At 40.0% G+C, this 57,671-nt stretch carries 47 protein-coding genes, 2 tRNA genes, 1 pseudogene and 1 riboswitch (1 of these 51 running past the window's edge); of the genes and pseudogenes, 9 read left to right on the top strand and 41 right to left on the bottom strand.

Going from position 1 to position 57,671, the window contains the following annotated elements:
* The 12 genes and pseudogenes from queD to EFT72_RS16425 all read right to left on the bottom strand — a co-directional run.
* Positions 1-233 carry the 5' portion of a 6-carboxytetrahydropterin synthase QueD gene (gene queD, locus EFT72_RS16480; protein ID WP_124068009.1) on the bottom strand. The gene continues 106 nt to the left of window position 1, outside the view, so only the first 233 of its 339 coding nucleotides appear in the window; its start codon is at positions 231-233; the stop codon falls past the left edge of the window.
* Positions 234-268: 35 nt separating this feature from the next.
* Complete coding sequence (locus tag EFT72_RS16475) at positions 269-1,594, bottom strand: alpha-glucosidase/alpha-galactosidase (protein WP_164473194.1); 1,326 nt, start codon at positions 1,592-1,594, stop codon at positions 269-271.
* 1 nt (position 1,595) lies between these two features.
* On the bottom strand, positions 1,596-2,429 hold the full coding sequence (locus tag EFT72_RS16470; protein ID WP_124068007.1) for an SPASM domain-containing protein: 834 nt from the start codon (positions 2,427-2,429) through the stop codon (positions 1,596-1,598).
* Between the two features lie 527 nt (positions 2,430-2,956).
* Positions 2,957-3,121 (bottom strand): hypothetical protein, encoded by a 165-nt coding sequence (locus EFT72_RS19355; RefSeq protein WP_164473193.1) that lies wholly within the window; start codon positions 3,119-3,121, stop codon positions 2,957-2,959.
* A gap of 841 nt (positions 3,122-3,962) precedes the next feature.
* Entirely contained in the window at positions 3,963-4,412 is a 450-nt protein-coding gene (locus tag EFT72_RS16465) for a sigma-70 family RNA polymerase sigma factor (RefSeq protein ID WP_124068006.1), read from the bottom strand.
* 1,061 nt (positions 4,413-5,473) lie between these two features.
* Positions 5,474-5,743, bottom strand: a complete 270-nt coding sequence (locus EFT72_RS16460) for a helix-turn-helix domain-containing protein (protein WP_124068005.1) — start codon at positions 5,741-5,743, stop codon at positions 5,474-5,476.
* Between the two features lie 4 nt (positions 5,744-5,747).
* A pseudogene (locus EFT72_RS16455) lies at positions 5,748-6,221 on the bottom strand (type IV secretory system conjugative DNA transfer family protein); the annotation flags it as partial.
* Between the two features lie 141 nt (positions 6,222-6,362).
* Positions 6,363-6,731 carry an integrase core domain-containing protein gene (locus EFT72_RS16450; RefSeq protein WP_347561897.1) on the bottom strand — a complete coding sequence of 123 codons (369 nt, stop codon included), beginning with the start codon at positions 6,729-6,731 and terminating at the stop codon, positions 6,363-6,365.
* A 25-nt stretch (positions 6,732-6,756) separates the two neighbouring features.
* Positions 6,757-7,392 (bottom strand): group II intron maturase-specific domain-containing protein, encoded by a 636-nt coding sequence (locus tag EFT72_RS16445; RefSeq protein WP_243110046.1) that lies wholly within the window; start codon positions 7,390-7,392, stop codon positions 6,757-6,759.
* On the bottom strand, positions 7,389-8,297 hold the full coding sequence (locus EFT72_RS16440) for a hypothetical protein (RefSeq protein ID WP_124068003.1): 909 nt from the start codon (positions 8,295-8,297) through the stop codon (positions 7,389-7,391). Before EFT72_RS16440 ends, EFT72_RS16445 begins: the two co-directional genes overlap by 4 nt.
* A 604-nt stretch (positions 8,298-8,901) precedes the next feature.
* Complete coding sequence (locus EFT72_RS19825; RefSeq protein ID WP_279222006.1) at positions 8,902-9,027, bottom strand: hypothetical protein; 126 nt, start codon at positions 9,025-9,027, stop codon at positions 8,902-8,904.
* Between the two features lie 338 nt (positions 9,028-9,365).
* Positions 9,366-9,438 (bottom strand) — tRNA-Ala (locus tag EFT72_RS16425).
* A gap of 211 nt (positions 9,439-9,649) precedes the next feature.
* Positions 9,650-9,766: riboswitch (FMN riboswitch) on the top strand.
* Positions 9,767-9,854: 88 nt separating this feature from the next.
* Here EFT72_RS16425 and EFT72_RS16420 point away from each other — a divergent pair.
* On the top strand, positions 9,855-10,523 hold the full coding sequence (locus EFT72_RS16420) for an ECF transporter S component (protein WP_206426673.1): 669 nt from the start codon (positions 9,855-9,857) through the stop codon (positions 10,521-10,523).
* Between the two features lie 71 nt (positions 10,524-10,594).
* Here the strand turns inward: EFT72_RS16420 and EFT72_RS16415 are convergent, their stop codons facing one another.
* From EFT72_RS16415 to EFT72_RS16375, 9 genes are read right to left on the bottom strand one after another with little or no spacing between them, the layout of a single operon-like run.
* The gene (locus EFT72_RS16415) at positions 10,595-11,647 is read right to left on the bottom strand and encodes an electron transfer flavoprotein subunit alpha/FixB family protein (protein ID WP_124068000.1); all 1,053 of its coding nucleotides are present in this window, start codon (positions 11,645-11,647) and stop codon (positions 10,595-10,597) included.
* An 18-nt stretch (positions 11,648-11,665) separates the two neighbouring features.
* Positions 11,666-12,454, bottom strand: coding sequence for an electron transfer flavoprotein subunit beta/FixA family protein (locus tag EFT72_RS16410; RefSeq protein ID WP_124067999.1), 789 nt, complete (start codon positions 12,452-12,454; stop codon positions 11,666-11,668).
* A gap of 12 nt (positions 12,455-12,466) precedes the next feature.
* Positions 12,467-13,618, bottom strand: coding sequence for an acyl-CoA dehydrogenase (locus EFT72_RS16405; protein ID WP_124067998.1), 1,152 nt, complete (start codon positions 13,616-13,618; stop codon positions 12,467-12,469).
* A 36-nt stretch (positions 13,619-13,654) separates the two neighbouring features.
* Positions 13,655-15,088, bottom strand: a complete 1,434-nt coding sequence (locus tag EFT72_RS16400; protein WP_124067997.1) for an AMP-binding protein — start codon at positions 15,086-15,088, stop codon at positions 13,655-13,657.
* A 1-nt stretch (position 15,089) separates the two neighbouring features.
* On the bottom strand, positions 15,090-16,292 hold the full coding sequence (locus EFT72_RS16395) for an acyl-CoA reductase (RefSeq protein WP_243110047.1): 1,203 nt from the start codon (positions 16,290-16,292) through the stop codon (positions 15,090-15,092).
* A complete protein-coding gene (locus tag EFT72_RS16390; protein WP_124067995.1) occupies positions 16,282-17,355 on the bottom strand; it encodes an acyl-protein synthetase in 1,074 nt (357 codons plus the stop codon). Before EFT72_RS16390 ends, EFT72_RS16395 begins: the two co-directional genes overlap by 11 nt.
* A 35-nt stretch (positions 17,356-17,390) precedes the next feature.
* Positions 17,391-17,627 carry an acyl carrier protein gene (locus EFT72_RS16385; RefSeq protein ID WP_124067994.1) on the bottom strand — a complete coding sequence of 79 codons (237 nt, stop codon included), beginning with the start codon at positions 17,625-17,627 and terminating at the stop codon, positions 17,391-17,393.
* Positions 17,605-18,336 (bottom strand): MaoC family dehydratase, encoded by a 732-nt coding sequence (locus tag EFT72_RS16380; RefSeq protein ID WP_124067993.1) that lies wholly within the window; start codon positions 18,334-18,336, stop codon positions 17,605-17,607. Before EFT72_RS16380 ends, EFT72_RS16385 begins: the two co-directional genes overlap by 23 nt.
* A 12-nt stretch (positions 18,337-18,348) precedes the next feature.
* Complete coding sequence (locus EFT72_RS16375) at positions 18,349-19,239, bottom strand: LysR family transcriptional regulator (RefSeq protein WP_124067992.1); 891 nt, start codon at positions 19,237-19,239, stop codon at positions 18,349-18,351.
* Between the two features lie 112 nt (positions 19,240-19,351).
* Between EFT72_RS16375 and EFT72_RS16370 the strand changes: the two genes are divergently transcribed.
* Positions 19,352-19,639 (top strand): NifU family protein, encoded by a 288-nt coding sequence (locus tag EFT72_RS16370; protein ID WP_124067991.1) that lies wholly within the window; start codon positions 19,352-19,354, stop codon positions 19,637-19,639.
* Positions 19,640-19,699: 60 nt separating this feature from the next.
* On the opposite strand, the gene EFT72_RS16365 is transcribed toward EFT72_RS16370, so the two are convergent.
* From EFT72_RS16365 to EFT72_RS16340, 6 genes are all read right to left on the bottom strand, one after another.
* Complete coding sequence (locus EFT72_RS16365) at positions 19,700-20,023, bottom strand: hypothetical protein (RefSeq protein ID WP_243110045.1); 324 nt, start codon at positions 20,021-20,023, stop codon at positions 19,700-19,702.
* A 17-nt stretch (positions 20,024-20,040) separates the two neighbouring features.
* Positions 20,041-21,354 carry an acetyl-CoA hydrolase/transferase C-terminal domain-containing protein gene (locus EFT72_RS16360; protein ID WP_124067990.1) on the bottom strand — a complete coding sequence of 438 codons (1,314 nt, stop codon included), beginning with the start codon at positions 21,352-21,354 and terminating at the stop codon, positions 20,041-20,043.
* 4 nt (positions 21,355-21,358) lie between these two features.
* Entirely contained in the window at positions 21,359-22,675 is a 1,317-nt protein-coding gene (locus EFT72_RS16355) for an acetyl-CoA hydrolase/transferase C-terminal domain-containing protein (RefSeq protein WP_124067989.1), read from the bottom strand.
* A 45-nt stretch (positions 22,676-22,720) separates the two neighbouring features.
* Positions 22,721-24,169: a 4-hydroxyphenylacetate 3-hydroxylase family protein gene (locus EFT72_RS16350; protein WP_124067988.1), complete on the bottom strand. Its 1,449-nt coding sequence runs from the start codon at positions 24,167-24,169 to the stop codon at positions 22,721-22,723.
* Positions 24,170-24,235: 66 nt separating this feature from the next.
* Positions 24,236-25,351, bottom strand: coding sequence for a 4-hydroxybutyrate dehydrogenase (locus EFT72_RS16345; protein WP_124067987.1), 1,116 nt, complete (start codon positions 25,349-25,351; stop codon positions 24,236-24,238).
* Positions 25,352-25,362: 11 nt separating this feature from the next.
* The gene (locus EFT72_RS16340; RefSeq protein ID WP_124067986.1) at positions 25,363-26,721 is read right to left on the bottom strand and encodes an aldehyde dehydrogenase family protein; all 1,359 of its coding nucleotides are present in this window, start codon (positions 26,719-26,721) and stop codon (positions 25,363-25,365) included.
* Between the two features lie 451 nt (positions 26,722-27,172).
* On the opposite strand from EFT72_RS16340, the gene EFT72_RS16335 reads away from it, so the two are divergent.
* Positions 27,173-28,120, top strand: a complete 948-nt coding sequence (locus EFT72_RS16335; protein ID WP_124067985.1) for a LysR family transcriptional regulator — start codon at positions 27,173-27,175, stop codon at positions 28,118-28,120.
* On the opposite strand, the gene EFT72_RS16330 is transcribed toward EFT72_RS16335, so the two are convergent.
* The 5 genes from EFT72_RS16330 to xylB form a co-directional block, all read right to left on the bottom strand.
* Entirely contained in the window at positions 28,121-29,566 is a 1,446-nt protein-coding gene (locus EFT72_RS16330; RefSeq protein ID WP_243110044.1) for a collagen-like protein, read from the bottom strand. It abuts the gene before it with no gap.
* 184 nt (positions 29,567-29,750) lie between these two features.
* Positions 29,751-31,238 (bottom strand): L-fucose/L-arabinose isomerase family protein, encoded by a 1,488-nt coding sequence (locus EFT72_RS16325; protein ID WP_124067984.1) that lies wholly within the window; start codon positions 31,236-31,238, stop codon positions 29,751-29,753.
* Positions 31,239-31,288: 50 nt separating this feature from the next.
* Positions 31,289-31,909 (bottom strand): DUF4867 family protein, encoded by a 621-nt coding sequence (locus EFT72_RS16320; protein ID WP_124068017.1) that lies wholly within the window; start codon positions 31,907-31,909, stop codon positions 31,289-31,291.
* A 24-nt stretch (positions 31,910-31,933) separates the two neighbouring features.
* Entirely contained in the window at positions 31,934-32,587 is a 654-nt protein-coding gene (gene fsa, locus EFT72_RS16315) for a fructose-6-phosphate aldolase (RefSeq protein WP_124067983.1), read from the bottom strand.
* Positions 32,588-32,619: 32 nt separating this feature from the next.
* On the bottom strand, positions 32,620-34,143 hold the full coding sequence (xylB, locus tag EFT72_RS16310; RefSeq protein WP_124067982.1) for a xylulokinase: 1,524 nt from the start codon (positions 34,141-34,143) through the stop codon (positions 32,620-32,622).
* Between the two features lie 340 nt (positions 34,144-34,483).
* Here xylB and asnB point away from each other — a divergent pair, with 340 nt between their 5' ends.
* Complete coding sequence (gene asnB / locus EFT72_RS16305; RefSeq protein WP_124067981.1) at positions 34,484-36,334, top strand: asparagine synthase (glutamine-hydrolyzing); 1,851 nt, start codon at positions 34,484-34,486, stop codon at positions 36,332-36,334.
* A gap of 160 nt (positions 36,335-36,494) precedes the next feature.
* A complete protein-coding gene (locus EFT72_RS16300; protein WP_124067980.1) occupies positions 36,495-37,310 on the top strand; it encodes a MerR family transcriptional regulator in 816 nt (271 codons plus the stop codon).
* 53 nt (positions 37,311-37,363) lie between these two features.
* Here the strand turns inward: EFT72_RS16300 and EFT72_RS16295 are convergent, their stop codons facing one another.
* Positions 37,364-41,113, bottom strand: a complete 3,750-nt coding sequence (locus EFT72_RS16295) for a phosphoribosylformylglycinamidine synthase (RefSeq protein WP_124067979.1) — start codon at positions 41,111-41,113, stop codon at positions 37,364-37,366.
* A gap of 285 nt (positions 41,114-41,398) precedes the next feature.
* Here EFT72_RS16295 and EFT72_RS16290 point away from each other — a divergent pair, with 285 nt between their 5' ends.
* Positions 41,399-41,716: a hypothetical protein gene (locus EFT72_RS16290; RefSeq protein ID WP_124067978.1), complete on the top strand. Its 318-nt coding sequence runs from the start codon at positions 41,399-41,401 to the stop codon at positions 41,714-41,716.
* A 105-nt stretch (positions 41,717-41,821) separates the two neighbouring features.
* On the opposite strand, the gene EFT72_RS16285 is transcribed toward EFT72_RS16290, so the two are convergent.
* Positions 41,822-42,442 (bottom strand): histidine phosphatase family protein, encoded by a 621-nt coding sequence (locus tag EFT72_RS16285; protein WP_124067977.1) that lies wholly within the window; start codon positions 42,440-42,442, stop codon positions 41,822-41,824.
* Positions 42,443-42,450: 8 nt separating this feature from the next.
* Positions 42,451-43,044: a sigma-70 domain-containing protein gene (locus EFT72_RS16280; protein WP_124067976.1), complete on the bottom strand. Its 594-nt coding sequence runs from the start codon at positions 43,042-43,044 to the stop codon at positions 42,451-42,453.
* A 140-nt stretch (positions 43,045-43,184) separates the two neighbouring features.
* Between EFT72_RS16280 and EFT72_RS16275 the strand changes: the two genes are divergently transcribed.
* Complete coding sequence (locus EFT72_RS16275; RefSeq protein ID WP_124067975.1) at positions 43,185-44,060, top strand: LysR family transcriptional regulator; 876 nt, start codon at positions 43,185-43,187, stop codon at positions 44,058-44,060.
* Between the two features lie 53 nt (positions 44,061-44,113).
* On the opposite strand, the gene EFT72_RS16270 is transcribed toward EFT72_RS16275, so the two are convergent.
* Together EFT72_RS16270 and EFT72_RS16265 are read right to left on the bottom strand one after the other, a co-directional pair.
* Entirely contained in the window at positions 44,114-44,644 is a 531-nt protein-coding gene (locus EFT72_RS16270) for a GNAT family protein (protein WP_243110043.1), read from the bottom strand.
* Positions 44,637-47,024: an ATP-dependent DNA helicase gene (locus tag EFT72_RS16265; protein ID WP_124067974.1), complete on the bottom strand. Its 2,388-nt coding sequence runs from the start codon at positions 47,022-47,024 to the stop codon at positions 44,637-44,639. The genes EFT72_RS16270 and EFT72_RS16265 overlap by 8 nt, the downstream gene beginning before the upstream one ends.
* A gap of 513 nt (positions 47,025-47,537) precedes the next feature.
* Here EFT72_RS16265 and EFT72_RS16260 point away from each other — a divergent pair.
* Together EFT72_RS16260 and EFT72_RS16255 are read left to right on the top strand one after the other, a co-directional pair.
* Positions 47,538-49,208 (top strand): right-handed parallel beta-helix repeat-containing protein, encoded by a 1,671-nt coding sequence (locus tag EFT72_RS16260; protein WP_124067973.1) that lies wholly within the window; start codon positions 47,538-47,540, stop codon positions 49,206-49,208.
* Between the two features lie 184 nt (positions 49,209-49,392).
* Positions 49,393-49,463 (top strand) — tRNA-Trp (locus EFT72_RS16255).
* A 93-nt stretch (positions 49,464-49,556) separates the two neighbouring features.
* Here the strand turns inward: EFT72_RS16255 and EFT72_RS16250 are convergent.
* The 4 genes from EFT72_RS16250 to ilvD form a co-directional block, all read right to left on the bottom strand.
* Positions 49,557-52,994, bottom strand: a complete 3,438-nt coding sequence (locus EFT72_RS16250) for a S8 family serine peptidase (RefSeq protein ID WP_124067972.1) — start codon at positions 52,992-52,994, stop codon at positions 49,557-49,559.
* 526 nt (positions 52,995-53,520) lie between these two features.
* Positions 53,521-54,417: a dihydrodipicolinate synthase family protein gene (locus EFT72_RS16245; RefSeq protein WP_124067971.1), complete on the bottom strand. Its 897-nt coding sequence runs from the start codon at positions 54,415-54,417 to the stop codon at positions 53,521-53,523.
* A 22-nt stretch (positions 54,418-54,439) separates the two neighbouring features.
* Complete coding sequence (locus EFT72_RS16240) at positions 54,440-55,699, bottom strand: SLC13 family permease (protein ID WP_124067970.1); 1,260 nt, start codon at positions 55,697-55,699, stop codon at positions 54,440-54,442.
* An 11-nt stretch (positions 55,700-55,710) separates the two neighbouring features.
* Positions 55,711-57,393: a dihydroxy-acid dehydratase gene (gene ilvD / locus EFT72_RS16235; RefSeq protein WP_124067969.1), complete on the bottom strand. Its 1,683-nt coding sequence runs from the start codon at positions 57,391-57,393 to the stop codon at positions 55,711-55,713.
* Positions 57,394-57,671 lie beyond the last annotated feature (278 nt).

Raw genomic sequence — 57,671 nt, 5'->3', positions numbered from 1 at the left:
GTTGGATTAAAATCAGGCAATAGCTCATTCAAATTCCCATGATCAAGATATCCTGAAATATCATTTTTAATTTTTGCAAAATCAAATACCATACCATTGTGATCCAGTTGTTTACTTTTTAAATACACCTCAATTACCCAATTATGTCCATGTAAACTAGTACACTTACTCTCATAATCTAAATTCAAATGATGTGCAGCTGAAATTTGAAATTTTTTTCTTATATAATACATTATTTTACTCCTTATAAAAATTATGTTTTAATTAATCAACCTCTTTCTTTATAAAATTGAGGATAGTACTCTTTATTAATTTTCATCATTTCCGAATAAATGCCCATAGCTGCATTAGCACTTCCAATCGTTGAGTCAATTAGCAACGCCTGCTGGACTAACTCATTATTTCCAGTTACACCTGCATCAACTACTAAATGTTGTATATTTATTTCATTTATACACATTGCTGAAATTCCTCTCGGCAGATCTCCCATTTTGATCCCTTTTACTCCACAACCGTTTACTATAATCGGAACTTCAACAATGGAGTTTCGAGGCAAATTTTCTATATAGTCTTCATTAGGTACATTAGCTGAATCAATAACTTCATTGGTATCACACTCAATGCCCCTAATAATATCAAATGCCCTCTCACCAGACGGTTTTAGAAGTGAAATATTACCATGACCTGGAAATTTAAATTCATCTGTTAATGACAGTTTATTATTACCAAATTCTTTAATAAATGACCATAATTCATTGCGGCGCTGTTCATTAAGTTTAAATTTATAACCTTCTGTACTAACCATCTCATGCGCATATGATATATATTCACCTAAATGTATATCCCCTGAAGTAGGAAAAAGTCCAAATTTATGAAATAAAAATCTTGTTAATGGTTCATATGATGAATTATAATTTTTTTCTTTTTCTTGTAAGACTGGATATAAATCATCACATGTTTTTTTATCTCTAATTTCTTTTACCCAAGTAAAATGATTTATGCCAAAAGCTTTAATCTCAAAACTATCATCAGATCTTTCCATGATTTTTGATATTATTTTGATTCCCTCGTAGATTTGATGGCATAATCCAATTGCCTTTACAGATGTATATTTATTTATAGCTAAACAAATTCTACTTTCCGGATTTGTAAAATTAATAACAACTGCATCAGGACATATATCTTCTATGTCCTTGCATATTTCTAAAATAACAGGAATATTTCTCATAGTATGAAACACACTACCAGGTCCGCCGTTTTCACCAAGTACATGTTTTACACCATATTTTTGAGGAATCGTAAAATCTTTAATCCACATTTCATTTCTGTTTACTGCTATTGAAATTATTATATACTTAGCATTTCGAAAAGCTTCAATTCTATTTGTTGTCATAGAAATTTTAAAATTAGCATTTAATTCTATATTCATTCGTGTCGCAACTTTAAAAATAAGTTTTAAGGCTGTAATATTATTATCTACTAGTACTAATTCACTTCCCCATAATTCTTTTGTCGCAAAAGCATCTCTAATCATAGACAAACCAAATGATGTACTACCAGCTCCAACTATTACTATTTTGATGTTTTTTTTCATTTCACCCCCCCAATTGGCTAATAGCACTTTCATCCTTATCAACCGCATATCTGCAAAACTTACATAATTCAAATAGTTTAATATTAGACTTTATTTCACCCCATGACTGTGTAAATAAGTTGCCTAATCTTTCTTGTATATTAAATGATTGGCAACATGTTACACAATCACCATTTGGTAATAAAACGCAACCACCATCATTATTAGTAAATAAAAATTGTTGACCGCACTTAATAACATTTGGATGATAATCTACTCGCCCACCTTTAATCAAGCCACTTCTATTATGAATGATCAGTTTATGACTACTATTAATTATATTCTTTATTTCGTCATGAACTTCAGCTGCATGGTGATTATAATTTACATTTAAAGGAGGATTTTCTACAATATATTTTAACAGTGTTTTATATTGAATTGTAATTGGTATAACCGTCTTTCCTTCTGAATCTGGTAGATGAATTCCGAAGAGAGAAAAAGGTAAATCTTTTATTAAATTATATTTTTCAATATTCAAACCCACCAATGTAGTATTTAATTGAATTTTATGTCCTTTTTCATATGCATAAAATATCATATCTATTGTTTCAGGATTTTGAAAAGGTTCATTAAAAGCACTCCATGTGATAACACTATTCTCTGGCAATTTGTTTATTGCTATCTTAAAATTATTTAGTGATAAATTTTTTATTTTTGACTTATATTTTTTTTTCAAAACCTCTTGCGGACAATATTCACAATGCAATATACAAGGAATTGAAGTACTTATTTCTAAAAATGCTCCCATGATTTTTTTGTATGAATTGAAATAATTATCATACTTTTCTCCTTTCATAATATAGTGCTAAACTTGAGATTTTTAATGTTTTATTGTCGATTTTTGTCGAATTTTGTACGTCATGTATACTTTGTCATGTTTTCCCCCACGTTTATTTAGTGATTTAGTATAAATTATAACAATACTTACTATATAATACTATGTATAAATTGCTCTTACAGAAAATAATTCATCGCATTTGTTGCTATTGCATTTAAAAGATAGTTTAATTCTTAATATTTAAGAAAGATCTGATTTATACTGCCATTATAATTCTTAATTAACATATAAAGGATTATGAACCTTGTTGAAATTAAGATGTATGGAAATATCATCTTTGTGTATTTACAAAGTATAAGAATGACAACTTATATAAGACAGACAAGCTAAACTCAAAGACAGAAGAACGTTTAGAATACTCCCGCAAATTATGTATTATTTTATCAATAATAAGAAGAAGTTTCATCTAACTTATATATCAGCATATGTGTGTTATAGAAAACTTTGAGAAAATTTTTCTTTTTTAGTTATCTTAATTATCAACATTATTCTTTAACATAGCCTTTTATTAAAAAGGAATTTATTAAAGTTTTTTTTATAAATTCTGCCACTTCTATATTAGGTTCTGATGCAAATGTTAAAGTTATAATTTTATCGTTTATCGTGAGCTTTATCGATTTCTTCCTTAATTCATTATTTATTTCATTCATATAAACGCCTCCTACCTGCTAAGCAGTGAATTCCGCTGGAATCAAATTTCTTTAATACAGCGGAGTAAATACAGTAATTTATTTTAACAGATAACGCTTAATGGTCCAGTTAAAATTGTTTCTATAATTCCCATAAATTTTCTCCGCCTACTTAAAATCAAGAAGGATCCATGAATAACCAACCATTAATAAGAACAGCAAAGTTTTCTGGTAGCCTGTAGATAATAAAAGGACATACTTTGCTTTCTATTTGTTCTTTTATCTAAACGAATTTTTATTAATTCTAAGATTTCCAATACAATGTCTATTTAAATTCATCTCACAGGAATGCGGCAGGGCCATCTTGTCCTGCCACATGATCTCTAAAATGAAAATTTCTACTTGTTCTTCATATCTGCGCTTTTATTCGATACAACACCCCAAAACGCAAAGAACAAATGAGTCTTCTATAGGGCGGCAACAGCAACGGCCTGTCGGTTAAACGGGCCTCATAGGAATTTCACCTCTCTCAGGATCTCTGCGAGCCGCCCCCATTGCGATGTCTGTGGCTGGACGGAAGTAGCGTTAGCACTGTCCATTTCATTGCGAAACAGTCCACCATAAACTGTTCTATGACCAGGCGTTCTCGCTCATCACCTTCGATGCCATCGGTTCGACGAATGTCTCTCACCCATCCGCAGGCAGTTTTGGCGCGCCCGTCAATGTCGCTGCCGCTTTTACACGGCTGGACAGATCATGTATTAATGCTGCCGGATATGAAGTTTTCAAGGAGCAAAAGAAGGAATAGAAAAACCCCCTCACTTACTTCCACGTTCAGAGAGGGGGGTGAGCGGTACAATTTTTAATTTTCCATCAGTTTCTTTAATTTGCAGATGATTCTTACTTTCCGGTCATGTATGGTTCTCTGTGCAATATCTGTTTCTCTAGATATCTGATGCTCGCTTTTTCCTTTGAAAAACAGCTCGTTTATTAGTTCTTGCTCCTGCGGTGTAAGCAGTTTTAGGCAGGATAAAAGTTTTTCAATTAACACCGCCTGGACTGCGGCATCTTCAACGCTTATTTCATCCGTTGCAAACTGCTGATTTGAATCCTTTAGCCGTTCAAAGGAATCCTCACGGCTTGGAATGAGGTTAATTGCACAGCTAACACGGTCAATATGATAATGCTCCACCTTTAAGTCATACTGCTGGTACTCCATTTTGCGATCGCTTTTTTCCAATACCTCAATAACAGCATCACTTGCTTCTGGATACTTCTCTCGATAATTAATTCTTCTGATTCTTTTTGCCATATGGCTTGTCCTCCATTACATGATTTTAAAATCAAAGAATGAAGAACAAGCGGTGGGGATCTGCATCGGGGTACAGACAATTTTCTATCAAAAGCGACTTTTATGATGCCCTCTTTTGTAACATTAGGTCGCCAGAACAATTTTATTGTCGAAGCAAAAAAATCAGCACTACACCAGGTTAGATGCAGTACTGATTTATTAATATATTTAATTATTGGTGGCTGAAGTGTATGTACTCGGCTGTCTTTATCTCCACCTCAAAAAACAGATGTTGGAATGAAGCATACAGATAACCTCTTATCTAGGCAATATACAAAAACTAGTATCTTCCTTGTTTAAAAGACGTTATAAAAGACAAAAACCTGCCCTCAAAGAGGACAAGTGCCTTATAGATTTTTCTGACGGCTTGGTACTTCTGTTCTAAATGGATCAGGTTATAACCATACGCAATGAACTCTGTAAAATCTGTTTTAAAGCTATCCTTTGAGATATCCACCCATATTAAAGCAATATTTTTGTTATTTTCTGTAACTGTGTAAATTATAACATGTATACACTGTGGAAACAACAGATAACGACAATTAGTAATATCGTTTAATGTTTAAAACTCACCAGATATATCATATTGGAGAATATTTTAAAGAAAACAAAGCTGGCAAATAAAGATAAATATATTCCTGATATATTTGCTGTATTAACAATATCTATACAGTCCAATTGTTCTTTTTCTGCAATTATATTTTTTAGAGTGAGGAGTTCTCTTTCACGGCGCATCATGCCCCCTGGCACAGTCCATGAAAAAAGTAGACCATTCTCTTGGCGGAATGAACTGCTTTTAAGCCTAACTGTGTACTTGGTTTTAAAACACAATAATTATATCACATAAAAACTGCTTTCCATTCCAATACCTCTGCCATTCTCTCTCCCCCAATCTTTGCTCTTTTTCTGCTGTTAAATATTCTTAAAGTGAGAAGTTCCCCTACATGGTCCATGGTGAACCATACCATGGTCCACTAAAAAAGCAGACTTCACCCTTGGTGTGAGAATCACATTTCAGGCTTTTATCTGGTATCCGCTTTTTTCAGAAAAAACATGTTGCTGCTCTTGCCGCCGCTCTCCCTCCACCGCTGCTCTTTCGTAAGATATCCATTTTTTTCTAAATCAACAATTGCACGTTTAACGGTACTCCGGGACAGTTTAAGTTCCCTGGCGATAGTGCCAATCGCCGGATAACATCTGCCCTCCTTATCAGACCGGTCAGAAAGATACATATAGACAGTTCTTGCACGGTGCGGCAGTTCAGAGGAATAAAGCGAGGTAAAGTAACCCATAGCATCACCCCTTTGTGGATTCCTGCTTTTGAACAAATGGATCGAGATTGATGGATGCCAAAGAATGCGTAATTCCTCCTGATGGAGCCTCAGCTGACGCATGCTTTTCCGGCATTTCCTCACAGACAGTTTGACGCCGGATAATTTCTTCCTCCAAGGTGAATCGGTCGGCATAGTCGACCTTTCTGGCTGACTTCTCCATGATTTCATAGGGTTTGCCGAAGACAATTCCCCATTCAATAAATAGCTTTAGCCTGGTTCTCATTGGATAAGCTCCTGTTTTCGTCACGACAAAATAACCTTTTGGCATTGACTTCAATTCATCAGGTGTCATAAGCGGTCGCTCAATCATCTGCAGAGACTGGCTTGGGTCGTTTTTCCCACGGCTGACGGAACCGCTCATGATCGTCTTGCTTCCGAGAGCTTTGGATAATATCTGTGCCGATTCGCTGTTGGGGGCAAAACCGCCGAACACCGTATATTGCGATAGGTAAACCTTTGATATAATCTCCAGCTTTTCCCCCGCTTAGCACCGTGCACGAGACTTTCACCTCACACGGCGCCCCATCGTCTGATATTGTCAATATCTCTTTACACTTTTTTCTCAAGGATGTTCGACCTATGCTGCATCCTGTAAGGAGGCATAGTATTGTTGCCTCTTGATCATTGGAGGTAATCCACCATTAGTAGAGCAGATTCTCCTATAATTCCAATAGCTGATAAAATATCTCCAGATTAGTGTTTTTAATTCTATTATAGTCATTTTAGATGTATCATAGCGACCATATAAAAGTTCTTCCTTAAGTCTTGCCCACATACTTTCACAGCGTGCATTATCATGACATCTTCCACCAGCACTATTCATACTTTGTTGAATACCATATTTTTTTATAGCATTACGATAAAGCTCACTGGTATACTCGACTAAGAAAAAGGGATTACTCCCTTTCCCTCGTCTAAGAACCGTACGTGAGAGTTTCCCGCTCATACGGCTCAAGCATCTCTTCACCTTTTCAGGCGGCACTGAGTGAACGTAGTTTCATTCTTCTTTTGATAAAGTACGTCTTATCTAAGAATGGGTTTTTGTCAATGCATAAGTTTTGATGTCTTTTAATGTGAATTCTTCTTAAGTTAATTAAGACGTTCTCACCCGTCATAAACACCCACGGCTTTCCATTATATTCATGCCAATAACGTTTAAGGTGCCACCATTTGTTTTTGTTAGGGTGACGATGTTTAGCCCATTGTTGCAATAGTAAGTATACTGAATTATTGACAATAGAGAATGCACGGCTAGCTACTACGTGTTTATGGTAATTCGTCCAGCCCCGTAACACTGCATTCAAACGTTGTATTAGGTTTTTCTGCGTCATTGCTTTTCCATCTTTTAAGATGATTTTTGAGCATTTATGTATGACATTCTTTACCGAATTTTTAGAAGGTTTGACGATGAGTTTTCCTTTAAATTTTCTAAAGTTCCAACCAAGAAAGTCAAATCCGTCATCTATTTGTGTGATGAGAGTTTTTTCCTCTGAAAGTGTTAGTCCTCTAGTAGATAGGAAGACGCTGACAAGTTCCTTTAGTTCTTCGGCAGTTTCTTTCGAATTTGCTGTAATGATAAAGTCATCAGCATATCTTACTAAATTCACTTTTGTTTTAGCGCGGTAATGGTTCTCAATATTACCTTTGTTGCTAATCCCACAATTGTTAACTGCCCCGCCAGATTCTCAAATTCTTTAAAATGATAATCATATCCTTTTCCAGTCTTTTCTTTTATCACTGTTACTTCAGAAGCATATTGATATTTACGATTACCGCAAAAATCAAGAATTGCACTGCAATTACAATGCTGCATTTCTTCTGGATACTGGTACAGTATATTTTCATCTTTCATTGTTGCACTCAACAAACAATAGCTTTCTTCATCTTGCCCCTCTGATTCATATTCTCCATGAAGGTGAAAAACTGATTCCATATTTATCTTTTCCATACTGTTATCATAGTTCAATGTAAATATCTTATCAAATCTTCTAAAATATTTTTTTAACTTCATTCCAAGTTTTTGATATATATTCTGTATGGTTCCCTCACAGTATATTGCATCAAGAATCATACATACAAAACCCTTTTTAATTGCTCCATACTGATTCAAGATATCTTTTTCCTTTATGAGATAAAGCAGAAAAATAAGTATCCAATCTTCCATACCAATCTGTTCAACACTTTTCAATTCATAATCATAATTCTTTTTGAAGTCCTTGACCGCTTCTTTTATCTCATCTGAACCTGAATTATATCTTTCGATAATTTCATCATATTGATCTGCCCTAATTTCATTCGCAACGTCAATCATATTATTGAACATCTCAATAATCTCATCTCCAGTAATAATAGGTTCTTGTGTTTCTGTATTCAAAAATAAGCAATCATATTTGTTCATTTTTGCTTTTGCTAACATTCTTACAATAATCCACTTGTTAAGATAATCATCTCCTGCCACCTGTATATCAAATCCATTTGCAATAAGTATTGCTTTCTCAATTTCATCCTGCATATTCATATCCCCATTTCTTACAAATTCAATCCATAATCCAATTGAAAAAAACAATCTAACACCTTATAATTGTATCAAATCAAGGAACAAAATAATAGATTTAAAACCTTAATATTTTGCTGGCTCCTCCTCTTATGCCAACAATAAAATTCCTGGCGAATTACTATGTTTTTGATACTCTTTAGGTCTTTATGCTTCGATAGGATTGTTACTTTAAATAACAACCAATGTCATTAAAAAACTTTATTCTTCCATAAAAACCATGCTTTCTAAGTAAGCGTCAGAGCTGTCTAATATCTTTAGTATCATATTTAAAATTATGAATATACCATGTTGTATTTATTCCAACACTCTTAATAATTTTATCAATATAATACATGTCTACCTCAGAGTAAGAAAATCCAATTGAGATAACTTCTTTTATCCGATTGTTCACTTTTTGAAAAAAATCACGGTGATCCATAAAACATAATGCTGTATCTTTCTCTAACATAAATATTTTTTAAAATCTTCATATGAAGTATTTAATTTGTTTGCAGCATCAAAGCCGTTCCCAATAATATATAGTTTAGTTTCCATCTCTTCACCTTGTAATCTTTCCTTATTAATTGACACTGTCTAATGCATCCCAAATATCATACGGCCCTGCTGGCATTACCAGCACGCTGCCATGTGTCTCTCCATTCACATCCTCTTTTACAATCAATGCCTCCCATGGCTCCTCATCCATAGACTCTACTTGGATTTAGGTTATATTGGATAAGTTTATAAATTGGGTAGTAATAAAAAGGACATGAAAGCATCTACTCTCATATCCTTAATCCTTGCATATTATTTTCTAGTCATTTTTAGCTGTTTTTCCGTTGCAACAGGATTATGGTCTCCACATGTGTCGTATAAGAAAACATATCTACTGGTATCTTAAATGAAAGCATTAGTTCAAGGACAAAAAAGGCACATTTTTCAAACTGAAAATGTGCTTTTTTTGTCCTTGATTTATCAAGTGTCCCGTCCCTATAAGTAATAATTTAAGCCACAAGCATTCATGCCTGCGGCTTATTGTTTAAGTGGAGATAGTGGGATTCGAACCCATGACCTCTTGAATGCCATTCAAGCGCTCTCCCAGCTGAGCTATACCCCCATATGGTCGAAAACCCTTTATTTTTCTGGGTTTCCAGCATTTTACTTTTTTAAATCTACTTCTTCTTTGAGGGGTCGTTTACCGGACATCTCGCTCTCCCAGCTGAGCTATACCCCCATCGCAGATATTATAGCAAACGAATAAAAAAATTGCAACCACATCTTGCTTTTTACGAAAAAAATGTTATAATACATTCAGAACATTTGCATATAGTTGTCTTCAGGGCAGGGTGAAATTCCCGACCGGCGGTAAAGTCCGCGAGCGCAGAATGCGCAGAATTGGTTTGATTCCAATACCGACAGTAAAGTCTGGATGAAAGAAGATGTGTTAAATTATGATAATACACCTGTCTATTTTTAACACCTGAAGGGCACACTCTTTCAGGTGTTACTTATATTTCAGGAGGGATATATTCCATGAATATGTCAAAAAAAACAAATCAGCTCACTTTAATGTCCATGTTATGTGCATTATCCTTTGTCGCCGTCTTAACCATTCGAATTCCCCTTATTCCAATTGTTCCATTTTTGGAATATGAACCCAAGGATGTTATCATTCTAACAGGAGGATTTTTGTTTGGTCCTATGTCGGCTGTATTAATTTCTGTCATTGTATCTTTTATTGAGCTGTTTACCATAAGCAGTTCCGGAATCATTGGACTTATCATGAATATCCTTTCAACCATTACTTTTGTCTTACCTGCCGCCTACTTTTATAAGAAAAAGCATAATATGAAAGGCGCACTTCTTGGTATGATACTCGGCGTTTTTTTAATGACCTTGGTGATGGTACTATGGAATTATTTGATTACACCTATTTATATGGGCTATCCAAGAGAAGCCGTTGTAAAACTACTGCTTCCCGCAATTGTTCCCTTTAATCTTTTAAAAGGGGGAATTAACACCGCATTGACGCTACTCATTTATAAACCCCTGGTAACTACCTTAAGGAAATCCAATCTTATAACTTTTACTGAATCCGAAACACCCAGGAAACGAATTTTCAATCTAGATATGACCTTAATTGCATCGCTCCTTCTAGTTACCTGCTTCCTGGTGATCATGGTAATGAAAGGCAGCCTATAAATCAGAATTATGATACTAAACCGACCTCCAACCGTTAGATTTTAGGTCTAACTTTTGGGGGTCGGTTCACTTTATCTTGTTGGATTCATCGTTTTCAGTTTTAGAATCTGCTTTGTTAATTCCGGTACTATTTTTTTATAATCGCCTACGATCCCATAGTCTGCAACCTCAAAAATGGGCGCATTCTCATCTTTGTTAATCGCAAAAATGAGATCCGAATCTTCCATACCTGCAACATGTTGAATTGCACCGGAAATACCAATGGCAAAATAGACATGAGGCCGGACCGTTTTGCCCGTCTGCCCCACTTGTAATTCTTTAGGCTTCCACCCTGCATCCACAACAGCACGGGAACAGCTTACCTCTCCTTTTAAAGCAGCCGCTAATTCTTCCAATATTCTAAAATTATCTGGCCCTCCAACTCCACGTCCGCCAGATACTAAAATTTCAGCATCCATAATATCTGCAGCTTCTGTCACTGATTTCACAATATCGAGAATTTTTACATATTTGTGGTTGGGAACAAATACAGGATCGTATTCCTCCACAACCACCTTTGCTTCCTGTATTCGTTGATTCGGCTTCATAACTCCAGGCCTTACCGTTGCCATCTGAGGACGATGATTCGGACATGCGATCGTTGCTATCGTATTGCCGCCGAAGGCGGGTCGTGTCATCAAAAGCTGATGATGCTTCTGTTCTTTTCCAGCTACCGGATTCAGAGGAAAATCTCCGATCTCCAGCTTCGTACAATCTGCCGTCAGACCTGTAAAAACCCGGGCTGAAACACAAGGTCCAAGATCCCTCCCGATTGCCGTAGCCCCCACCAGCATAATCTCAGGGCGATATGTCTCAATTACACAGGCAAGTGCATGGGCATATGGCTCTGTCCTGTATTCCTTTAGTATGGGATTGTCAACCAGAATCACCTTATCTGCCCCGTATTGGGCAAGCATTTCTGCCATATCCTTTACCTTAGAACCAATTAGGACCGCAGTCACATCCGTCCCTAAATCTTTTGCCAGATCCCTTGCTTTTCCCAAAAGTTCCAATGATATTCTGCTTAATTCCCCTTCCACCTGTTGTGCATAAATATAGACCCCTCTGTATTCTTCTAAATCCATTTTAATCACCACTTTTCCTTATAATGAAATAATATGTTTTTTGACTAATTGATCCATCAGATAAGTGACAGAATCCGATGCATCAAGAGTAACCACTTCACCTGTCCCTTTTCTCACCTTGTCAGAAGCCTTTGCAATCTGAGTGGGCGACCCTTTTAACCCCAGATTCCTATCATCTACATCCTTTAAGTCTGCTCTTTTCCATACCGTAAGTTCTGTATCATAGGCATCAAAAATCCCCCCTGGTGTCATATAACGAGGCTCATTAAGTTCTGTGAGTGCTGTAATCAGACAGGGCATCTGAACCTTTAGTACATGATATTGGTTTTCGAACTGACGTTCTGCAATTACATTTCTGCCTTCGATCTTTAAGTTCTGGACATAAGAAATCACAGGAATATTTAAATGTTCCGATATCTGGGGACCAACCTGTGCGGTATCCCCGTCAATCGCCTGACGGCCTGTAATAATCAAATCATATTCCAGATTTCTAATGGCTCCAGCGAGAGTTGAGGATGTTGCCCATGTATCGGCTCCTCCCAACACCCTGTCCGTAACTAATATCCCATGATCTGCCCCCATAGCCAGTGCTTCCCGCAAGACTTCATCTGCCCTAGGCAGACCCATGGTAATCACCGTTACTTCTGCTTCGTACTCATCTTTTAACCGTAAGGCTGCTTCAAGACCTGCTTTATCATCTGGATTCATAATTGCAAGCATTGCTCCCCGGTTTAAAGTACCATCTGGATTAAATTTTACTCCGCCTTTTGTATCAGGCACTTGTTTGACACAAACAATTATCTTCACTTCACATCCTCCTTACCTTAAAACGTTACTGGCTATCACCATACGCTGGACTTCCGAGGTCCCTTCATAAATTTCCGTAATCTTTGCATCCCGCATCATCCGCTCTATCCCATATTCCTTGATATATCCATACCCTCCATGAAGCTGGACTGCTTTCTGGGTTACTTCCATGGCTGTTTCCGCTGCATACAATTTCGCCATAGCGGCCTCAACACTGTACGACTTCTGGGTTTCCTTTGCTTTTGCCGCTTTGTATACAAGAAGCTTTGCGGCTTCAATCCTAGCCGCCATATCTGCCAATTGAAACTGTGTATTCTGAAACTGTCCAATGGAACGGCCAAACTGAATTCTTTCTTTCACATATTTTACTGTATGATCAAATGCACCTTCCGCCAGACCAAGCGCCTGGGCGGCAATTCCGATTCGTCCCCCATCCAGAGTATGCATGGCGATACCAAATCCCTTTCCCTTAGCCCCTAATACATTCTCTTTTGGAATACAGCAGTCATTAAATATCAATTCATAGGTAGATGAGCCGTTAATCCCCATCTTCCTTTCCTTTGTTCCAAAACTGAACCCAGGTGTTCCTTTTTCAACAATAAACGCTGATATCTCTTTCTTTTTCGTGCCTCTTTTTTCTATCGTACCAGTTACCGCTATAATGATATAAATATCCGCTTCTTTTCCATTGGTTATAAAACATTTTGTTCCGTTTAATATCCAATGCGTTCCCTGTAAAACTGCCTTTGTCTGCTGACCCTGGGCATCAGTTCCAGCTCCTGGTTCCGTTAATGCAAAGGCACCTAGTTTTCTTCCTGATGCCAATTGGGGAATGTATTTTAGCTTCTGATCTTCCGTCCCATACGTAAGAATAGGATCAATACAAAGAGACGTATGGGCAGATAAAATAACCGATGTGGTTCCACATTCCTTTGCCAGTTCTTCGACGCACATAACATACGAAAGCACATCGCAGCCCTGACCACCATATTCTTTTGGAACGGGAATTCCCATCAAACCACACGATGCCATTTTATTGACTGTTTCTCTAGGAAATTCTTCGGTCTCGTCAACTTCACTTGCCAAAGGTTTTACTTCATTTTCAGCAAAACTTCTGTACAAAGATTGCGCGAGAAGATGTTTTTTTGATAAACTAAAATCCATGTTCTGCTCCTCCATTATTATCTTCAATTCTTCCAATCACGTTCGTATGTCCTTTTCAGAATCCAGTTTCGTATAAAGGGTCTTTCCTGCTTCATTTTTTGGTATTTGGTTCAAACACCGTACCAGGACTGACTTGCCATTGATTCCTAACATCCGTAATAAGTAATCCAAAATCAGTACCTGCCCATCTTCTGTTGCGCTGTCTGTATAAATCATTAATCGGTCATCCGAACCTACACACGCAAAATCAACTCCTTCAAAGGACTCCTTTAACATACGTTCTACTTCATCTAGATTGATTCTTTTTCCAAATAACTTGAGAAACCGTTTTTTCCTGCCTGTTATGTAGTAATAACCGGACAAATCCCGTTTAGCTAAGTCACCGGTAAATAAAATCCCATTCCATTCATCCTGTCTTTTTAAGTCCTCTGCACAGCCTGCATATCCCAACGCCACATTTTTCCCTTCGTATACCAGTTCTCCCTCCGTGTCTGCTTTTAGGATTTCCTTTCCTTCCTCATCCTTTAACCAAAATCTGCCTCCCGGGATTGCAATCCCCATGCTTCCGCATCGTTCTACTGCCTTAGAAGAAGGAAGGTATCCCATGCGCGCTGTTGCCTCGGTCTGCCCATACATGACCACAATTTTTTTTCTTGTCCGCTCTGCGTATAAGGCAAATTCCCTGTGAAGGTTCACAGAAAGCTTCCCTCCTGCCTGAGTCATTGTCTTTAACTCCGGTAATTCCATATCCATAAAACCAATCCGTTTTAGAATCTCGTAAGTATAAGGAACTCCTCCAAAAGAAGTGGCCTTCTTTTCTTTTATAAAATTCCAAAATTCCTGTTCTACCATTCCTTGTTCTGTAAGTAAAATTGTGGCACCTTTTAAAACATGACTGTTAATTATGGATAATCCATAAGTATAATTCATGGGAAGTGTTGTAATGGGTCTCTCGTTTTCATCAATAGCTAGATATTCACAAATAGATGCAGCATTTGCATCAATATTATCACCGCTCTGTCTTACCAGTTTGGGACTTCCCGTACTGCCTGAAGTCGTAAGAAGCAAAGACAACTCTCCATAAAGGGAAGAAGGCTGACAAATCCTTCTGCGGCATAGACAGTACCCCCATGCCTTCCATGAAATCTCATATTCCCCTTCCTGATTGGAACAAGAATCCGGCACATACAGAAATTCAGGCTGATACTTTTTTATAAGTCCCGATAATAAATCCTCATGAATGTGGCTCTCCAGCATCAAAGGAACGACTCCTGTTTTCAGACAACCAAGATAACCAAGAAGAGAGCCTATGGTATTGCTGCATAGAATAAAAATCAAACTTTTTTTACTAATGTTCTTATAAAAATCTTCGGCAAAAAAATTCAATTCCTGATAGGTGACTGTCCTGTTCTTTTCATCCAGAGCCAGGATATGGTCACGGTATAATCGTTCCTTCTCAAACAAATACATCTCAATCCTCCCAGCTAATCTGCCTGGACAACATAGTTATGAAATCCTGCCCATCCCATATCGGATCCATATCCACAGCCTTTCCTACCGGCACCACCCGATTGACTCCTTGGAGATGATTTTTCAACACATAATCAATTAAATCTTTCCCTCTGACTCCGTAATAAGTTACGGTCTGAAGCTGACGAAGTGCCAATGGACTCATAAAGTCCTTCCATTCTCCTACATATTGAAAAAACATTCCACAGTTTCCCATAACCTCTAAGGGGTTTGCGGGGATTTTTTTTAGCATGATTGTATACAGCAGATTGTTATAACGTTCAATCTGTATGTCATCATCGGATTCCATGGCAAACCTACATAAAGCTTCGTATTTTGCCGTTGCCTTGTGATTGTTTATCTCATATCCAGCTGCCGCCCTAACCACCGCTTCCCACCATATTCTTCGTGTGTTTCGATCTGCTTCTGTCTCCCCTTTCTGGTTCCACAAAACAAACCTAGGACTTGAGCAGGCATTTTGATCCATGGCATAGGAATCATTATAAAAACGGTGAGCCAGATCCTCAAGGACTTCCGGCTGGATGTCTCTCAAGCATCTGGTATCCAGAATACAAATGGAATAACGGTCCGGAAATACCATTTGTACTGCATCGGGCTTCATTGGCATACTTCGTAACGACATTATGGTTCTGTCTCCTCCCCATAAGACACACCCATCACACTGTTTGATCCATCTTTGAACCACGTCCTGTTCTTTCTTACATGTAAAGACAAAGATTCGTTCTCTTAATTTTTCATGCTCTGGCTCTTTTAGAAGCGAATCTATTTTTTTACACAACTCCCAGTCCTGCTTTTCTCCCCTTGAGGAAATCCGCGCTGCGCAGCTATTTCCAGCCAGCAGTCCCATAGTCAGGCTATAAGCAAACAATACCGGTACATTGGATGCCGGGATGTGAAAAATAATCCCTCTGCCAAGACGTGTCTTGTTCTCTTGATATCTCTTATTAAATTCCTCCATATGGGTTCTTCTGCACCAAAACCCAAAAGCTTTCGTCTCTTTCCGTTGATATGCACTCGTTCCCTGATCTCTGCGTATGATGACTGATAACTGATTTAAGAATTCCAAAACAGGCTCACAAAAAGGTTCCCATGGCTCTTCCACCAGTTTTCCAGTTCCCACAAGAACCTTCTCCTCATGCTTCATAGGTATCACTGCACCCCCTTATCTGTGCCTGTGAGATTCTACCTATTACTCTAAAATATTTTCCCAGACGACCACAGGGGCAATCATCCTCCCCCATAATAATCCCTTCATCTTCTGTCAGTATTGAATGTCCAGGATACGAATGAGGAAGAGGGGACAAAACCTGAATGATTCCTTTCTCTCCTCGGTTACAAGGGCTGAAATCTTCTGGTCTTCTGGTGATGATATCGGAATAAATACTGGCATGTAGATTTCCATGGGAACATTCCATATAAATACATCCGGACTGTTCTGCCATGCCGTAGTAATTGTGAATGGTTTTAATTCCAATCACCTCCTGAATTTCATTCTTGAACTTGTCGGAGGAAACGGACTCCGCCTGAAGCTTCTTCCAACCACCGCCATGTATCAGTATGGCATTTTTAAGGTTAAACTTTCTTTCAGATCGTCTAAGTACCTCATAAAAATACTTCCATATTATATAAGTAAATCCAAAGATCAATACCCGATTCCCCTGACAACCAATAAGGAATTCCTCGATTCCATTCACGTCCAATTCCATATCCTGATTCAGGGCATAACAGATCTTTGACGAAAATATAGAAAAGCCAAGAATCCCGGCACCTCTTGCTGAAAATAGGTTCCGGTTTTTTAAAACATCTGGACGATCCATAATTAAAAGTGGAAGTCGTGACGTTCCAAAAAAATCCGCACCTATGTGAGCCAGTGCCCTCTGTTGGTTGGTCGCAGTGTCTGCATCCAGATAGATTTTAGATACCTTCTGTCCAATCGTTCCTGAAGAAGTCATGGTTTTTTGTATCATATGATTAGGCACACTTTTCAACTCCATGTCTTTAAACACCCCAACGGGTAGCATTGGAATCTTTTCTTCCTCTTGTTTCACTCCCTCTGGGATGTGCAGCCCATTAAGAAATTTCCGGTATACATCACAATTCTGTCTATGGTAGGCAGTCATTTCTGAAAGCCATTCTCCATACAGCTTACTTTTCTCCTCTTTTTTAAGAGAGTAAGGTTTCCTGCCTAGAATTTTCTCGTAATCCACCCCATCTCTCACCTCCTGGTAAAATAGTAATGTATTTAAATGTTAACACCATATTTTTTCATAATCTCTTTTCCCTTTTCATACGAGGAAAAATCCATCACATCTGCAGTACTGATATGTATATCAAACACCTCTTCTAAATCAGCGATTAAGTCCATATGTCCAAGGGAGTCCCATGAGGAAATCCCTCTGTATTTGAGTCCAGTCAGGGCCTCCTCCTTTATTCTCAAATCCCGGACAAATAATTGATTATACCGTTCTAAATTTGTCATCGTCTGTTTCCTCCCTTTCAACCTTTACACAAAATAGCTCTTTTCTCATCATCTGCCGGCTATTAACCACAAGAACTCTGTCTCCCTTCTGATTTTTACAGGTACCACGGAAACTTCCCACATAGCAATCCTTTCTTTCCTCATAAGAGTAAAAAGATACGGTAACCTCGATAGTATCTCCAGGATAAACCGGCCGCATAAATCTGGCATTATGCTCTAAATATAAGGTCCCATCTCCTGGAAGTTTAGTCCCCATAACAGATGAAACCAGGGAATCTACAAACATTCCTGGAATAATAGGTCTGTCAAACCCTGCCTTTCGTGCCACCTCAACGTCTCTATGAATCCTGTTTTCATCTCCCGTCAGATTAGAAAAAGCCGTTGTATCCTCTCCTGTTATCCTTTTAGATAAAACCACTTTGTCATAGAGTTTAAGGATTTTTTTCCCCTCAGCCCTCTTTAACTCCTGTTCCATTTGGTGAAAACTTTCTTCATCCCATACGACAAAAACGTTCTTACGTGCGATTAAGCCATTGGTTTTCGCACATCTTCTACTACAACCACATACTACCATCCAGTAATCATACGTTTGTTCATTTAATGCCCCTTTGTATTCATGGGCAGGATTCTCTTCCATAAATCTTCTCACTCTTCTGGCTCTGTCGTACACTGGATTACAGCCACCACAGTATTTGATTCCTATTACCATTCAATCCTCCTGTTATTCCTGACATTCCAACATATATTGAAGTTTTTTCGCAGCTGGACTCAAAGGCCGGTTGGTATCACTTACAATACAGATATCACGCTCCGGAATTGGTTCATGCAGTTTTATTTCAACAATAACTCCCTGCTCAATCAAAGGACGGGCAAACTCCTCCGGTACAAAGCCAATGCCAAGATTTTTTGTTATAATTGGAAGAATCAGATCCATCGTTGCTACTTTAATTGCAGGCTGCATGGTCAATCCACAGGATCGGTAAAATTCCCTTAAAAAAGAAAATGTGGTAGTGGAACTTGACATAGTAATTAGTGGAAGTTTGGACAGTTCTGATAAGTACACAGTCCCAGAACCATATGCCTTGTACTTTACCCCACCCACTAATATGCTGTTAAAGGGCTTAACTCTGACCACCTTTATTGTCTGTTCCTGATCAAATGGTGTTGTTATAATAGCTAGATCAATCTTTCCTGCTTTTAACTCATCTAATGTCTGCTGCGTATTATGATTAAAAATATTTAATTTTACCTGTGGATATTGTTCCTGGAATAAGTTCAACCTTGCCACCAGATAAGATAACATAGCAACCTGTGTGGCTCCTACATTTATGTACTCATGCTGTTCTCCAAGAAGCTCTCCCAATTTTTCCTCTCCCTGGAACAGTTGTCTGCATGCGGGTTCCACGTAGCTGTAAAGCAATTCCCCTTCTTCTGTTAACCTGACCCCTTTTCTGGAACGAATAAAAAGCTTACATCCCAACAAGTTTTCCAGATTCTGCATACAATAGGTTACTGATGGTTGGCTTGTTACCAAGGCATTGGCTGCTCTGGTAAAATTTTTATATTTAGCCACATAATAAAAGACTTTATAATGCTCAAAATTTGCAGTCATACCATTACTTCTTTCTTTTTATTTTTGTCTACATTCATAAGATTATTAAATGACTCTAACATTTGACAAACATTCTACACGCTGATACACTCATTGCATAGGAGGTTTTTATATGGAGACTACATTGAAACAAATAGAAGCAATACTAGATGAAAAAGTGCGTCCAATCCTAAAGGAGCATGGGGGAGATGTAATAATACAAAGTCTGGAAGATCAGATCTTGAAAGTGAGACTTACTGGTAAATGTTCCAGATGTCCTGCTGCTCACAGTACAAATGAAGAACTGATTACATATGAAATCCAGACTGCCTTCCCCAATATAAAAGATGTCGTTCTGGTAGAAGAAATAAATCCAGAGCTGATTGATATGGCACACAAGATACTAAACCATCCGTTATAGCCTTTTTCTATTTCAATACCAGACCCGGAATTTTGATTCCGGGTCTGTAACTTGGTATCGTTATCCCCTCTCATCTCTCACTTGATCCAGTTTTACATTTCTTTTATAAAGCCACATATCATAACTGATTTCTATAAAATTCATAAAGTAGAAAAACCAGGAAAGAAAAAACAGCCAATCATTGGAAGAAGGTGCATACTGAAACAAAATAACCTTTCTGGCAATTCCAAAAATATACCCCAACCATATAAAAAACTCAAAATGCAGACTCTTTCCTTTTGCAGTTCTTGAAATATATGATTTATAGATTGAAAACGGCCAGGATAATCCAAATAAAACAATCATAAGCGTTTCCAATAAATTTGATACCATTGTTATATCCATAAGATACCCCCATAAATTTACAGTTCGAATGCTCCCCGAAAACGTTTCTCAAATTCTCCTATCAGCCCATCCCGAAATTGAGGTGCGGCAATTTTTATCAGTTCTCTCCCCCGTTCCCTTAGTGATTTCCCCCTTAAATGAGCAATTCCATATTCCGTTACAATATAATCAACATCATTTCTGCTAGTAGTTACCGCTGCTCCTTCCGTCAAAAAAGGGACGATCTTTGATATGGTTCCTCCCTTGGTGGTAGATCCAAATGCAATGACCGATCTTCCTCCGTTTGAAGCAGAAGCACCTCTGACAAAATCCATCTGTCCCCCGACAGCAGAATACTGCTTCAGTCCAATCGACTCCGCACAGACCTGCCCCATTAAATCGATTTGCAAAGCCGAATTAATGGATACTACATTATTATTTTGACTTATGACAAACGGATCATTTACGTAACTAACAGGCATCATGCAGATGGCCGGATTGTCATTCACAAAATCATACAATTGCCTGGTTCCCATCATGAATGTAACTACCATTTTACCTCTGTCTATATTTTTCTTTTTTCCAGTAATCGCACCTGTCTCAAACAGATCCATAACTCCATCGGATATCATCTCAGAATGAATCCCCAGATCCTTTTTATTCCCCAAAAACTTTAAAGCCGCATCTGGAATGGCCCCAATTCCAAGCTGAAGACAATCTCCATCCCGCACAAGACTCGCAATATTGGCTCCGATTTTTTCCTCTACTTCCCCAAGTTTAGGACGACCGTGTTCATGAATCGGCTCCTCACATTCCACAATCGATTCCAGCTTACTTACATGAATAAAATTATCCCCCATGACTCTTGGCATATTGGGATTTACTGCTCCAATTACCTTCGTTCCCGGTCTTTCTCCCACTTCCTTTGCAAAATCGCAGGATAACCCATAACTACAGTATCCATGTTCATCTGGCTGTGACAACGTTACAAGAAAAACATCTGCTGGTTCTGTATTGGTCACGAAATCAGGAATCTGGTGAAAGAAAACAGGCACGAAATCCCCTTTCCCTTCTGCAATATAGCTTCTGCTTCTGGTTCCTATAAATAGTGAGGAATATTTAAAATGTTTTTCCATCCCAGGTTCAAAATATTTACAGATTCCCATATCGTGCTGCTGAACAATATGGATATCTCTTAGATCCTGTTCCACTGCATAATCTACCATTGCACTGACAAGTAAATCCGGTTCTGCTGCCGCATGGGCTATTAACACCGTATCACCGGAACGGATTATTTTTACTGCTTCCTGAGGGGACGTTACCTTTAAAGCATACGTTTTTCTCCAATCCATACACTTACACCTCCTGATATGTTTCTGCAAATCGTCTCTCAAATTCTTCCGAAAGATCATCCCGAAATTGAGGCGCAGCAATCCCAATTAACTGACGCGCTCTTTCTCTGAGTGTGTTTCCCTTCATTTTAGCGATTCCGTATTCTGTTACAATATAGTCCGCATCATTCCTGCTGGTCGTTACAGTGCCTCCTTTGGTCAAATACGGTACAACCTTTGAAATCGTCCCCTTTTTGGCCGTGGAAGGAAAGGCTAGAATAGACCGTCCTCCCTTTGAGAACGAAGCCCCTCGAATAAAGTCCACCTGCCCACCGATCCCAGAAAACTGTTTTAATCCGATTGCTTCTGAACATGCCTCTCCCATAAGATTTACTTCTACGGAAGAATTGATGGAAACCAGGTGATCGTTCTTTCCTATCACAACCGGGTGATTGACATAATCCACCGGTGCCATATAAATGCCGGGATTGTCATCTGCGAAATCATACAATCGTTTTGTTCCCATAAGAAATGATACCACCATCTTATCCCGATTAAAATTCTTTGCCCGGCAGTTGATAACCCCCTTCTCAAACAGTTCAATCACGCCATCGGAAATCATTTCTGAATGGATACCTAAATCCTTTTTATCCCCAAGGAATTTTAAAACTGCATCCGGAATGGCTCCGATCCCAAGCTGCAAACAATCCCCATCGTTAACCAAAGAGGCGACGTGTTCCCCGATTGCCATCTCTACATCACCGACTTTAGGAAGTCCCAGTTCCGGTATTGGTGTGTCGTCTTCTACAATCACATCAATTTCACTTACATGGATAAAACTATCCCCCAGAGTACGGGGCATATTCGGATTTAAGACTGCAATCAGCTTCGCTTCTTCCACCTCTGCAGCTGGTTTTGTATAGTCACAAGAGACTCCAAAGCTGCAATATCCATCTTCATCTGGCAGAGACAAAGTAGCCAATACCACATCTGGCTGTTTGATATTCCGATAGAAATCAGGCGCCTGGTAAAAATAACAAGGCGTGAAATCCCCCCGCCCGCTGTTGACGCAATCTCTGGTCTTTGCCCCTAGAAAAAGGCTGTTTTCTCTAAAATGTTTTTCCATTCCCGGCTGGGCATAAAGGGAATGCCCCATATCCACCTGTTGAAAGATTTCAATGTCCCGTAAATCAGCAGCAACCGCATAATCCACCATAGAATCCACTAATTTTACCGGTTCCCCCACTGCATGACCGATTACCACACGGTCACCGGATTTTATAGTCTTAACAGCTTCTTCCATCGTTTTTAGTTTCGATGTATATAATTTTCTCCAATCCATACTTATGTAACCTCCCAGTTTTGATTTGTTTCAAAGCATTTATTCCTATTCTTTGATTTTTGCAATCGCTTTGGCAAGTTCTTTCTTCCTCCCTATGTTACCCTGACGTGATATCATAATGCGCTGTGCCTGTGGAGAACCCGCACCGTGCATGGATTCTGTCCGATAGCCCACCGCAGCCGTCCCAAGGGTCAAATTCTCAATTAGGCGGAGGATTCTAAGACGATTCTCTGTAGAAACTCCTTCGACTCCTTTTAAATACTTCCTCACATAGCCGCCGATCTCCGGACTGTTTAAATCCTTTTCAGAAGGAGCGGTTACCATAAGTCCTCCTGCAATGTCCTCTGCCAAACGGGCAATCTCATATGGGAATCTGGTTACATTCTGTTTGCATACATTGGCTAACAGAAGATCAATGATATAATTTCCTGATTCCGTCTGTGTTCCTTCGGCAGAACAGGCAATTCCACAGCAATATAACGTTTCATTTAAATGGGTCATTTCAATTAATTTATCTTTGATATGAGATACCTTTGGAACTCCGTTATAATCAGCAGCCAATGCAGTTGCACCAATTAAAACATCCCCTACCCCAACTTTACAGCCACCATAGGATTGTCTATGATACCCTGCGAAACGCTCAACCAGCATCCCAGCAAACTCAAACTCCCCGTTTAAAAAGATCCGGTCATTGGGAACAAATACATCATCAAATACCACCAATGCTTCCACACCGCCAAATTCACTGTTTCCAACATCTATCTCAGAGCCTTCCAGCTTCCTTGCATCACAGGACTGCCTTCCGATGATCATTGTAATTCCTTTCTCATCGGTAGGAACTGCAAAGGACACTGCAAAGTCTTTGTCATCGGGTCCCATTGAAACAGTAGGCATTACAATCACTTCCTGAGAATTGATAATTCCCGTTTGATGCGCCTTTGCCCCTCTTACCACGATTCCATCATCACGACGTTCTACAACCCTTAAATACAGATCCAGATCGGGTTGTGCATGGGGGGCCAATCCTCTATCACCTTTTGGATCTGTCATTGCTCCATCCACGGTTAAATCCTGATCCTGAACCATGCGGAGATATTTTTTAAAATTATCATGATAATGAGTTCCATACTTCTGATCAATCTCGTAAGTCGTGGACCACTCTGCGTTAAAGGCATCCATTCCCACACAGCGCTGGAAACAGGAAGCCGTTTTCTGACCGCATAGTCTCTGCATTTTAACCTTTTTAATCAGATCATCGGTACTTCTGTGAATGTTCGTAAAACGGTTAATTGTACGACCGTCATCTAACGTTACTGTCATTAGATCCTCATATTCCGGCATTTGTGCCAGATCATAAGTAGCCTTTACAGAATTAAGAGAGGGTCTTAATATTGGATGATCCACTGGATTTTCTATCTTTTTTCCAAACAGGTAAATGTTCAATTTCATGTTACGCATGTTTTCTACAAATTCTTCCCCTGACATTAATGCCATAACTCTCTTCTCCTTTTGCTGCACTCCTATTTAAATTCTTTGATTTGGAATCCAGACATAGATTTATTAATAAAGTTCCTGATAAATTTTCAAAACTCTCTCTGCATTCAACGGTACAAAATTATTTGCCATTAGTCTGCCCTGCTGTTCCATAACACTCTTTGTAAAAATCTCCAATTCCTGCTTTTTCACTCCGTATTCATGAAGTGGTTTCTTGGGAATCACGGTACCTAACAGTTCATCCAATTTGTCATAGACCACTTGGATATCACAACCCAGTAATCCGGACAGCATTTGGTTTAAAACTGCTATCTCACCGTCCTGTCGAATCTCCATATAATTTTTCAATACCCCTGTAAACATTGCATAATTGCTTTCTCCATGGGCGACATGATAGGAACCTCCCAGAGGATAGCTAGTGGCGTGAACTGCCGCACAACCTGCGGTTCCAAATGCGATTCCCGCATAATTACTGGCAATTAAAAAATCCTTCATAAGTGGCAGTCTGGCCTCTTTCCCATGAGCTGCAAGAATCTGATATCCATGAATAATCATCTCAATTGCACGATATCCAAACAGCTTCGTATAAGGAGTTGCCTTAGGCGAAAGACTCGATTCTACCGCATGAACCAGTGCATCAATGGAACTGGTTGCAAATACAGAAAACGGAAGTGCTTTTAAAAGCTCAGGGACGAGTACGGCATGATCTGCGTACATATTTGGGGATACGAGCCCCACCTTAGTGCCGAGCCTGGTTCGGTTGATAATTGAAATATTTGTGACCTCACTCCCCGTCCCGCAGGTCGTGGGCAGAATAATTAATTCATGTTTCTTTTTTATCTCTTCAGGATTTGAATAAAGAGAGTCAAGAGATTCTCCTGCTGATACTGCCAGTACTTTTGCAATATCAATGACAGAACCTCCGCCAATTGCTATGATTCGTTTACAGTTGCACTGTTCTGCTGTTTTTAAAATGGCATCCACCATGACATCTGTAGGTTCTCCTGTGCCATATGCTTCCTGATAAATGGTTGAAACGTTCAGATTCAGATGTCCGAAATACGGTTGATAGATGTATTCGTTTGTTAACACCAGATCCTGACTTCCCAAATTAAATTCTTTTGCAAATTCTGCACAGGTATCAAAATATGTAATCTGAGATTTTAAGATTATTTCATTCATTCCCTGCCCTCCTAAGCAAAAATTTCTTCATCCGATGGCTGTTTCCAATCCTTCTTAACAAATGCAATCCGGCTTTTGTTCATCAAATGAGTATAGAATAAGTTTTCACTGATCGCATTGTTGCCCCAGCTTCCGCATCCAAGAGTCGTAGTAGGATTTAAAGAATTTGCAAACGCTCCTCCTGCCATACTGGAACTGGTCTGGTTAACTACTACTCGGCTAACCGGCAGTTTTACACCTGCATATTCAATGTGCTCTTTGTTATCGGACTGGATATCTGCTGTGTGGCCTTCGCCTTCATAAAGCAGATTTTCATAGGCAATCTGGACTGCTTCCTCCCATGTCTTATAGCTGTATGCAGCCATAACCGGACACATCTTTTCCTTACTCCATACAACACCCTCACCATGTTTCTCTGGTTTTACTATCAGTACTTTTGTGTCATCCGGAACAGAAATTCCAGCTAATTTTGCAATTGTCTGCACAGACTGTCCAACTACCTTTTTATTGATCACACCATTTGGAAATACCACATCGGCCAGTTTGGTAAGCATTGTCTGGTCCTCTATATAATAAGCGCCCTTGGAAATAAACTCTTTTATAACCGTTTGGTAATCCTTTTGAGGAGCAATAATACTCTGGGTACCAGAACAGATTATCCCATTATCAAAGATACGGCTGGCTATCATACGGTCTGCTGCTGCTTTGTAATCAATTCCTTCATCTATAATTCCCTGAACATTCCCCGGTCCCACTCCGTAACTTGGTTTTCCACTGGAATACGCAGATTTTACAACTCCCATTCCACCAGTGGCAATTACCGCATCGCAGGCAGCCATCAGCTCATTGGTCAGTTCTATGCTGGGTTCCTCAATTACAAGGAAAATATCTCTTGGCACCCCCATACGATCTAATTCCTTATAATATAAATCTGCTACCGCCATAGCACATTTTTTACTCCGGGGGTGAGGCGCAATAATAATGCTGTTCTGACATTTTACTGCATACATGGCATTGCACATTGGAGTTACAATTGGATTGGTGCAAGGAGTGGCTGCTGCAATCACTCCCATTGGCTTAGCCATCTCAATGAGCCCTGCCGATTCATCCCTGTTAATGATGCCTATGGATTTCTTTCCTTTTAGTGAATTCCAAATAATTCTTGATTTTGCTTTGTTTTTAACAACCTTATCTTCATAGACACCCATTCTGCTTTCTTCCACTGCCAGCTTTGCCAGTGACTCTGCATGTTCAAAAATCACCTTTGCAAATGCCTTTACAATTTCATCTGTTTTCTTCTGGTCATAGGTACACAAAATCTGTTGCGCTTTCCTGGAACGTTCTACCAAAGTTTGAATCAATTGACTCATTTTATCTCCTCCTGAATAGTTATTTTTTTAACATTCTTTTCAATTTTTATTCTAACTCTTTTTCCAATCAAAGGAAAATACGAATAACTTATCATAAACAATAGGATTTTCGTATGGTATTTTTTTGCACTTTCACCAAATAAAATCGTTTCTTTAATTTTATAGACTTACAAATGATTGAATTGTTTTTTATATTTTGTTATTTTTTTAACAATAAAGGGATGCAAAGATACCGAAATCATACTTAGAATCGGTATCTTTGCTGGGGAATTTAAAATACACTTACAAAAGTACCAAGAATACTTCTTACATTACAGAAGTCGTTAGATAGATGGGACACAACGATTCTTTACTTCTTATCAATCAAAGTATATAATAGAATGAATCCTATGTAAAATATATATAATAGATATCCAGTATGTAATAAGTGTATATCAGTAATGGAGGTACCATGGAAATCACTTATGATTATTATCGAATTTTTTATTATGTGGCTACCTACAAAAGTTTTTCTCGTGCTGCTGACATTCTTATGAGCAACCAACCTAATATTTCAAAATTCATGAGCAATTTAGAAAATCAGTTGGGATGTAAGCTGTTTATCCGTTCCAATCGGGGGGTATCGCTAACTCACGAGGGGGGAAAACTTTTTAGACATGTATCCATTGCATATGAACAGATCCGGACTGCAGAGCTTGAACTTGCTACGGATCAAAGTCTTAGCAGCGGAATTATCACCATAGGCGTCAGTGAAACTGCGCTTCATGGTTTCCTTCTCCCTATCCTTGGAAACTTTCACAACCTTCACCCAAAAATTCGCTTGTGCATTTTAAATCACTCAACCCCCCAGGCAATTCAGGCATTAAAAGACGGAACCGTTGACTTTGCAGTTGCCACAACTCCCACTGACGTCAAGAAACCTTTAAAAGAAACGAGACTAAAGACTTTTCAGGAAATCTTAATTGGAAGCAGTCAGTATTCATTCCTCGCTACTCGCCCCCGTCATCTATGTGAGATCCTATCATATCCCTTAATTTGTCTCGGTAAAAATACAAAGACTTATGAATTTTATAAACGACTCTTTCTAAAATACAACCTTATTTTAAAACCAGATACAGAAACGGCAACCACAGGGCAGCTTCTTCCTATGATTAAAAATCATTTGGGAATTGGCTTTATTCCAGAACGTTTTGCAATGGAGTCCATAAAAAGCCAAGAAGTATATTCGATTCCTTTAATTGAGCCCATTCCAAGAAGAGGAATCTGTCTGGTAGAGGATTCAAGCCGTCCTCTCAGTATCGCCGCTAATTCCTTAAAATTAATGTTACTTTCCCATATTTCAAAATACGTAGATGCAACTGAAAAAGACCGGCATCCAAAGACACCGGTCCAGTATTAATTAGCTTAAGAAAATCACATTAAACTGAGCTCCTACATCTGGAGCAAGGGTTAACGTCAGTGGTGTTGCAGAGTTGTTTCTTAGTGTTAATACATCACCTGCCGTAAGGGTTAACATAGCCGTACCTGCGATACCTCCAGTTGCAATCAGAGCTGAAATAGTAGTTGATGCATCCACAGTCCCGTTTACTGCAATTGCAATAGCAGATCCGACACCAGCAGTAATACTAATATCATAGTCGATCTGATAAGTTCCCGTTGTCGGAACCGTTACAGTTGTCGTTCCAGCTGTATGTGTTACTCCACTTAACGGACCATTATTACTAAACGGAACATCGGCACCACCTACGACCGTGGCATCTGCAAGCGTTGCTAGTTGATAAACATAGCCGAATGTTGTAATTCCAGCTCCTGTCGGTCCGGTATCTCCTGTTGGGCCGGTGTCACCCGTTGGGCCAGTATCTCCTGTTGGGCCGGTATCTCCCGTTGGGCCAGTATCTCCCGTTGGGCCAGTATCTCCCGTTGGGCCAGTATCTCCCGTTGGGCCGGTATCTCCCGTTGGGCCGGTATCTCCCGTTGGGCCAGTATCTCCCGTTGGGCCGGTATCTCCCGTCGGACCTGTCGGCCCCGTTGCTCCCGTAGCTCCCGTTGCTCCCGTAGCTCCCGTTGGTCCCGTTGGTCCCGTTGGGCCGGTATCTCCTGTCGGACCCGTTGGGCCGGTTACTCCCGTTGGGCCAGTATTTCCCGTTGGGCCGGTGGACCCCGTATCTCCTGTCGGGCCGGTGGACCCAGTATCACCTGTTGGGCCGGTGGACCCGGTATCTCCTGTTGGACCCGTTGGACCTGTATCTCCCGTTGGGCCTCCTGACGGACCCGTTGGACCGGTTGATCCAGTTGGGCCAGTATCTCCCGTTGGACCCGTTGGGCCTGTATCTCCCGTTGGACCGGTGGACCCGCTAGATCCCGTTGCTCCCGTTGGACCTGTTGGACCCGTTGGGCCTGTTGGACCTGTTGGACCTGTTGGACCGGTATCTCCTATAACGATATCATCTTGTATCACTACTAGAGTACCAATTAACGGTACCGCTTGAGAATAGAAGATCGTTGCATTACTAACGTTTACAAGAGAAACTGTTACCGGAGCGATTGCTACATCTACAATACCAATTCCATACACCTCTCCAGTTTTAATTGGAGAGTTCCCTTCTAACAGATCTCCCTGAGAAGATGATAATGCAAAGGCTGTCCCAACTGTCGATTGGGACGACTGCGTTGCCAGCCACCAGTCTATTACATATCTACCTGCATCCAAAAAGGTCAGTATACCAGTCGCTGCATTGTAAGTGATACTCCCAGAGGAATAAACCGTTGTATCAAAGAGAACGTTAGCACCCGCAGCCACGGTTGCTCCGGTATTTAGTTCTATTTGAAGAGCACTATTTGCCATTGTAAATCCTCCTATTTAATTATTAAGCGTAAACATAGATAACGCTTAATAGTAATGTATGAAAGAGGGAATGGATCGGGTACTGCATTCATCAAATTAACAAAAGGACAAAGAGACAGGAGGACAAATCTGCCAAATCTTGCAGAGTTGTCCTCCTGTCCTAATAAATAACCTTATTTAAAAATCAAAGGAATCTATCATATGGATTTTCTGTGTTATATAGCATATCTTTGGGCTGATTAAATCCAATTTCATCTACACCAAGATATTTAAATATTTCAAACATTGCTTTTCCATAATGTCCAAAAGCAACTGCACCATGATGTGGATAGTTTTTCTCGATCAATACATGACGATAAAATCTTCCCATTTCTGATATTGCAAAGATACCTATGGAACCAAACGAACGGGTCGCTACTGGCAGAACCTCTCCCTGCGCGACGTATGCACGAAGAATATTATCTGCTGTACTCTGTAAACGGAAAAATGTAATATCTCCAGGAGCAATGTCACCTTCAAGAGTACCCTGAGTTACTTCCTCTGGAAGCGTTCTTGCCATAATCATCTGATACTTCATGGAACAAGCAGATAACTTTCTAGAGCAAGTATTGCCGCAATGGAATCCCATAAAGGTATCTTTGTGGGTATAGTTGTAATTGTCTTTAATACTCTCCTCATACATATCATCTGGAACCGTATTGTTAATATCGAGAAGGGTTACCGCATCTAGGCTGACACAAGTTCCAATAAATTCACTGAGCGCTCCATAAATATCCACTTCACAGGAAACTGGTATTCCCATTCCAGTCAGACGGCTATTCACATAACATGGAACAAAGCCAAACTGTGTCTGGAAAGCTGGCCAGCATTTGCCAGCAATTGCAACATACTTGCGGTATCCTTTGTGATCCTCTACCCAGTCAAGTAAAGTCAATTCATACTGAGCAAGTTTTGGAAGAATATCAGGCTTTTGATTGCCTTTCCCAAGCTCTTTTTCCATATCTTTTACCACATCTGGAATTCTGGGATCATCAGCATGTTTATTGAATGCCTCAAACAGATCTAATTCTGAATTCTCCTCAATTTCTACTCCCATATTATAAAGCTGTTTAATCGGAGCATTGCATGCAAGGAAGTTTAAAGGACGAGGCCCAAAACTTATAATCTTTAAGCTGGAAAGGCCAACCAAAGTCCGGGCAATCGGTAAAAATTCTTCTATCATATCTGCACATTCTTCTGCGGTTCCAATCGGATACTCTGGTATGTATGCCTTAATATTTCTGAGCTTTAAGTTATAGCTGGCATTTAACATACCGCAATATGCATCACCCCTGCCCTGAATTAAATTATCGCCACTTTCCTCTGCTGCCGCAACAAACATCACAGGACCATCAAAGTGTTTGGCAAGAAGTGTCTCTGAAATTTCCGGACCGAAGTTTCCAAGATACACAACAAGAGCGTTGCATTCTGCCTTTTTAATATCTTCCAGTGCCTGTACCATATGGATTTCACTCTCTACAATACAAACCGGACATTCATAGATATTCTTTGCATCGTATTTTTCTCCATACGCTTTTACCAACGCTTTTCTTCTGTTTACGGATAAAGATTCTGGAAAACAGTCTCTGCTAACTGCTACTATTCCAACTTTTAATTCTGGGATATTAATCATCTTATAACTCCTCCTATTATCTTGCAGGTAATTTACCTGATATAATGTTTCTAGATTGTTCGATTCTCTCCTATAATTCCAATATATGCTTCTTCTGGCAATCCACCTTCCGGATGTCCAATCAACCATTTATTTTTTGCAAACAACAATTGATCTTCCGGGTCAGTTACTGACTTTATCGGATCCAAATCTGTGTTTGTATCCTTAGGCAGAATGACGACACAACGAAATCCACTGTCCTCTACATGACAGGGGGCATAATGAAGCGTTGTAGCGTAAACCTCAATCACTGTATTTGCAGGAATGAGAAAAGCCTCCATCTGATCCGATGAATACGTATAATCCGAAGCAATGTCTTGCTGTTTCCCCAGGATCAAAACGAGATCAGTTACCGCAATGTTGATCTCTGAATTTCTATGGTACTCTACTGCATTTAATTTTTTATTATGACCGTTGCAATATCCGACTTGGATTGGCATCTGTCCATATAGTTTTTTCTCCATCTCCCTGGATACGAAAAGACATTCTAGTTCTTCCACTGATGGAACGTAGGTCACATCCCCAGGAAGGGGAGTTTTTTTCATCTTCTCCATTAGTTCCTGTATCTGATAACCCTTGATCACTTTTCCATAAGAGCGAAAGGCTGGATCTGTGACCTGTTTGATATCCATTCCCATAATCTTACCTCTCTTTTTTTATTCTCCGAATACAGCAATATAATCTTTTCTAAACTTCTCAATTCCCTGATCGGTAAGCGGATGCTTTGTCATCTGTAGAAATACCTGGTAAGGCACAGTTGCAATATCAGCTCCAGCTTTCGCACAATCAATGACATGAATTGGATTTCTTACACTGGCTGCGATAATCTCTGTTTCAATTCCATGCACCTGGAAAATCTCCATAATGTCTTCAACCAACTGGATTCCAGGCATAGAAATATCGTCAAGACGTCCTAAGAATGGAGATACATAAGAAGCACCTGCTCTTGCTGCTAAAAGTGCCTGAGCTGCAGAAAATACAAGTGTTACATTTGTGTGAATTCCCTCTGCTGTCAACACTTTTACTGCCTTTAGACCTTCTGCTGTCATAGGAATCTTTACTACCATATTGGGGTGAATGGCTGCAATTTCTCTGCCTTCTTTAATCATACCCTCAGCGTCAACGGTAGTTGCTTTTACCTCTCCGCTGATAGGACCGTCAACAATAGCAGCAATCTCACCGATAACTTGCTTAAAATCACGTCCCTCTTTCGCGATTAAAGATGGATTTGTAGTAACTCCACATATAACCCCCATCTCATTTGCCTTTTTGATCTCTTCTACATTTGCCGTATCAATAAAAAAACGCATATTCTTATCCTCCTGTTTTCCTTTTGCCTGTTTTAAATTGTTGATAGTTCTTTATAGCTGTCTTTTAGATTTACATACAACTTTTTATAAAGCGTATGGTATTTCTCATAACGCTGTACCTGCTGATCATCTGCCTCTGTTGATTTATCTTCACAGATTAACATCTTACATGCGGATTCCACACTCTCATAAATTCCGCATCCAACTCCAGCCAATATCGCAACTCCCAGCGCAGGGCCTTCCGTCTGAGCAACTGTTTTTACACTACAATTATACATATCCGCCAGCATCTGCCGCCACACCGGACTTTTTCCACCGCCGCCGCATGCCATCATCTGGTCTACGGTAATGCCCATCTCTTTCAGAATATCATTGCAGTCACTTAAAGAATAAGACACTCCTTCCATAACCGCACGAAGCATATGAGCTCTGGTATGTATGGCAGATAAGCCAAAAAATACGCCCCGACAGTCCGGATCTAGATGAGGCGTCCGCTCTCCCATGAGATAAGGCAGATAAATCAGTTTATCACTTCCTGCTTCTATCTTAGCTACATCCTGATTAATCAATTCGTACGCATCAATGCCCTGTTTCGATGCTTCCTCTATGTAATCCTGACAGAAATTATCCCGGAACCATTTAAGCGAAAGCCCCGCTGCCTGAGTAACCCCCATCACATGCCATGCACCTGGAACCGCACAACAACAGGTATGCACTCTGCCTTTGGGATCAATGGTAACTTGACTGCTGTGAGCAAACACAACCCCTGAAGTTCCAATGGTGGTAAAAGCAGTTCCATCCGTTACCACTCCTGTTCCCACCGCTGCTGCTGCATTGTCGCCAGCACCGCCAACTACCTTGGTTTTTTCGGAAAGTCCTGTTTTTTTGGCTATTTCTGGAAGAACGGTTCCAGTTACCTCACAGGATTCATAAACCTTACCCAAAAGATTAGGATCAATATGAAGCTTATCTAAAACCTCTTCTGACCAGCATCTGCCAGGAACATCTAAAAGTTGCATCCCACTGGCATCTGACACTTCAGTTGCAAATACACCAGTCAGCACAAAACGGATATAATCCTTGGGAAGTAAAATATGTCTGCACCGGCGATAGTTTTCTGGTTCATGGTTTCTTACCCATAAAATCTTGGCCGCAGTCCAACCGGTTAGCGGTGGGTTGGCTGTTATCTCAATCCAACGCTCTCTAGGCATAATCGCTAACATCTCATCCACTTCTGCACCCGTTCTCTGGTCACACCAGATAATCGAGGGGCGGATCACTTCATTCTTATCATCAAGCATAACCAAACCATGCATCTGTCCTGAAATCCCGATTCCCTTAATCTCTTCGCTTGATGCTCCTGACTCTTTAACCACCTTAGTAAGTGTTTCAATTACCGCATCCTGCCAGTCTTCTGGCTTTTGTTCCGCCCAACCGTTATTTGGCTGATAAAGCGGATATTCTTTGGATGCAGAAACTACAACATTCCCTTTTTCATCGAACAGAACTGTCTTTGTCGCAGATGTTCCCACATCAATTCCTATCAGATAATTCATCCTGTTACCTCCTGGTAAAATCTCTTAACTTGATTATAATATACATGCCATAAAAAAGCGTGCTATTATTTGTCCAAGTAATAGCACTTTCTTGCCTTTTTTCAAAAACTTGCTTTTTTATTTCTAGTTAAAGTAACCGGTTATTTCATGTGTCCCTCCTATCCTTTTATATGCTGCAAACAGCAACAGCATGTATCATTTTACATATCACAACGAGTGGTTTGTTTTCTTTGTTATAAGCATCGTTCCCGTAATTTGCGCATATCTGTTAAATAGGAGCAGGATATTTTTCCTATCAGGAAAAAAGATAGCAGTAATCAAGTCAAAAGGAGGGATTGTCATGTGTGGAATTGCCGGTTTTTATAATCCAAACCGAGATTACCAAATGAATCAATCTTATTATGAAACAATACTTTCAGATATGTCATCCATTCAAAAGCACCGGGGACCAGATGCTTTAGGAATGTGGCTTTTTCCACATGGGGGGCTAGCCCATGCCCGGTTATCCATTATCGACTTAGCAAATGGAAACCAGCCAATGAAAAAAACAGAAGCGGGTAAGACCTTTGGTATTGTATACAATGGAGAGATTTACAATACAAAGGAACTTCGAAATGATCTAATCCAAAAGGGACATTCATTTTCCACCACTTGCGATACGGAAGTAATCCTAACCGGCTATATGGAATATGGACCCGATTTTGCCAAACAGTTAAATGGAATCTTTGCTTATGCCATATTAGATCCCTACCGAGACTGCCTTTGCCTTTGCAGGGATCGTTCTGGGGTAAAACCTTTGTTTTATACCATACAGGACGAAGAAATTGTCTTTGCATCTGAGTTAAAAGGAATCTTTGCCTACCCAAAAATAAAACCAGTCCTTGACCGAATAGGATTAAACGAGGTGTTTTCCATTGGTCCTGCCCGAACATCTGGATGTGGCGTCTTTAAAAATATAAACGAACTGCTTCCTGGACATATGCTACTTTGTTCTGGTGATGGATTTCATCTAAGGTCCTATTGGAAACTCACAAGCAAACCTCACACAGACAGTTACGAAGAAACCATTGAAAAGACATCTTTTCTTGTAACAGACTCAATAAAAAGACAGATGGTTTCCGATGTTCCAATCTGTACTTTTTTATCCGGAGGTTTGGACTCAAGTCTGGTCTCAGCCGTTTGTGCGGCTGAATTGAAAAAAAAAGGAGAAAAGCTTACTACCTTTTCCTTTGATTTCGTCAACAATGATAAGTACTTTAAGGCCAGTGCTTTCCAACCTTCCCAAGATCGACCTTATGTAGATAAAATGGTGGAATTCCTTGATACTAATCATCATTATTTGGAATGTGACAACGTCACTCAGGCAGATCGTCTTTATGATTCCGTATTGGCACATGACCTTCCTGCAATGGGAGATATTGATTCCTCTATGCTGCATTTCTGTTCCCTGGTGAAACCGCTCAATAAAGTTACCTTAACAGGCGAATGTGCAGATGAGATTTTTGGTGGTTATCCCTGGTTTCATCGGGAAGATTGTTTCAAAGCCCACGCTTTTCCATGGACCATGGATTTAAAACCTAGAAAGGTTCTATTATCTGACGAATTTTTAGATTATTTACAGATGGACGATTATGTAAGAGAGGCTTATGAAAAATCAGTGGCTGAAACTCCATGTCTTCCTGGGGAACATAAAAAAGAAGCAAGAAGAAGAGAAATTTCTTACTTAAATTTAAGATGGTTTATGCAAACCCTGCTAAATCGTATGGACCGGGGAAGTATGTACTCTGGGCTAGAAGCCAGAGTCCCCTTTGCTGACCACAGAATCATTGAATATGTCTTTAATGTTCCATGGGATATGAAAACAAAGGATGGGGTTGTGAAAAATCTATTACGTCAAACTGGAAAAAACATACTTCCAGAGGAAATTGTGTTTCGGAAGAAATCACCCTATCCCAAAACCTATGACACCAATTATGAGACACTTTTAATCAATCGGGTTCGAGAAATGATGACAGATGTTTCCTCACCGGTTATGGAATTTCTAGATAAAAAGAAACTTGAACAATTCCTTATGAGCCCTTCCGATTACGGAAAGCCCTGGTATGGACAGCTCATGGCTGGTCCACAGATGCTTGCATACATTCTACAGGTAAATTACTGGCTAAAAGCTTACCACATTACCATTGTCTAAACCGATTCCATTGCGGTCTCTTTCGCAAAGAGGCCGTATTTTCACATATTTTTACACTTTGTTAAAATTTTGTAAGTATAGAAAGAAAACCGTAAGACCGTTCCTTCCTTATTTATGGTAAAATAAAATTGGTAAAACCAAACAGAAATGGGGAATTAATATGAAAAAATACAGCATTGGAGAAGTTTCAAACCGTTTGGGGCTAAGCCGGGATACCCTTCGTTTCTATGAAAAAAGAGGAATCATACAACCACATAAACTAAAAAACGGTTATAGAAGCTATACCTATGAAGATATCCGGCAATTGTTAAACATTATGTTTTACCGAAGACTCAATTTTAGTTTAGAGGATATTGAACGAATCTTGTATAAAAGTACATTTCATTCCAGACGTTCTATGATTCAGGAAAAGATTGCAGAAGAAAAACAGCAAGTAGAACAGCACAGACAGTCTCTGGTTCATTTAAACCAATTAAAAGCCCTATACGACAGCGTGAAACGTGACTTAGGTCATTATAAAATAAAATCATTTCCGCCTAGTTATATCTTGCCAGAAGATGCGTTGAATGATCTTGGTGTATCTGACCTTTGTTATCTTTTAAATGAATATCCTTTAGAGAGACGCCAGGGAAAGGAAACCAGCCAAGTATTTTTACTTACTATGGATACTGCCTCTGTCATGAAATTAAAACCAGAGCTGAAACACCAATCCGTTCTTTCTTATGATCAATGTGTTTACACCATTCTCGCATCAGAAACTCCCAACCCAGATCCACAAACGATTCAAGCTGCTGCAAGCTGGGCTTATGAAATGGGATATTCCCTTTCTGGCACTGCATTCAGCAAATATCTGCCCCAGTGCGCCTTTGACGATGTTGTTCCTCAAAGCGAAGCCATAAAAGAAGGCGATCCGGTTCACTATATTGAGCTTTACCTACCACTTCGCTCTCCGGTGGACTCACTGAAACAGAAGTAAAAAAAACAGGAAATCTGATATCTTCTAACCTCAGATTTCCTGTTTCCTTTTGTTTATTTAAAATAATTAACACCCGATTCAAAAATTTTCATGTCCTGTTCTCCATAGATATTAATGGCTACGGAATCGCCCCGCCGCTCAGAGTGTGCCATTTTCCCCAGAATCCGTCCATCTGGACTGGTAATCCCCTCTACTGCCAGATACGAACCATTGGGGTTCCAGTCTTCATCCATGGTAGGAGTTCCAGACGCATCCACATATTGAGTCGCGATCTGGCCGTTTTCTATTAACTTTTTCATCCATTTCTCACTGGCTGCGAACCGTCCTTCGCCATGAGAAGCTGGATTACAGTATACTCCACCCAACTGGGCTCCCGAAAGCCATGGGGATCGGTTGGAAGTCACTTTCGTATAAACCATTTTTGAAACATGACGTCCGATGGTATTCATTGCAAGGGTAGGAGAATCTTCTCTTTGCTGGGTGATGGCTCCTTCTGGAACCAATCCCAGTTTGATCAGAGCCTGAAACCCATTGCAGATTCCAAGCATGAGACCATCTCTTTCATTGAGCAGCCTGGTAATCTCCTCCTTGATCCCTTCATTGCGAAATACAGCAGCAAAAAACTTTGCCGATCCATCTGGTTCATCACCAGCGGAGAATCCACCTGGGAACATCACAATCTGGGCGTTTTTAATCTCTTTCTGATACATCTGAACAGACTCTTTGATCCCCTCTGCCGTCAGATTACGGAAAACTTTTGTTTCCACCTTGGCTCCTGCCAGTTCAAATGCCCGGAGGCTGTCGTATTCACAATTCGTTCCTGGAAATACCGGAATGAATACTCTTGGTTTGGCGACTTTGTTTTTACATACATAAATCTCTTTTGTATCATAAAAAACTTCCTTCACCAATTGACCTTTTGCACCAGATTCTGTAGGATAGACCTCTTTTAATGGCTCTGTCCATGCATGCAATGCATCTTCCATGGGAATAGAACTGTTCTGATATTCAAATATTCCCTGTTTCGTCACTTCACCAATTACCGTACATGGAAGCGAAAGCTTTGATACCTGGTCTTTTGGAACTTCGCATACAACATTTCCCCAGCCTGCCGCGAAAAATTCATCTGGACTGATTTGATCTCCGATCCTTACTCCCATGTGATTGCCGAACGCCATTTTGCTTACAGCCTCACAGATGCCGTGACGTTCCACTGCATATGCAGAAACAACCCGGTGTGCAAGGATGTCTTCGTATAATTTTTCATATCCATCCATAATCTGCGGATAAACAGGCAAATCATAGGCATCCCTTTCGATATGAAATACCACGATACTATTTCCTTCCTTTTTAAACTCCGGTGAGATAATGTGCTTCCCATTTGCCACATCAACTGCAAAGGAAACCAGAGTCGGCGGCACATCAATGTCCTGAAACGTCCCGGACATACTGTCTTTTCCTCCGATGGAAGGAAGTCCAAATCCCATCTGGGCATGATAAGCACCTAATAAAGCTGCAAAAGGCTGGCTCCACCGCTTTGGATCTTCTGACATTCTGCGGAAATACTCCTGGAACGTAAACCGTATGTTCTTAAAATCGCCTCCTGCTGCCGCTATTTTAGCAACGGAAGTCAATACTGCATAGATTGCTCCATGATACGGGCTCCATTTGGTCAGATAAGGATCAAACCCACAGCTCATTATGGTTACGGCATCGGTCTTTCCTTTTAATACGGGAAGTTTTGCAACCATTGCCTGAGATTCTGTCAACTGGTATTTTCCCCCGTAAGGCATGAGTACACTGCCTGCACCGATGGAACCGTCAAACATCTCCACAAGTCCTTTTTGAGCGCAGACATTTAAGTCAGATAACGTAGAAAGCCACTGTTTCCGTACATCATTGCCCGTTTTTCTCACAAACGAACTCTCTGTTTTTTCTGGCATTTCGATCTCGACAGAGGCTTCCTGATGGGCTCCATTGGTATCCAAAAAGGCTCGGCTGATATTGACAATCGTCTTCCCTCTCCAGTTCATAACAAGCCTTGGTTCTTTCGTGACTACTGCTACTTTTACCGCTTCCAAATTCTCTTCTGCTGCATAGGAAAGAAATTGATCTTCATCTGCCGCATCGATCACAACTGCCATTCTTTCCTGAGACTCAGAGATAGCGATTTCAGTTCCATCCAGTCCAGCATATTTTTTAGGCACCTGATCTAAATTGATCTCCAGTCCATCTGCGAGTTCTCCAATGGCAACCGACACTCCTCCTGCTCCAAAATCGTTGCATTTTTTAATGATCCGGCTTGCCTCTTCTCTGCGGAACAACCGCTGGATCTTACGTTCGGTTGGTGCATTTCCCTTTTGCACTTCCGCACCACATGTTTCGATGGATTCTTCCGTATGAACTTTTGAAGAACCAGTGGCACCTCCACAGCCGTCCCGACCAGTCCTACCTCCCAGCAAGACAATCACATCCCCTGGGTCTGAGGTTTCCCGAATTACATTCTTTCTTGGAGCAGCACCCATGACAGCTCCGATTTCCATTCGTTTTGCCACGTAGTCCGGATGATAGATTTCTTTTACATAACCAGTCGCCAGCCCAATCTGATTCCCATAGGAACTATACCCTCTTGCTGCACCTGTCACGATCTTTCTTTGAGGCAGTTTTCCCTTAAGCGTATCATGAAGAGGCTTCGTTGGGTCAGCTGCACCCGTTACCCGCATTGCCTGATAGACATAAGTCCGACCGGAAAGAGGATCTCGTATGGCTCCACCCAAACAGGTAGCAGCACCACCAAATGGCTCAATTTCCGTGGGATGATTGTGCGTTTCATTTTTAAAATTAACCAGCCATTCTTCCTCTACTCCATCAATGGTAACTGGAACCACAATGCTGCAGGCATTGATTTCATCCGATACTTCCAGATCTTCCAGTTTCCCATCCTTCCGAAGTTTTTTCATTGCCATCAAAGCAAGGTCCATAAGACAAACAAACTTCCCACTCTTATCTTTTAACACTTCTTCCCGATCCGATAAGTACTGACGGTACGTATCTTCCATGGGCTTCTTGTATGCACCCTCCTGAAAAAACACCTCTTTTAATTCTGTCTGGAACGTTGTATGACGGCAGTGATCCGACCAATAGGTATCCAACACACGAATTTCTGTCATGGATGGATCTCTTTTTTCCTCTTCCCGATAATAACTTTGGATATGAAGAAAATCCTGAAATGTCATGGCAAGGTGGAACGTATCATATAAGTTCTTTAATTCTTTTTCGGTCATCGCCTGAAATCCACAAAGAATAGCAACCTCTTGTGGAATATCAAAAACAGTTACCAGTGTTTTAGGCTTTTTCTCTTCTGCTACCCTGGAATCCACAGGATTCACACAGTAAGATTTTATCTCTTCCACCTGTTCTTTTGACAGATCTCCAGATATGACATAAGTGATAGCTGATTTAATAACAGGTGTTTCTTCTTCCTTTAAAAGTCTGACACACTGCTCTGCCGAGTCCGCCCGTTGATCAAACTGACCTGGGAGATATTCTACGGTAAACATAACATCCAACTCATTATGGGGGAAACTCTCTTCATACACCTGATCAAGTGGAGGCTCAGAAAAAACAGAAGTAAGAGCCAGCCCATACGTTTCATCCGATAAATTTTCCACATCATAACGGATGAGAATCCTCACTTCATTTACCGCCTGGATCCCCAGATAATTTGCAATTTCCTCTTTTAGTTCATTCGCTTTTACGGCATAAGCGGACTTCTTTTCAACGTATATTCTTCTTACATTCATAATTTCCTCCTTATAAAGAATCCTTATGATTCATCAGGTTCTTCCATCCCTCTTATTCTTGTACCATCATAACATAAATTATAACGATTAGTGAAATTAATATATCTTATGTTATTAATCAGTATTATTAATAAATGAATTCCCGATTCCACTCTGAGGCAGAAAGTACTTTCTTATCAGAAACTATTTCGACATTTTTCGACATTATTTCAGGAAACCTCTTGATAATTTGGCAAATTTACAATATAGTAGTAAAGGATTTTTTACAAAGGAGCGTTATATTATATGGATCTTAATCAACAACTAAACGAATTAACACAGAAATATTCATTTGAAAACACCCAGTATAAAACGGATGGACAAAGTCCAAATTTAGAGGTGTGCTTACAACTGAATGAAGAGCTTATTGAAACCTTTATCGAAAAAGCCGGACAGCTTACTACAATTGTAGAATCCTGCGCCAATATGATTGGTATTTTCGATACTTCTGCATCCAAAGAAGTTATGATGCAGACCACCCTGCGCTGTGCCGGAAATGATAAGCTGTTTATCCGAACCACACCTTCCATGCTGAAAATATTGGTAGAAACATTGTTTGATTGAGATTTTGTATCCAGTACCGGAACAATGAAGTAATAAGTAATTCTATAACATGTGAAATGGGACAAAGAAAGGAGAGGCGATCATCGTCTCTCTTTTCTGCTTATTCTATGAAAAAGAACCGGTCAGATGTGCTGTATCATTTCTATCCAACAACATAAAATCCTCTGTCAATGGCTGATAATTGACGGTGGTTATACTGGCATTCTCAACGATAATACTTTCTTCCAATGAATTTGGTTTCAACATACAGGTCAACAAATACGCCAGCGTTGCCCCATGGGAAACCACAGCAGCATCTTCTCTCCCCCCAGTTTCGCTTATAATCTCCTTCACGACCTGTCGGCAGCGGTTTAAAATTTCGCTCTGGCTTTCTCCTCCCGGAGGTGCTGATTCAGCCGGTCGCAAAGACCAGTGACGATACTCCTTTGGATACGTTTTCTGGATTTCATCCCAGGTAAGGCCTTCCCATTCTCCAAATTCCACCTCAATCAGCTGTTGCTTTTCTATTATTTGTGTGTTTTGAATCGTTCCCAAAACTTCTGCAGTCGCCAACGCTCGCTTTAATGTACTGCAAAAGATCTTTTTCACCGGATGATTTTTCATTCCCTGCGCAAGACACTCTGCCTGTTTCAATCCCGTTTCATTTAAGGGAATGTCATGGCTTCCCTGGATTCTACCTTGTAAATTCCAATCTGTCTGACCATGACGTATCAAATATATCTTCATCTTAACCTCTATTCCTCTTCATCCTGAGTTTCAATGATCTCGATTCCCTCTGCTTCAGAGAGAACATCCAGATCCATGTTTTCCGCATTCATACTCATCGCATCAATCGCAATCTTCATAATGCCTTTTATTTCATCTACGCTCATCTTCATCTTAGCAGCCAGTTCCTCGATTGTAGCCTCTCTCCCTAGCTCTTTTGCAAGCATCTGAGATACGGTTTGCAAAACATTTACCCTGGCTGCCAATTCTTCTTCTGTTTGATCCGCAAACTTTTCTTCCTCTATTAGATCATCTAAGGCTTTCCGAATGTGATCACGAACGAAGCTGTCAAAGTCAATCATATCGTCCAGACCAATATAGTCATCCACCGCGATAACAAGAGCCATATTTGCTTCCTGAACCAAATCCGTTAATAGAACTCCCTTCCCATCATATTCCTTGGCATACTCCAGTGCAATCCTTAAATTTCCCTCAACCAATCTACTTTTTGCACTTTCGTTTCCATCTTTCATTTTCTGAATAAGATCTTTTTGTTCTTCTCCTGAACAAGGCTTAATCTCTTCCATTTCATTTAAATACATTTGGTAAAAATCATCATGCATTTTCTTGATCCACTCCTTTTATGTTGTTCTTTTTTCCCTGTGTCCGTTACAATACAGCAGACCAGGAAATTTGTCAAATTCCTTTACAAATCTATCTTATTCGTGATAATATATCCATATATTTATAAGGAGGACTAATAATGGATGTAAATTACGAACTTTACAAAGTATTTTATCATGTGGCTGCTACTTTGAGCTTTTCAGAGGCTTCCAAACAACTCTTTATTTCCCAGTCGGCAGTGAGCCAGTCCATCAAAGTACTGGAAAAGAAATTAAATCAGACGCTTTTTATCCGAAGTACAAAAAAAGTCCAACTTACTCCGGAAGGGGAGATACTCCTAAAGCACATTGAACCAGCGATTAACCTAATCCAGAAAGGGGAAAACCAATTACTAGAGGCAAATACCCTAAACGGCGGTCAGCTCCGTATCGGTGCCAGCGATACAATCTGCCGGTATTACCTGGTTCCTTATCTCAATCAGTTTCACAAGGCCTACCCCAATGTTCATATTAAAGTCACCAATCAGACATCCATCCAATGTGCACACTTATTAGAAAATGGACAGGTGGATTTTATTATAACCAATTATCCAAATTCAGGACTTTTAAGCTCTCAAAAAGTCCGTGTTATCAATGAGTTCTCCGATGTGTTCGTTGCCAATCAGGAATACTTTCCTTTAGAAGGGAAAACAGTCAGCCTGCCAAAGCTTCAGACTTATCCAATCTTAATGTTGGATCGAAAAAGCACCACCAGTGAATTTCTACATCATATGTTCCAGAAGGAACAATTGGATCTGGTCCCTGAAATTGAACTAAGCAGCAACGACCTATTAATTGACCTGGCACGAATCGGCCTTGGCATCGCATTTGTTCCTGATTTTTGTATTCCAGAAAAGGACAAAGATCTCTTCCAGGTAAAACTCACAGAAAGCCTGCCTACCAGACAGATGATTGTTGCTTATAATGAGAACATTCCCATTTCCCAGGCTTCCAGACAGTTTATGGACATGCTTTAACCATCTCTTAAGAGGAAGATGTCACTAACGTGATAACGCTAGAGTCTGACTTGTCAGACTCTAGCTTGTTCTCCATGAGCATGATATACCATCTGATAATTCCCCCAGATTTCATCTTTAAATTGATAGTCCTCTTTCGTATATTGTTCCGGTTCAAATCCAACTTTCTCATAGCAGCGTTTTGCTCTTAAATTAGGTTCAAATACATTTAGTGTAATCCGGCTCATTGAAAGGGACTCTACCGCATAGGAAACAGCCTTGGATACCATACGTTCTCCAATCCCCTGTCCTCTTTTTGTACCATCAACTACAATAAATCCTAGGTGCACACTATCCTTCTCGTAGTTGATCCGTGACATACGAAAGCTTCCAACAACCATTCCTGCCTCGTCGAGTGCAGAAAATCCCAATGTATTTGGATCTTGTTCCATCTCTTCGTAATAGCGGTCTAACTGATCCACAGTAAGAGGATAGGAAAAATGTTCCCTGCACCACATGCGAAGCATCCGTTCCTCATAAAGCCACTGGATTACAGACTGTCCATCCTTTTTCTTATAAGGACGAATCCGTAATTTTTCAATCATTTTTTTCTCCTTCCCTCTTCCGGTTTTCCCAAAAATCTTCTAATACTTTCTCCACCGTATTTAATTTAACTTCATAAAACCCATCCCATTCTCTTGGAAAGAGAGCCTGATAGTCCAGTTTTAAAAAACGCTCATCAAGCAATGCTATGATTCCCTCATCCTTATCCGTCCGGATCACTCTGCCTGCTGCCTGCATGACCTTATTCATCCCTGGATACTGATAAGCATAGTCAAATCCCTTTTGCTCTTTTTCATCAAAATAATCTTTTAATATCACCTGTTCGGTACAGACCATAGGAAGTCCAGTTCCTACAATCACGGCTCCGATCAGCCGGCCTTCTTTTAGATCAATACCCTCTGAAAATACGCCTCCCATTACACAAAGGGCTACAAACGAGTCTTCCCGTTGATCCGAAAACTCCTTCAGAAACGCTTCTCTTTCTTGCTCATTCATATGTGTGTTTTGAGAACGATAGGCAAATGTTTCTTTCACTTCTTGTTTGACAGAAAGAATGGATTCTACTTCTTTTAAATAATGATAAGAAGGAAGAAATACCATATAGTTTCCTTTGCGACCTGAAACAATCTTTATCAGATACGAAACGACCTTTTCATATTCACGCTGGTTTCTTCTGGTGTAACGACTGCTAACATCAGATGCCACGACTAACAGCCTTTTTTTCTGTTCAAAGGGAGAGGGCGCATAGACCGCATATTCATCTAAATCTCCACTCAACAATTCTTTATAGTAAGAGACCGGAAGCAAGGTGGCAGAGAAAAACACAGTACTGTTTCCTTTGTTTAAACATTCCTTTAAATTATTCGCTGGATTCACACAAAACAGTCGTAGCATAAAACGACCATCGCTTAGATTTTCCGTATAAATTCTGTAATTCTCATCCAAACGTTCATAAGTATACACCAGATTTCTTAAAGCAAAATAAAATAATAGAATCAGATCTCTGTCTGCAAAGTTTCGATTAACCTCTAAAAAACGATCTAATTCTCCTACTAAAGACATAATACTCGTTATTAAGAAACGAACATCTTCCAATAAACAGTAATCCTCGCATTCTCGTTTCATCCGAAGAAGCTCTTTATTGCAGCGGTCTAACAATTTTACAATTTTTCCATCCACTGATTTTAACAACTTTTTCATAAGAAGAAAGTCCTCTTTATAAACAAGCGCACTGTACATCTCTCTGCCCCTGGATACTAGATTATGGGCTTCGTCCACCAGAAATAAATAATCCCCAGATATCCCCTCAGAAAAATATCTTTTTAAGCGGATGTTTGGATCAAACACATAATTATAATCACAGATCACCCCATCCACCCAGTTGCTAATATCCAGACATAATTCAAAAGGGCAAACTTGAAACGCCTTTGCATACGTTAAAATAACATCTCTGGTGATCCCAGCTTCTTTATGAATGATCTCATAAACAGCATCCCCGACTCGGTCAAAATGTCCCTTTGCATAGAGACAAGCATCTGGATTGCATTCCGGAGTATCCAAAAAGCAAAGTTTTTCTTTTGCGGTTATGGTAACGGTATTAAAATAAAGTCCCTTTTCCCGTAGAATATCAAAGGATTCTTCTGCCACACCTCTGGTTATGGTTTTTGCTGTCAAATAAAACAGCTTATCTCCCAGTCCCTTCCCCATCGCTTTAATCGATGGATATAGAGTGGACAGGGTTTTTCCAATCCCAGTTGGTGCCTGAATGAAAAGATTCCGCTTTCTTTTCATACTTCGGAAGACAGCTACCGCCAAGTCTTTTTGACCATCTCGGTATGGATAGGGAAACTCCAGATCACAAATTGATTCATCTCTTCGAATTCCATGGTTATATAGGTACCTGGCCCATTTGACATACTCATGAACCAACCCTTGAAACCAGAGTTCCAATTCTTCAAATGTTTTCTCCACTTGAAAGCGGCGGATCTCTTCCGTCTCTATGTTGCAGTAAGTCATCTGTATCACTGCGCCATTTAGATGATGATCATAACAATAAAAGTATCCATAGCACATTGCCTGGGCTAAGTGAACAGGGATTGGCTCTGTTAAATAATCCAAATCCATATAGATCCCCTTAATCTCATCTATGGTCAATCCCTCTGGTATATCAATGACGCCATCCGCTCTTCCTTCTATTAAAATTTTAAACTGATCTTCTTCTACGATATGTTTTAGTATGACTTCCGCCTTATAATCCGCCCCCATGCGTCGTTGGATTTTTCTGTGAATCCGGCTTCCTTCCTGCATGGCGGTTTTCTCGGCTCCCGAGGTTCTGCGATTATCCAGATCACCGGAACGAAGTACAAATTCAACCAAATTCCTGACTGACATTTTTAGAATTTTTTTCTCTTCCACTTCCATTCCAGCATTTTCTCCTTTCAATATTCTATTCTTTCTCAGCCATTAAGAAAGGAAGAGTCTTACGCGCTGTCACTTTAGTGACATCTTCCTCTTAAGCGGCATTCGCATCCTTCCAGGAAGGTTTTTTATCTCATAGGACGTAATTATCTATGAGATAAAAAATAGGAAACTGCAGACCATTCGGCGTACAATTCCCTTTTTTACTTGTTTCATTTATGCTGCTATATATCCATACAGTCAGAACCGTTGTCCTTATTAGAGTTATTTTACCATAAAAAGACGTGAATTAACAGCAAAATTGTTTTTTTATTTTCTTTCCATTTCCAGTTACGATAGTCCCGTCTGTTTTTAGTGTATAAGTGCTAATTTTGGCACTCAATGTGTATAATTTTGGCACTTGTGTTGTAATTTTTCGAAAGAAGATCTATGCTGAAGACACAGGCAGTTTTACGATCCATTGATTGACTTACTATTATGTAAAAACAATTTTGAAAATTTGGGGGGAGAAGGAAAATGAAAGAAAAATGGAAAACAATGATCAAAAAGCTATTGTTTTTTTCTCTGGTACTCACTTTGGCATCAGAGAATTACGCATTGTCTGCTTTTGCTGCAGGTATATCGCTGACAGAGAGCGGAGGATGGTATGAAAGTGCTTATATTGAATGGAGTCCAGTCAATAATGCCATTTCCTACAATGTATATGTAAAGCACGCAGGTGCAGACGATACTGCTTATTTACAAATTGATAAGGAATTAATAAGGAAGTATTCCTCTTATTGGCGAGCAGATGCAGTAGGTCTTGCAGATGGCCAATATATCATGAAAGCGGAATCAGTCATGCCCGATGGTTCAAAGAAAAGTGCTGTTTCCGGTACCCTCAACGTAAATTCAAATGACAGAACCGGATTTGCTTTTTCCAGTGATTCAAAATATAAATCCGGATCTGGTGCATACAAAGAAAGCGGAACACTAAAAGATGAAGCAAAAGTGATCTATGTGACTTCTGAAACAGCAAAAACCATAACTCTTGATGTTACCGTAAGCAAATCAGGGAAAAAACAAACAGGTACCGGTATTGGTGAAATTTTAAAGTTACGTCAAAAAGGATATGACACAACCCCACTCGCTGTCCGTTTTATCGGAAAAGTTACGGACAGTAACATGGTTGGTGAGCTAAACAGCAAAGGATATCTTCAGGTAAAAGGAAAATCCTCCTACACACAAATGAATATAACTTTAGAAGGTATTGGTGAAGATGCAACGGCTTATGGATGGGGCATATTAGTCAGAAATTGCGGTAACGTGGAAATCAGAAACTTAGGCATAATGCTGTACCCTGACGATGGAATTTCACTTGATACAGCCAACTGCAATGTATGGGTACATAACAATGATATCTTTTACGGAACTGCAGGTTCCGATGCCGATCAGGCAAAAGGAGATGGATCCATTGACGTTAAGGGCGCATCCACTTATGTGACATTGTCGTACAATCATTTCTGGGATTCTGGAAAATGCTCTCTTTGCGGCATGAAAGATACGGAGGAGTTTTTTGTAACTTACCACCATAACTGGTTCGATCATTCCGATTCCCGTCATCCGAGAATCCGAGCAGCCTCCGTTCATATTTACAATAACTTTTTTGACGGAAATGCAAAATATGGGGTTGGTGTAACAAAAGGCAGTTCTGCATTTGTAGAAGCAAACTATTTCAGGCATTGTAAGAATCCTATGATGAGTTCCTTACAGGGTACAGATGCTTTGGGTGATGGTACGTTTTCCGGTGAAAATGGTGGTATGATCAAAGCCTATAACAATGTTATAGAAAATGCCTCAAGCCTGATCTATGCAAACTCTAATGACGGAACAGCAAATGCGGATGCAGCCTCCTTTGATGCTTATTTCGCTTCCTCGAGAAATGAAACCGTCCCAGGTTCTTACCAAACAATATCTGGACATACTGTTTATAACAACTTTGATACCAGTGTAGATATCGGTGTCAGCCAATCTGATATTGATACTGCAAACGGAGTGGAACAAATTGTTACAACAAGGGCCGGACGTATGAATCATGGAGACTTTACCTGGAAATTTGACGATGCTTCTGATGATACGTCTTATGCTTTAAATTCGGCACTGATGTCTAAAATCAAAAGCTATACATCAGATATATCCGATAAATAAAGCTGAGGTTTCCGCTGCTGTAACGCAGATAAAAAGGCTGTAACCGATTGAATTTACTGGTTTCCAGCCTTTTCTTCTGTCTTCAAAATTAATTATTTAATTTTTTCAAATAACTGTTGCAATTTAAAACCTTCTATGCTATACTTTTTAGGTGCTCGAGTAAGGGTACAAAATAACATGTTATAGGGGAATAGTTCAATGGTAGAGCAACGGTCTCCAAAACCGTAAATGGGGGTTCGAGCCCCTCTTCCCCTGCTATATGATAAACAGCCAGAATTTTTGTATATACAAAGAATTCTGGCTGTTTTGTTTTATTGATATATTCTTTCTAATTTCAGATACAATGCGCTAACGTTTCGGGCCATTTTTATCAGACAATTTTAAATCCGTAGTCCCCTGTTCTGCTTTTATCTGAATTTTTCCTTTTGCTGCAGTTTCTATTTTATTCCCTGCATTATCAGTAAATTCTACTTCAACGGTAAGTCCGCTTATAACAAACTCTGGTGCCGTCCACGTACCTACATAATAGCCTTTTTCTACTTCTTTCATTTCGGTCATGGTATTCGACCTAGTCTGGAATACATTTGGCAAAACAACTCGAAACGCTCCATCTCCACCTGATTCGCTTCTAAAGCTTACTGTCAGTGTTTCCCCTGCTGTTAGTGTAACATTTTCGCTTGGAGTCAGATCTGTGATAACCGGTGCTTTTTGTTTCACATTTACAACGACTGTCTTCTCTGTTTTATTACCCGCCAGATCATAGGCTATTATTTGGAAGGTATTTTCTCCTTCTTTTACAATTTCTTCCACATGGAAGGCTCCATCCACAACCTCCACAGATTCTGCGTTCATTTCCAATCGGTCAAAATTAGCATCAGAAGCAATCCCTTTGATATCTACCACTCTATCCTTTATTGTCAATCCATCTGAAGGTTGAGTAATGGTTAATTCTGGTGCAGTTTTATCTTTGATTATGGTTTTTCCAGTTGATAGTTCCGTTTCCTTTTCATTTACCACTGCAACAGCCGTAATCACACTCTTTTCCTCAGTCAATGGAATTTCCATATCAAAGGTATGATTCAACGTAACTGTTTCCCCCACTTTAGCACCGTTTGAATAAAGAAAGATCTTACCTTCTGCATTTACTTTTCCTTGAATTAAAACAGAATCCTTATTGGTGTAATTTATTGCTTTCAGATTGGTGATTTCTGGCAGATCGGCAGAATACTCCATTCTTGCTCTTATCATTAATCCGCCTTGGGTATCTTTCTCTTTTAAAGGAATAAATTTTTCTCCTGAATACAAGTAGGATCTGTCGGCATAGGTACTAGATTCATCGATACCAAGTCCGGGGGAAGAAGTTCCGGCCTCTGTCTGACTAGTCGCAATATAAAAATCCCGGTCCGTTGAAAATCCAAATTCGGATAAGTCAATATTATTCCATTGTCCTCTTTCCACATGAACAATCTTTGGCTCGGTATTTAGCTTCACCGGTTTTCCATTTCCATCGGTATCATATAGGGTAATGCCGATTGTATTTCCACCAGGAACCGGCCAATCCGTTCCCCAGAAAAAGAGATTGGCTCCTTTTACCTTTCCGAATTGAGCAGGCGTTACCCTTATAGCTAGACCTCCGCCTGCAGAATTCATTACAAGTGCATTTTCACCAGTTCCGTCATCATAAACAATCTCTTCTTCATAACCTACGAACCTCGTTAAATGAACCTGAATATCTGTCGATTTATTTCCTTCTACCGTAACACGTTCTTCTCCAGACACAAAATCCTCCGCTATTACCTTTAGGGTGTAATCTCCCTCATATACATTTGGTATGACAAAAACTCCGTTTTCATCGGCAGTTACCGCTGGTATCTTGGAATCTTCTTTTACTCTTACTGTAGCATGGGCTACGGGTGCTTTTGAATACCTGTCCACAATCGTTCCTGTAATGGTTCCTTTGGCTTTTTCTTCCATTACCAGATTCTCATTGATGGTCTTGCCTTCCTCTAGATGAACCTTTGTTTCAATAGAATGAAAGCCATAGGCCTCAGTCCTCAGTGTCCATGTGGTATCTCCTTCATTTGCAACATGTTTTAATTTGAATTTGCCATCTGCTGGATTTGTCCTTACACTTTTTCCTGTTTCCAGTACAGTTACCACCGCATAAACAGGTATACCTGACATCACCGCTGCTCCCTGTTCATCCGGAAGAACCGAATCTTGTGAATTTATTTCTTTCTTTAATACCTGACCTTCTATGGTGCCGGTACCGCCTGTTATTTTGGATACAGCTCCAAACACATCAATAAGACCATAGCCATAGCCATTATTGGGATACCCTATATCATCGGAATCTTCCATTGGAACAGCAGTCTCCACTAACAATGCCTCTACCTTATCGACTGATAAGGAATGGTTTGCAGATAAGATTAATGCCATGGCACCTGTAACAGCAGGAGCGGACATACTCGTTCCATTCCAACCACTTTCATACCCACCAGGTACAGAAGATCGAATGTTTACTCCGGGAGCCGAAACATCCGGTTTCACATTTTTATAGGGTCCTGGTCCCCTTCTTGAAAAATCGCCTCTTTTATTCATCTTATCCGTTGCTCCTACGGCAAAACTTTCCGGATAATTGGCTGGGGAACTAACAGAGGACCGGGGGGCCGCACCTTCCCTCTGATTGCCTGATGAAAATACCGGGATGATTCCGGCAGCTTTCCATGAGGTTACCATAGGACGGAACCACTCATCGAGTCCAGGTCCTCCGCCCCATGAATTATTTATAATATCCGGCGCCGCTGCCGGATCTCCCCCAGGTGCAAGCATCCACTCTGCTGCAGATAATATATTATTATCGGAACCTCCATCAGGCGTAAATGCTTTTGCTGCTATCCAGGTTGCTCCCGGTGCAGCACCTATTTTATTTTTCCCATCCGGTTCTTGTCCCAAAATAGTGCCTGTTACATGGGTTCCGTGAGGAATGCTTGGCTCATCAACTGGCAGGGTGCTCCCGTTTATCGGGTCAAACCAGTTCCCTGAGGGATTTGGGTTCCCCGGATTGTTTGGGTTATATCCTCTCCATTTTTTCTGCAATGCCGGATGATTCCAGGTTGCTCCCGTATCAATGATACCTACAACCACGCCGGTTCCATCTACACCGAGATCCCATACTTCATTTGCTTTGATTCTCTCGATGTTCCATTCTACTCCAGCTTTATTCGCCTCAATTTCTTCCGATGTAACGAAAGGTTTTTCTAATTTAACGATTTTATTCTCATATATCTTTTCTACTTCATCCATATGAGAAATCGTTTCAATGACATCTTTTGTTGCTTTTACATAGACGGCATTAATAATATAATAAGGTTTATACTCCTCTATACTTCCCTTATCTTCCTCCTGATTCAGATATTGTATCAGATTTCGTTGGGTATCCTCTGCATTATCCTTTAATGCTTCAATTACCTCTTTTCTAACTTCCACTTTCGACTTATATGGCGTGATTGCTTTGCTCAGCTTACTTTCAGCCTCGTTAGCAACCTTCATACTGTCTACCTGACTTTTTAAATAAATGATTGCTTCTGCATATTCCCCATCTGAAAGGGTATCAATAAAGTTAGACTCTATCTTATTTCTAGATTCCGTCTGCTGCTCTTTCTTAGCGGTAGAAAATGGAATCTGTTGGTTATTCTCCGCAAAAGCCGTAGCTCCTGTGATAAAACTCATAACAATGAGCAATAAGACAGAAAGAAGTAATTTTTCTAATTTTCTCTTATTCATATTTTATTTCCTTTCTTTGTACTGGTCTGTAAATAATGCTGCATACCAGAATGTAAAAATCACATGGGTTAAAAATAATAATTTCTTCAACCCCAGAAACATGACGGAATACTATAATTCCGGCATAAACTCATCGGATCATCCCCCCTAGCCTCATTATTTTAAAAAAGACTTGCTCTTTATTCCGTATTCCCCCTTTCTCTTTGCAGGGCAATTGTCTTTTGTTTCTCATATTTACTCGAATGTCATCTATGTATTGAATTTTTAATTTATTATTATAATATATAATATAAGTATATTCTTATTACATTCTTTTTATTTCTCATTTCGTATTTATCTTAGATTATAAATATAATTACTCTTATTATTAAGGATAGCATTCATTTATTAGAGCCTTCTTCCTATGATTTATAACTTCTAGTGATCAATATCCCATCACTATATCCGCAAAAATAATAGCAAAATCGCCCTGTAAAAAACCATACGGTCTTTTACAGAGCGATTCTATTCATTTCATTATACAAACTTACAAACTATGATACCGTTTCAATTCCTGATCCAACAATCCTTCTGCTTTTTTATAAATATCTTCTTTTATCTGATTAAAAGGAAAGATTGACTTTGATGAAATTTCTACTCCTCTATGCTGCATTAGTCGTTTAAACAGCAAAGAAAAGTTAGAATCCATATCATACAGAGGCATCAGTCGATGAATTAAATTGGACAGTTTTAAGGAACGATCCATGTCTTTTTCATTCGCTGCCCGAACCAGGTCACTCCAGATTTCCGGCACAAGGTTGGACAATCCTCCAATACATCCATTGCCGTTTGAAGATATATTATATAAAAACTGGTCGTCAAACCCGGAATATGCTTGAAATGGATGTCCTTCCGCTTCCAGGCAAATTAAATTGGTATGATTAGGTTCTGTCACAGAGTCCTTTAATCCGATGATATTCTGATTGGAATCCAACAGCCGTTTCACCGTCCCCGGTAAAATGGAGTGTCCAGTTCTGGCAGGAAAATTATATATGTACATATCTCCCTTTACTGACTTTGCCAGAGTATCATAAAAGATAAAAAGTTTCTCCTGATCCAATCCATAGTAATAAGGACCAATCACCATGGAAGCATGATACCCCATGGAATAAACTTCATTTGACATTTCCACTGTCTCAGCAAAATTCATGCCTCCAGTACCGGCATATAATTCAACACGTCCAGCCGTATATTCTGCATAGAACCGGAAAAAATCAGATTTTTCCTGTTTGGTCAAACCAGTGAACTCGCCTGTCGATCCCAGTACTAAAATCCCGTCTACACCGCCTTTCACGAGAAAATCTATTACTTTCTTATTTGCCTCATAATCGGGCTTTTCCATCGCATCAAAAACTGTGATAACCGGAGTTATTATTTTATACATCTCATGTTTCCTCTCTTATTTATTAACCGACGATCCGTAATACACCATAGACCAATACCGCCGTTATTACCATGGCAATTCCATTTAATATTTCATAACCGATTAACTTCAGCCGCTCACGGATTTCCATATTTAATGCACCTGCACTTACGTGAAAGAAAGAACCATGCGGTAGTCCATCAAATACAAAACTCCCAGTATGGGTCATCACAGCCGCAGCAATGGCTGAAATTCCGCTCATCATAACCGTAGGCCCAAATATCTGACTTCCCAATGTAGTACCTGCTGTTGAAGAAGCGGTGGCCGCTCCCATTAACATACCAGAAATCGGAGCCAGTAAAAATCCCGGAAGTCCTGATTGTTCAATGCACCCAATGATGACATCCTTTAAACTGGAATTGGTGATTATCCCCGCAAGCGTTCCTGTCCCAATTAAAAGCATGGTGACACCATTCATTTTTTTCAGTCCGGAAGAAAGATAAAAACAGGTATGCTTTCCTTTTTTCATTACAAGAATTCCAGTCAAACCTCCTATGGGAAGTGCAATCAGAGGATCAATCGTAATCCCAAACAATGGCCGTAATAGCAATAACACGATGGTGACCATTGGTCCAGCAATCGCACCGAACAAACTGGGAAGATCCTTTTCCGATATAGTTTCTTCTAATGGTCCAAAATCAGACCCCTTATGTATCAGTGCACGAGAAATCAGAGCTGTGGCTAGTAAGGCAGCGGCAGCTGGAACCATGCCCGCCATCATAGTCGAGGTAAGGGGAACACCAAATGCTTCCGAAGCTGCAATCGCATTGGGATTGGGACTCATTACGTTCCCCGCCTTGACTCCACCCACCAGTGCCATCAATACTCCTAATTTCTTATACCCAGAACGCTGGGCAAGCTGTATGGCGATCGGTGCAACTGTGATAAGAGCCACGTCTCCAAATACCCCTACTGCTGTCAAACACCAAGTGGCAAGCATCATCGCAAGCAAGGCACGTTTTTTTCCCATTTTACGAATAATCGTCTCCGCAATCCTTGCAGCTGCACCGGTTTCGATCAAAACTCCAGCCAGAACACCAGCTGTCACAATCCGTACAATGGCGGACACGATCCCCTGTACTCCTGAAATCATATATTGAACGGTCTCGATAAGACCGCCGCCACCAATGAGTCCTCCAATGATTGCTCCAAAGATCATGGCATATGTCGGTTCTACTTTCTTTAAAATCAGAATCATTGCTATTAAGAGAGCCAAAATTGCTCCAATCGCAGATATTTCCATTTAAGCCCCTCCTACAGATTGTCATACTTTAAGATTGCACCTTCTGAACCGGATGCCGCAATCTTACAATATAGCCCTAAGTATCCACGCTTAAATTTAGGTTCTGGACGTTTCCAGCCTTCTAAACGCTCCTTGATTTCTTCTTCTCCAACCAATAAGTTAAGGCTTCTCTTTTCAATATCTATTTCAATTTTATCCCCATTTTTAACAATGGCAATGGCACCTCCTTCTGCCGCCTCTGGGGAAATGTGTCCCACAAAACATCCGTTATTGGTTCCACTGAACCGACCATCTGTAATCAGAGCCGTTGTTTTTGATAATCCTCTTCCATACAGATATTTCATGGCCTTATACATCTCTCTCATTCCAGGACCTCCCTTTGGTCCCTCATAGCGGATAACCACAACATGTCCATCTCGGATGTCCCCATTTAGAATAGCCTCTTCCGCTTCTTCTTCAGAATCAAAGCAAATAGCTTCTCCTACAAAATGATGAAGACTTTCATCGAATGCTCCCGGCTTTGTAATTCCAGAATCTGGAGCCAGATTTCCACGCAGCACCGCTACTCCCCCCTGATAACCAAACGGCTGTTCCACGGTTTTTACTACGTTCGGGTTCTCTGGATATTGATACACATGAGCTTCTATATTTTCCTTTACCGTGCGAGCGGTTACCGTCATCTCATCGGTAGATATCAACTCCTGCATCTCTTCCAGAAGCTTTGAAACTCCACCAGCCCGGTAAAAATCAATCATATTATATTCGGATGCCGGATTGATTTTTGCTAATTGAGGGGTTATATTTGACAACTGATCAAATTCCTCCAGTACTTGTAAGTTCAGTTCCGCTTCATGAGCGATAGCAGTTAGGTGCATGACAGCATTGGTGCTGCCACTCATGGCTAAACAGACTTTAATGGCATTTCTAACACTTTCTTCTGTTATAATCTGACGTGCTGTAATATTTTTTTCTACCAGCTCCATGATTTTTATACCGGTTTCCTCTGCGATGGCAAGACGAGCCGCACTTGCTGCCGGGATGATTCCTCCATCCGGAAGCGTCATTCCCAATGCTTCGGATAATGAACACATGGTATTGGCCGTCCCTAGATAAGAGCAGGATCCACAAGTTGGACAGGCTAAATCTTCCAACGATGTATATTCTTTTTCTGTAATTTTATTGGCGGAAAGCATCCCGTATGCTTCCGTACTAGAGGTCTGGTCTGACTTGCGTCCGTCAAACTCAATTCCTCCATCCATAGGTCCCCCCGGAAGTAAGATACAAGGAATATCAAGCCTAGCTGCTGCCATTAACATACCTGGTACAATCTTGTCACAAGAACCAAGAAGGATCAATCCATCAAACAAATTGATCTGAGCCATGGATTCCACCGAATTAGCAATAATTTCTCTAGAAGGAAGGATATAGTGCATTCCATCATGTCCCTGCCCCATGCCGTCGCATCCGCCGATCACACCAAATTCAACCGGTGTTCCCCCTGCCCGATAAATTCCATCTTTCACTCGCTGAGCAACCTGACGAAGGTTATAATGCCCTGGTACGCATTCACTCCAGGCATTGGCGATCCCAATCATAGGGCGTTTTAAATCGCCAGTGGTAAATCCCATTGATTTATAGGTTGCCCGGTAATACTGATTCTGAAGACCACATAATATTTTTTTGCTTCTTTCCATTTTAACTTCTTCTCCTTTTAATTGAATGACTTTCCCTTACCCTTTCCTTGGTACGTATTTACGTACTTTGTATGTATTTACGTATCTTGATTTTTAGATTAACATTCTCAAATACATTTGTCAATAAATGATGGTAAATCCCCTCTATTTTTATGATTCATTTATGATAATGTCCTAGTGTATCACAAATGATTATGTCCCAATTAGTAGTTCATATATTATAATAGAACCTCATGACTTAGAAATGAGGTGGACACAATCAGAAAGGTATTACTAAC

It is taken from the genome of Clostridium sp. E02, from assembly GCF_003833015.1.
In the GTDB taxonomy this organism is placed as follows: domain Bacteria; phylum Bacillota; class Clostridia; order Lachnospirales; family Lachnospiraceae; genus Lacrimispora.
Note: the sequence above shows the minus strand (reverse complement) of the source record. Positions and strands in the feature narration are given on the sequence as shown.

Bases quoted from the DNA above. Each gene is read 5' to 3' on its own strand.
- EFT72_RS19355 (WP_164473193.1), bottom strand. From the start codon at position 3,121: ATGAATGAAATAAATAATGAATTAAGGAAGAAATCGATAAAGCTCACG.
- EFT72_RS16280 (WP_124067976.1), bottom strand. From the start codon at position 43,044: ATGCATGATGATTTTTACCAAATGTATTTAAATGAAATGGAAGAGATT.
- xylB (WP_124067982.1), bottom strand. From the start codon at position 34,143: ATGAATTATCTGATAGGAATTGATGTGGGAACATCTGCGACAAAGACA.
- EFT72_RS16340 (WP_124067986.1), bottom strand. From the start codon at position 26,721: ATGAGTCAATTGATTCAAACTTTGGTAGAACGTTCCAGGAAAGCGCAA.
- EFT72_RS16365 (WP_243110045.1), bottom strand. From the start codon at position 20,023: ATGGATATAACAATGGTATCAAATTTATTGGAAACGCTTATGATTGTT.
- EFT72_RS16290 (WP_124067978.1), top strand. From the start codon at position 41,399: ATGGATCTTAATCAACAACTAAACGAATTAACACAGAAATATTCATTT.
- fsa (WP_124067983.1), bottom strand. From the start codon at position 32,587: ATGCGTTTTTTTATTGATACGGCAAATGTAGAAGAGATCAAAAAGGCA.
- EFT72_RS16270 (WP_243110043.1), bottom strand. From the start codon at position 44,644: ATGATTGAAAAATTACGGATTCGTCCTTATAAGAAAAAGGATGGACAG.
- EFT72_RS16395 (WP_243110047.1), bottom strand. From the start codon at position 16,292: ATGAAGCATGAGGAGAAGGTTCTTGTGGGAACTGGAAAACTGGTGGAA.
- EFT72_RS16295 (WP_124067979.1), bottom strand. From the start codon at position 41,113: ATGAATGTAAGAAGAATATACGTTGAAAAGAAGTCCGCTTATGCCGTA.
- EFT72_RS16400 (WP_124067997.1), bottom strand. From the start codon at position 15,088: ATGTATTTGTTTGAGAAGGAACGATTATACCGTGACCATATCCTGGCT.
- EFT72_RS16265 (WP_124067974.1), bottom strand. From the start codon at position 47,024: ATGGAAGTGGAAGAGAAAAAAATTCTAAAAATGTCAGTCAGGAATTTG.
- EFT72_RS16465 (WP_124068006.1), bottom strand. From the start codon at position 4,412: ATGGCAAAAAGAATCAGAAGAATTAATTATCGAGAGAAGTATCCAGAA.
- EFT72_RS16275 (WP_124067975.1), top strand. From the start codon at position 43,185: ATGGATGTAAATTACGAACTTTACAAAGTATTTTATCATGTGGCTGCT.
- ilvD (WP_124067969.1), bottom strand. From the start codon at position 57,393: ATGGAAAGAAGCAAAAAAATATTATGTGGTCTTCAGAATCAGTATTAC.
- EFT72_RS16345 (WP_124067987.1), bottom strand. From the start codon at position 25,351: ATGAATGAAATAATCTTAAAATCTCAGATTACATATTTTGATACCTGT.
- EFT72_RS19825 (WP_279222006.1), bottom strand. From the start codon at position 9,027: ATGGATGAGGAGCCATGGGAGGCATTGATTGTAAAAGAGGATGTGAAT.
- EFT72_RS16300 (WP_124067980.1), top strand. From the start codon at position 36,495: ATGAAAAAATACAGCATTGGAGAAGTTTCAAACCGTTTGGGGCTAAGC.
- EFT72_RS16420 (WP_206426673.1), top strand. From the start codon at position 9,855: ATGAATATGTCAAAAAAAACAAATCAGCTCACTTTAATGTCCATGTTA.
- EFT72_RS16450 (WP_347561897.1), bottom strand. From the start codon at position 6,731: ATGAGCGGGAAACTCTCACGTACGGTTCTTAGACGAGGGAAAGGGAGT.
- EFT72_RS16355 (WP_124067989.1), bottom strand. From the start codon at position 22,675: ATGGATTGGAGAAAATTATATACATCGAAACTAAAAACGATGGAAGAA.
- EFT72_RS16385 (WP_124067994.1), bottom strand. From the start codon at position 17,627: ATGACAAATTTAGAACGGTATAATCAATTATTTGTCCGGGATTTGAGA.
- EFT72_RS16415 (WP_124068000.1), bottom strand. From the start codon at position 11,647: ATGGATTTAGAAGAATACAGAGGGGTCTATATTTATGCACAACAGGTG.
- EFT72_RS16360 (WP_124067990.1), bottom strand. From the start codon at position 21,354: ATGGATTGGAGAAAAACGTATGCTTTAAAGGTAACGTCCCCTCAGGAA.
- EFT72_RS16380 (WP_124067993.1), bottom strand. From the start codon at position 18,336: ATGGTAATAGGAATCAAATACTGTGGTGGCTGTAATCCAGTGTACGAC.
- EFT72_RS16285 (WP_124067977.1), bottom strand. From the start codon at position 42,442: ATGAAGATATATTTGATACGTCATGGTCAGACAGATTGGAATTTACAA.
- EFT72_RS16330 (WP_243110044.1), bottom strand. From the start codon at position 29,566: ATGGCAAATAGTGCTCTTCAAATAGAACTAAATACCGGAGCAACCGTG.
- EFT72_RS16320 (WP_124068017.1), bottom strand. From the start codon at position 31,909: ATGGATATCAAACAGGTCACAGATCCAGCCTTTCGCTCTTATGGAAAA.
- EFT72_RS16370 (WP_124067991.1), top strand. From the start codon at position 19,352: ATGGAGACTACATTGAAACAAATAGAAGCAATACTAGATGAAAAAGTG.
- EFT72_RS16240 (WP_124067970.1), bottom strand. From the start codon at position 55,699: ATGGAAATATCTGCGATTGGAGCAATTTTGGCTCTCTTAATAGCAATG.
- asnB (WP_124067981.1), top strand. From the start codon at position 34,484: ATGTGTGGAATTGCCGGTTTTTATAATCCAAACCGAGATTACCAAATG.
- EFT72_RS16260 (WP_124067973.1), top strand. From the start codon at position 47,538: ATGAAAGAAAAATGGAAAACAATGATCAAAAAGCTATTGTTTTTTTCT.
- EFT72_RS16325 (WP_124067984.1), bottom strand. From the start codon at position 31,238: ATGATTAATATCCCAGAATTAAAAGTTGGAATAGTAGCAGTTAGCAGA.
- EFT72_RS16250 (WP_124067972.1), bottom strand. From the start codon at position 52,994: ATGAATAAGAGAAAATTAGAAAAATTACTTCTTTCTGTCTTATTGCTC.
- EFT72_RS16405 (WP_124067998.1), bottom strand. From the start codon at position 13,618: ATGGATTTTAGTTTATCAAAAAAACATCTTCTCGCGCAATCTTTGTAC.
- EFT72_RS16440 (WP_124068003.1), bottom strand. From the start codon at position 8,297: ATGCAGGATGAAATTGAGAAAGCAATACTTATTGCAAATGGATTTGAT.
- EFT72_RS16245 (WP_124067971.1), bottom strand. From the start codon at position 54,417: ATGTATAAAATAATAACTCCGGTTATCACAGTTTTTGATGCGATGGAA.
- EFT72_RS16375 (WP_124067992.1), bottom strand. From the start codon at position 19,239: ATGACTGCAAATTTTGAGCATTATAAAGTCTTTTATTATGTGGCTAAA.
- EFT72_RS16335 (WP_124067985.1), top strand. From the start codon at position 27,173: ATGGAAATCACTTATGATTATTATCGAATTTTTTATTATGTGGCTACC.
- EFT72_RS16350 (WP_124067988.1), bottom strand. From the start codon at position 24,169: ATGGCATTAATGTCAGGGGAAGAATTTGTAGAAAACATGCGTAACATG.
- EFT72_RS16470 (WP_124068007.1), bottom strand. From the start codon at position 2,429: ATGAAAGGAGAAAAGTATGATAATTATTTCAATTCATACAAAAAAATC.
- EFT72_RS16475 (WP_164473194.1), bottom strand. From the start codon at position 1,594: ATGAAAAAAAACATCAAAATAGTAATAGTTGGAGCTGGTAGTACATCA.
- EFT72_RS16460 (WP_124068005.1), bottom strand. From the start codon at position 5,743: ATGGGTTACTTTACCTCGCTTTATTCCTCTGAACTGCCGCACCGTGCA.